This is a genomic window from Paraburkholderia sp. EG286B (assembly GCF_040965655.1).
Lineage (GTDB): Bacteria > Pseudomonadota > Gammaproteobacteria > Burkholderiales > Burkholderiaceae > Paraburkholderia.
The window spans coordinates 1-57,461 of the sequence record NZ_JBFRCF010000031.1; the positions used below are offsets into that span (position 1 = coordinate 1).

The following is a 57,461-nucleotide window of genomic DNA, read 5'->3' on the forward strand; positions in this document are numbered from 1 at the left end:
GAAAACGCGGTTGCCAAACCGGGCAAAAAACCGCATTCTTGAGCCCGTTCGAATCTGCGCTTTATCCCCGTTTCTGCTGGCTCCATTACGCCGCCCATCCCCGGCTCGATTACGCCGCCCCGTGACACCTCCCTCCTGGCCTGTTCGACTTCACCGAAACGGGCGTTCAACTTCCCCGAAATACGCACTTTGCTCACTATAGGCGGCTTTGTTGGAAGTCAGGCAGCCTTCACAAGGGGGCCCTCCCAGGATGATCTAATTCGTGGGGTGGAATCCTTGATAAAATGCACCTTTCGTCGGCGTAAGTCTCGCGAAAAGCATCAGTCAGCGAAGTCTGGACTCGTTGCAATGGCAACGCTCATGTGTTCGCACTCGCGACACAGAAGATTACACCGCAGTGCTCCGCCGGCCCATCATATCGAGATGCGCTTGCTGGTGACGATTAGGATTCCGGTGGGCTCGCGAAAGCTTTGGGGATATCGATCAAACAAATGAAGGTACTATCTCGCGGTCTTTTTCTGTTGGGTCTTGCAGTAGCTCTCGTCACAACAGCAGGCGTCGTCCTCAATTACTCTCCCGTCCCATATTGGGACCAGTGGATCGGTAACGTTGACTGGTACATGAAAGCCAATCAGAGTTGGTGGCCGGCCTTCTGGTCGCTGCACAACGAGCACCGCCTGCTGTTCTCCCGCCTGATCTTTTATCCTGACATGCGCTGGTTCGGCGGCGTGAACGTCCTCTCGTTCATCAGCAATGTCGTGATGTGTGGCCTGATGGCGCTGTCTTTATGGCGCGCCGCGATTTTCCGAAGCGGAATGACTGCGGAGACGAAGCTTGCGACGGCCGGGATCATCCTGGCATTTTGTTTTTCGTGGATGCAGAGGGACAACTTTACCTGGGCGTTCCAGAACCAGTGGTTTGCCGTCGGGATGTTCGCGATTCTCGCTTTCCACGCGCTTGCACTCAGTGCGGCAGGCGGATATTCGAAACGCTGGTTCGCGGCAGGCATTTTCGCAGCACTCACATCTGCGTTTTCGATGGCAAACGGGAGTTTGGCATGGCCAGTATTTATTTTGCTGATGGCCTACTATCGATTCCCGCTTCGATATTTTGCGGCCGCCATAGTCGTAGCACTCGTGGAAGTCTTCTTTTACTTCCACCACGCGGACGGCGCGATGGGAACTCTGCAGCACGGTACCCCGGGATGGGTGCTGCGCCATGATCCCGTGGGCCTCGTCCGGTACGCCGTCGCCTACCTTGGTTCGCCCATCTACCACCCGTTCCATCGGTTCAAACTGGCAACACTGGCAGGCTTGCTGGTTGTAGTCGGCACGGCAACAGGATTTGCTTGCGCGTGCAAGAACCGAGACATGAAGGTCATGCCGTTGCTCGCGACGGCCATATTCATGTGCGTCACGGCGCTAGCGACAGGGATTGGTCGTCTGACGCTTGGGCTTGAAAGCGTGTTTGAGCCGCGCTATGCGACCAACGGCTTGCTCGCCTGGGCATCGATCCTGTTGTTCTGGGCGGTGAATCTGAAGCGGGAGACGATGCGCCCATTGGTTTATGGTGGCATCGGCGTCGGCCTCCTGTCCGTTCTGGTCGTTCAGCCAGCAGCGTTTACCGGCAATCCCGACGTGCTCTACGGAAGGCTGGTAGCTGGTCAGGCAATGCGCGACGATATTTTCGATCGGCAGTACATGCAAGCGTTGTGGTTCGCTGGGCCGAACGGCGATGCAATCAAGCCGATCGTCCTTCAGGCACAGAAGGAGTCGATCAGCATTTTGCGCCCCAATGCAACCGGCTACGACACACCGCCCGATCACATAGATTCAACTAAGACCTGCCCAGGTGCGTATGACAGTACGAAGCCCACGGAGACACCAGGATGGCAGCGCGCAGAAGGATGGACCTATGCGGATCACGGAAGGGCTCGCACTGTGGCGATCACAGATGCGTCTGGAAAGACTGTTGGTTCTGGCGTGGTCGGCGGGTACCGACCCGACGCTGCTGCGGCTGTTGGCACGAGGAATAAGCGGCTCGGATGGGTGGCTTTCTATCGCGATACGCCCAGCATTCATGTGTTTGCGAAGACCGGCACTGGGTATTGCATGATCCGATGACGGTTTGAACTGACTCGTGGCGGCGAACGATGAATTTCACCATAAGACAAGTCGAAACCGAGAAGTCACGGATGCGCGATGCAAAGTTGGTTCGCTCGAGGTCACGTAAAGGATGCTAGCCCCATAGGATGCCTGCGAAGGTTCCTTTAGGCGGCCAAGAACGGAGTTGTTCTATTTTAGGTACTGACAGGCTACTACCGTTGGGCAATTCATTGAGGTAGTTGATTCCTACATGTGCTGGTGTCACGCCAAGGGGATCAAGTTCTCGTTTCACTCACTCAGCCCGCTCGACACCCCGGCCGTGCCGATCGATTGTTGAGCCCAGGTGGAGACCGGTCTCCACCTGGGCACTCTTATGGATAAGTGCGCAGGTTTCGGGGGCATTGGCGTTCGGTGGGCGCGACACCCCAGGAGCTTTACTGAACCTCAAGATGGTCACCCAGCCGCGGATGGTAGGCACCCTCCGTGACGTGCCGTTCTGACCCTGGGTTGCCGCAGCCTGTCGGGTTGGCGCCGCCAAGGCACCAGGGCTGGTGGCATCAAGGCTCGCCCGCCCCGGCTCAATCTGCTCATGCTCACGTAAGCGGCGTCGCATCGCCAGATGTAGTTGACCTACACATCTGCCTGCGATCAACCAATCCCGTAGTCGTCGTCCAGTCTGCATGTCATGCCGCTGCCGGATTGCTGCGGACGATCTTCGGAGAAGTAAAGTTAACGCCGAAGTCAAAGGCCTCAGCTTCGACCATAGCCTGTTGGTTGTTAGCTACTCTTAATCGTAATAGGTTTGTTTGTTCTTCCGCACGACTACCGAGCCGCAGAGATCCGGCAGCGGGACGATGCTTTCCGGCTTATCAGAAAAAAACTGATCAATAGCCATTTCAGCCCCGTCCCAATATAGGCTGTTGTAGTCGTGCATGATGATGAAGCCACCGGGCCGCACGCGAGGATAAAAATATTTAAGTCCTTCAGCCATGGGTTCGCCAAGATCGCAATCAATATGTACGAGCGCATACGTGCCGTCGTCGGGCAACCGCGCAGCGGTATCAGGGAAGCGACCCTCGACAAAAATGGTTTGTTCGGTGCCGACCTTTGCGCGTACGGCATCAAGGCTCGTATCGGCAAACGCACCCTTCAACCGCGAATCGTCGTCGGATAGATCCTTTGCATCAAACCCTTCAAAGGTGTCCAGCAGATAGGTCGTACGACCAAGCCGACGCGCAATCGTCGCCAGGAAGTGCGCCGAGTGGCCTTTGAACACACCCAGTTCCGCAAAGTCCCCACCAATATTGTCCTTAGCGAGTTGATCTATGATCAGACAGAATGCGAAGAACCTCGCCTGGTCGTTGTGTGAGAACTTCAGGATATCCGTCTGCGGATCAAGAATCCCACCGCGCGATCGATACTTATCAATGTTTTCTATATATTTTTGTGGAGCTCTTGAGATAAGCAAATCTGCCCAACTGCCGTCTGCTACAGTGCTTTGCGTCATTGCAACTCCCTTTCGTAGAAAGTCTAATTAACGTTGCGGAACTGCGTAACAACCTGCTCAAAAACTGTATGCACCAAATTCCACGCGGGCAATGCGTAATACACGCCACTAAAAATTCTCAGAATTCCTGCTGGATTCGCGTCCCTAAGGCGGAGATACATTGCCGATCGCCTAAAAGCGATTGAGCTAGACAGCTGCACAAAAGGTGATTGGGCGCGCATTTAGATCTGCATCCAATCCAAGCGCGTAATGGGACTCACCGGTAGCGAGCTTTCTTATTCTTCCGGACGACCACCGTACTGCAGAGATCGGGCAATGGCATGATGCCCTCGGCCTTATCGGCAAAGAACTCGTCGACTGCTCTCTCTGCCCCGTCCCAACAGAGGCTTCCGTAGTCGTGCATCAGGATGAAGCCGCCTGGCGCCATGCGTGGATAAAAATATTCCAAAGCCGCAATCATCGGGGCATATAAATCACAGTCGATATGCACGATGGCATATTGGCCGTCGTCGGGCAATTGTGTTGCCGTTTCAGGAAAGTGCCCCTTGACGAAGACGGCCCGGTCGTCACCGACGCGTCTCTTTACGGCTTCAAGGCTTGTATCATTAAAAATTCCAGAGAGATGCTTTTCGTCCTGGTCGAGATCCGCATCAGGAAAGCCCTCGAAGGTGTCAAGCAGGTAAAGCGTTCGTTGCTGCCGACGTGCGAAGGCGGCCAAAAGTTCGGCGGTATTCCCTTGCCAGACGCCCAATTCAACGAAGTCACCCGGTACGTTATGCTTTACTACTAGGTCGGAGATGAGGCAGAGCGAATAGAATCGTGCCATGTCGCCGTTGTGGGAGTCCAACCCGTTTGCAAACTTCGCTGCATCTTCTTCCGGTTCTATCAGCCCCCCCGTGGCGACGTACTTCGCATAGTTTTTCGTATATCGCTCCGGATGCGAAAACTTACGCTGAACCTTCCAGTCTGGTTTCGAATCTGTTACGGCAGCATCATCTTTCAAAAACTTCCGAGCGGCGTTCAAAAGCGACATGGCCTTCCTCCACGGTAAGGAATGCCCATTATAGGTGAAGGGAGGAGCACAATTGTGCGCCCAATGTGACACGCTAAGGGACAAATCAGACTGCACTTCGTGTTTAGCATTTCCTCGCATGCTGCGCATCACGCATACGTTTCTCCCGCCAGGGCTGCTCCAGGAGCCGACTTGCGCGTCGATCAAGCGGCCAGCGCAAAGCAGAATCGGCACGCGTCAGAGTGTCCCGGACCGGCCAATCAGCGAATGCTCTAGCGTCGGGGACGGTGTACATCGTCAACGAAATCGGCTTTCTGCAGTTGCGCAGTGAGTCATGGCGTTTGCTAACGGGAAGCGTTACAAACAGGAACGCGAATGAGTGCGCAAACAGCCTGGTGGACCGCGGCCCGGTTAGGTCAGATTTTCTTCGGAGAGTGGCCGAAGGTTGCGCACTCGAAACTCAATCGGGCGTCTTTATTTGAGGGCGTATTGAATTCTTTTGTATATCGAAAAATCTGTCTCCTGGCCAACATTGTATGTAACACAGTTGGAGCCGAATGTGTCGGGAACACTGTTGTAAATATGTGCCACTCGTTCATAGGGGGAGAGTACGGCGGGCATATTTTCATCAATATACTTGACCTCTTTCTTTCTCAATACGACAAAATCGGGTTTAATCTCATCGATCATGCCCCATCCGTATTTTTTATAGGCATCGAATGCGATTTTTGAGCCCAAGCCCGGCTTGTCATAAATCACCTTTGTTCGGACAGGACCGCCAATGTAGCCAAGTGGCTCTAAAACAACACTCTGGCCGGGCTTCATCATGATATTAAGTTCTTCGCCCACGCGGTGACGAATCCCGGTCTCGATATCTTGTTGCCATAGTCTGTCAGTATTGAGACAGAAGAAAAATGGAGCGGCAAACGCAATGCCAACTATTCCAGAAAGGATAACCGCGGCGACACGTGCTTTCTGTGCTATTGCAGAAAACCCGAAGCCCACAACAACGAAGAACATTGCGAAAAAAGGCGGAATATACCAAGGATAGTACTTGTCAATATTGTAAATTGCATGGTATAGGTAAAACAAAATGGTCGGGATTGCCAAAAGCAGTATTTTGGAGCGCTTGTAGACGCCGACCACTGTGCCGATAAGAAATACCGAGACTACCAAAAGAACGATTAAAAGCAGGGCGGCATCGGGAACCGGAGTGCTTACGGTTAATGGGAACTCGCGGAAAGGAGCAATCTGTTCCCAGAACAAACGAGTATGGTCGACAAACGCGTGCAGATCTAATCTGATCGGACCAGTCATCCATTTTTTGACGTTCACTGTTTGTGGCACGGGCGATCCGTAGTAAATCCATGTGAAAATCACCCACGGCAGACAAATTGCCGCCGTTGCCGAAACACTCTTAACGACAGACAGGCCGCTGATTTTCCGATTCAGAGCCAGATATGCTAGGTACAGATAGCAAATAGCTGGAACCAACGCCAATTCCAGGCGCGCCAGCACAGCTAGGCCACCAGCAAGTCCGAACAACAGAAACTGCCGGGTCATGCAGTAGTATGCAGTGGCCAGTGCAAGAGTTGCGGCGATCTGCGTTTCCATTCCGCCCATTCCGAACAGGATGAGTAGATGGTCACACGCGAGATAGGCTAAGCAGGCGAACAGGCTCACTCTGTTTGCCGAGCATTCACGCAAAATTCCTGCCGCGTAGTAGATCGATAGCACCGCTGAAGCGATGCTGAGTACTCGCATCAAAAACATGCCATGCGAAAAGGCTTCTCCAACTACGAGGATTATCGCAGCCAACGGTGAGGAAAAGCTGTAGACAGGCGCTTCACCCGTGTGACCAGTCAATCCCAAGCCGTCCCACAGGTTTTGGGCGGAAGAGAGGGTTATGAGTCCGTCTTCCCAAAGCAGGTGCGTGTAGTTCCAAAAGACGAGTCTCAGCGCGACCGCCAGAAGTGAAAAACAAACGACCACCTTGTCGATGTCAGTCCAGGGGGAAAAAGCGCGGTTGCGTTCGCGCATCGTATCTGACGGGGTGACTGGCTGTTGCATCCAACATCTCCTGCTTATCTTCAATACTGGCGTAGTTTGATCGCGGCGAATACCGTGCGAGTCATTGACCGCGTGATGCATTCAGAGCGTTCTGAGCATCGATCTAGGTTCGATTGTGCTGCAAGACCGAGCATGAGTTCAAATTAGATGCCTCGATACCGCAGATTTTCCCTCGGTACAAGACGCAACCCTACGAGTCAATTTTGGGGTTGCTTTGTCAAACCGTCGGTCACTTCCCGGCGCAACGAAGCACTGCATTCGGGCTGCGTCTGAACAACCTCGTTTCGATGCGCAAGAGTTTGCGTTAGCCGAGCCACCATCAAGCAGACTGCGATGATTTGAAGTGACATACCGAAAGGCCACATAATGGTATGGCGAGTCATGTCGCTAGTGCCATCACCGAAAATCGATGAGCCGATTGCGTAGAGGACCATCACACCACCCATTGCAAGTAAGATATTTACGTTGCCGGGGTCCCTGCGGTTCGTAAGCAGCGAAGCGAAGCAACTGAAGGCCATCACGATGCCGCAAACCATCGACGCAATTGAGATTAATTTGAACGCCGGAGTCGGAACTGCATTCATGTAGGTCGTGAATGAAGTCGCTTTCGTAATGACGTAGCGTGGGCTATCGATGGTCCCGCCGTAGGCGAACAGGCCATACGCCCGCTCCGGAACCGGGTGCGCTTTGTCCAACGCATCAGACATTGGTGCGAAGAACGTCTTCGGTTGCTTGAGGAACAGGGGAATCAGCCTAATACGACTCGCGTCGATAAGCGATGGGCAGGGATGATTGGCCGGGAGTCCCGGCGTGTACCAGTTGTCGCCAATGCCTTTTTCGCAGCTCAAGGGAAGACGCAGAGTCTTCAACGCTTCGTTCTTGTCCGTCGCATGGGGCAAGACCTCCCCGAGATAAGTGTCGGTGATATTTGCCAATTTGATTGCGTGCGGCAAGCCGTAATCGGAAGGATTGGTCATCGCGAACACGATTGGGCAGGCAAGACCAATTGCGAGTACCGAGGCAGACAACCGCCGCTCTTTGAAGCGGAGGAATAGCGTCAATGCGCCGACGAAGGCGAACAAGGTCCCCAATCCGGAGTATTGCTGTTTGGACAGGCCGAGAAAGATCACGCCAATCATCATTACGATACTGCTGGCCTTGATTGATTTCGTATCACCTGTCCATATCATCCAGAGCGAGGCGGCGCAGATAAACGCACCGAGGAATTCGGAAAACTCGTTGTACATCGAGTTAAAGTAGAGCAGGTAAACGAAGTCGCCGAACATGGCGAAGAAGATTGCCGATACAACCAGGCGACTGCGTGTACCGCGGCAAAGCGTTAGGAGGGTAGCGAGGGCGGCGAGAACAGAGGCAATCTTGAGGCTCCCAATGATCCGGAAGTCGACGATTGCACCGGTCTTGCGGAATCGCGTAGCTAGATAGGGGTAGATATCATCGATCGACACCACGCAGAGATCCATCTTGACGTCACGGTCCAGAATCAGTCGATTCACTGGTGCGCTGAGGTGCGGGTCCATCTTCGCGGTGCCGTCACCATAGTCCTGCCATAAGCCCATGCAGCTTTCCACGCGTAGGAAGTCGTAGTTATTCGAAATCGCAACGAGTTGAGGGGACTCGACGATAAGGAACATCTTGACCAGTCCAAAGAGGACTAGTGCAACGGTTACCACGGAGCCCAGAACCCGCGTGTGAGTCGACTTGCGTTCGCCAGGGAAGACGAAAAGCCGGTCCATCTGATATTTTATTACGTAACCGATTGACAGACCGATTACAGCCCCGAGGTAGCGCATGCCTTCGCTGTGAAACCTGTGTTCGAACAGATATTCGCAACCCCAGAAGATAGCTGTGGTAAGTACGCCCGTAGAGGCGTAGAGGATGAACGTACCAGCGTCGTGACGAGCATTCTGAGGTTTCCACCGGAAAATCCAACGTTTGTCGAGTAGATATTTGACGACCAGCCCGACCACGGTACCGACAGCAACGGAAGCGGGGATGGCGTGGGCGCCGTGGATTATCCGCACGACGACTGCCTGTGTCGCAACGTTGGATGCGGCCGAGATGCACGCAAATATTGCGTACAGGATTGCCAGCGTCATTGTCTAGCCTTGAGTGAAATCGGTTTTTGGCACTGGTGTGGATTAAGTGACATACATTCCAGAGTTCTGGGGGGCGAGACTCTTTCCCCGGGGCACCAATGCACTATCTTCGGGGTTGTCGCTCTTCTTCAATTTCCAGAGCGTCAACCGTCTCCCCTTTCTGGCGCATGCGATCAAAGATGCACTCGACGGCTCTCGGCTTCAGTTCGTTCGAGACGCACCGTCGAGAAATTCGCCGCTGTCAAGCGCACTTGTTCATCCGTCACGCAGTGGTTCAGCAAGCAGATGAGCGTGGATACGCCGACCAATGAGAATTGAAACCGAGAAACGTGAGAATCGGAGGGGTTAGTGATGCGCGGCGCATAATCTGTTTGTAAGGAAGGGGCCGAACAGCGGTAATGTCGTAAGACGAAAGTATATTACATCGTCATTCGGCCCCTTTAGGCCCCGGGGCTTATTCCAATACTGCATTGGCGTATTGGCTGCGGATGCCACGTAGCATCGAGCGTCTAGGCCAACTGACCACATGGCACCTAGGCATGTCTTGCGAGGAACACAAGTTGGTTGGTTCTCAGGACCTCTTCTGCGTAGATCTCTCGAAGGTCGTCCGGGATTTGGTAATCGTCGTAAGTTCGGTGTTCCCTAATGATCTCAAGGCCCGCTTGCCGTGCGGCTCTGACAATTTGGTTTGCGGTTGCGCGGTTCAGATTTTCGAACATACACCATAGATCGTGAGCCTGTGCTTCGTCGCCGACGCGACGTCTAAGCTCGTTGCAGTACACGTCATGCTGAATCAGGAGGTGGGACCAAGGAGCAGGTATCCAATGCTGGAAGTGAGAGCCGAACGCTGAGAAGTACAAAGGAGTAGTCTGCATAAACAACACGCCGTTTGGCCGCAATACTCGCTTCATCTTTGCGAAACAGTCCGCGATCAGGTCGTACTGCACGTGCTCGAACACAGACCAGCTATAGACGATATCAAACATCCCGAGGTCATCCAAGGGAGCATCTTGCTCAACCTGCTTCAACATCAAATTACTCGGTTCGGCGGCGAGACCGATGTGCTTCCTGGCATTGGGAATCGTGTTCCAGATTTTGGGCAGGATATCCACTCCGACAACCCTGCGAGGGCGGTGATGCAGCGCGACCCCGAGCGTCGTCGCACCTTCTCCGCAACCAAAGTCTAGTACGTCTTTGTTCACCAACCCACCGTATGGCTGCATCCAATCAGCAAGCACGAGGGGAACATCGATAAACTCAGCTCGGAACGTCGGATCTTGGATGCCAGAAAGCTCTGTAGTCATTTCGACTCCGGATTGAACAACAGGATGGGCGAGTTCAAGGCGGCAGTATAGTACGCGCATACGCGGGTCGGATGAAGATTCAAGACGTCGTGCAAAAAGTGGAGCAAGGCTTTTCGACGATCGGGTTCAGAACGACGGCGAAGGTCGCAAAGACATCGGTATCATGCAGCCGCTCATCTTCAGAAAGGCGGCACCCCTTGGTATCTCGCACGTGCGCGGGGCGCGCGTCGCCAGCGATCCCGGGCATGTCCAAATCAGGGAATCTCGGTTGGGCAATCCTTCTAGATGATGGCATGGCTAACAGCACGCCAAGAGGCGTTCTGGAGAAAGACGATGTGCAGCGTACGGGGGGCGGTCTGGTCTCAGACGAGAGAGGCTGTTCGCTGGTAGCCGCGATCGCAAGAATGGTCGACATGCTGCTTGCCTTGCGCGAGGGCAAATGCATTGACAACGGACGCGGGAATGGCGCGCACTTCGTTCAGTTGCGAACTGGCTTCGCACCCGACTTGGACCGGAGAATGCCGTACGGTACGTTCATGTCTCTTTTGCATGTCGGGGCAGAAGTCGACCGCGCTGCCGGCTCAGACATGACAGAATCAGGAACCGCCTGCCGCCGCATCAACGGCTGTGATCTGATCCCGTTGTTACTGGAGGGCATTGCCTTCAGTGGGATGCGAACGGGTGCAAGATGATCAACCAGTCAGATGAACTCAGCCGCTGCATTGTGCCGACCATGATCCGCCAAGTACGAGACTTGACCGTATCTCGTCCGGGGCGTGTAATATACTCGCCGCTTCACGTGATCCTGATGCGGCCAGCCCATGAGTCATAAAGAAATCGAAATGTCCAGTTCCACGAGCTCGAAAACTAAAATCAGTCAAAACGCAAAGGTCGAGGTCGACGGTTTTATCGTTAATGTATTGATTGCGATTGGTGCGGTCATTGCAGCGTGCGTGGTGCTGCAAACGATATTTTGGGAAGCCAGAAATCTGTTTGCGGTTCCCTGGTACGACGACATGTTCGATCACACGCGCATGCATCATGCGATGGTCAGCTTCAGGGAGTTTATGTCCTATATGATCTCGCCGCACAATGAGCATCGCATTTTCACTACGCGCGTTATCTCTTTCCTTGATGAACGATTTCTGTCGGGTAGAGAATACGGGCAGGTTTTGGTCACGCATTTATTGCAAGTCGGTGCGGCGCTGATTACATGGTTAGCCTTTATAAAGAGTGGTATTTTTGAGGGGCGCTATCTGAGAATAGCTCTCTTGCCGACCATTCTGCTTTTCTTTGTTAATCCGAACTTTCTCTATACCCTCATCATACCGTTTCAATTGCAGTTTGGCTTCATGGCGTGCATATGCGTCACAGCGGCGTTCGTTGTAAGCCAGGCGTCGACGATAGAAAAGCCCACCGTTCGTGACAAGGCCAAACTGGTTTGCGCCCTGCTTGCTCTCGCCATCGTGGCAACCTTCACGCTGGGAAATTCGCCGGTCGTGCTGCTTGCATCGGCCGCCACCGCAGTGGTACTTCGATGGAAGCGATCGATAAGCGCAATCTTGATTGTTCTCGCGGTCGCTCACGTTGCGATTATGCTGGCTATCACGCCGGCAACCGGTTCGCGGACCCATGACCCGATCCTGATTTTAAAGTTCTCGTTAATGTATCTCGGCGGAGCCTTCACCAGAGTCGATCCTTGGCCGGGAAATTTTCTTACTTGGAGCGACTCACCCTACGTCGCCGCAATATGTGGAGTGTTTGTTTTTGCGACTGCTGCATGCTTCGCAATCGCGCGTTTCTTGCGTCCGGGACTCGGCGGTCGCCTCGCAACCTTCGGGTTTATGCTTCTTACCATCGTCATCATTACGAGCCTCGCGGGTGGCCTCGCTCGCGCTCAGTTCGGTATATTGGAGGCGCTGAATAAGAAATATGCGTCTTTTTCTGCGCTTAGTTGGATAGGCGCTTGCGCAGTGCTTTCGGGTGTCGCATTCAATACGCAGGGTCCACGCAGGCGCTTTATTCCCGCGTCGATTGCGACTGCTCTCGTTCTTGTGCTTGCGTTCACCTTGCATGGCGCGAACCGTGAGGAGCGACTCTGGGCAAAAGCTAGGAACGCGACTTGGGAGGCGGCATTGGCCGGATTCGTACAGGTAAATGATCGTGATGAACTTCACATGTTGGACGACCGTGAGAGCGAAGTCCCGGAATACATGCACTACGCCAGTGCGCGGAACATCAGCGTCTTTTCTTATTTCCCATTCCGCATAGGCGATGACGCCGGATCATTTCTCGCAGCAAGAAAGGAGATTAGTTGCAAAGGCGAAGTGGAGTCGGTGAGTCCTATCAGCAAAAATTCACCACGATATTTCGATGTGGCGGGATCACCCGCTGCTATAGCGGGTTGGGCTTGGATGACCGACGAGCATAAACCTGCAACGACGGTGATAGCCGTAGACGGGACAAATCACATTGTAGGAGCAGCGCGAAGCACTCGTCGAAGCGCGCGCGCCGAGGAGTGGCTTGCTCAAACCTTTGATCAAAACTTGGGGTGGTACGGCTACGCGAGGCCCGTGTCGTGGCAAGATGTCAAATTCTACGCACTGTCAAGCTCCGGGAAACAGTTCTGTTCACTTGGAACTCTAGGGAGCAGACGGTAGCAAGCGCGTGCCGACGATAGTCGAATTGTTTGGCAGCGGAAATACGTTCGCGCATCGGACGAGTGATACGCGGCATCGAGCGGCAACTCGATTGCGTCACCCAGCAAAGTAGCGCGCCAATGAGAGATTTGATTGGCCGCATGGAACGAACCCTGCTGCAGAAAGAAGGGCAGGGGCAATATTTACACGCCGCACGCGCCGGAAGTCGAGTGCTTGGCGAAAGGCAAGGCACGCAAGCGTTACGAGTTCTGCGTAAAAGCGTCGATCACGACGACACATAAGGAAAGATTGGTTGCAAGAGCACGCTAGAATTGCTGGACTCGGCATTCTCTTCGAGATTCGATTTCGCGAGACCGGCACCGGCAACTGCGGCCATCAATAGCAAACAGTTCCGGCTGCGAACGCAAGTTAAGTCGCCAACACCTAGGTTGGACGCCGCGGTGTTAGCATCGCGGATGCGCATTACCAGCGAAAGAGCAGATCGCCGCGTGACGCGAAGTAGATTACGCTCTTTTTTATTCCTCTGGGTCCGGATCAAAATCCGTGACTTCTTGCGATTGGCTCTGGCATGATTGTGTACTTTTCATTCACTTTCGGCGGCTAGGCATACCGGCCGGAAGCTAATTGGCAATGTCGCTGGAGCGAGAGCGCATATTCTGGCATTGCGTCGGTCGAGTTTCAGATGAATCTTGGCCGGTATGCAGCCGACTACTTACATTGCAGATCACGAAACTACCGCCTGAATATCCTGCGCCACTTCGGAACGACCTCCGCTTGGGAGAGTGCTTGTTGTAACGTCTCTATCTGCTCATATCGCTCAAACGCTAGCGTCTGGGCCGTCGTCAATGCCGCTTGGGTTGTTGCGAGTGCCTGTTGTAGTGTTCCAATTTGTGTATGTCGCTCAAACGCAAGCCTCTGCAGTTCGGCCAATGCTGCTTGGGTAGTCCCAAGTCGCTCCGCAACTGCCTGAACGATTTCCACAAAAGACCGGGAAAACAGGTGATCGAGCGTAACCTGCCAGACCGATTCCTGGTGGGGTGGCTCTGCATTGCCAATTCCAGTCCAGCTACCAAACACGTATTCCTCAGGAATAGCTTCAACAAGCGGGGCAAGCGGAAAGCGCGTGGCAAGCTCGCGATTGCAGGCCTCGAATTGCTGAAGCAGGTGGCGCCGCATTCTGAAGTCCATACGTGGGCGCGCTGGAAGCGGTGGGGCGACTAGTTCAATCGCTCGTTCTTCCGCGTCTGACAAAGCCCGCTGCATCTGTGCACGACAGAAATTCTTCAACGACTCGACAATCGGAAGCGATTCGTTGACCCGGGTTTCCTCAATCGGTTGATCGGCTGGCCAATCGATCGCGGAAAGAAAATCGGGCAGGGCGCCAGACGCACGAATTCCGTCGTACGATCGGACATCGATATCGATGTTGTGAACTCGCTCCAGAACGTCGATTAGCCTCCGGTAATCGAGCGGAAACTCCGCCAGATCTTCGTGAATACGCGCAAATGCATAGGTCGAAAATCCCAGGCGAAATCGGCTCTTCAGCCGTTCGAGGTAGTTGCTTACGATGAAATCGGTCTGGCGTCGCAGATACAGAATCACGGTTACGCGACCAGCCACAGTCAGTAGGCGATCGACGAGCCGCTGGAATCCTTGAGTGTTGCGCCACAGCATGTGCGTGAACTCTTCACTCGACAGGATGATGTGATGCGGTGCGAGTGCGATTTCATCAATCAACGAGTCGACCAGTGCTTCGTGTTCACCCGAGGGCGCCGCAACGGCGAGGCCGTGATGTCCGGAATCGGCCGTCCATTTACCTGAATTGGGGAAGTAAAAACCCGCTTTCGATAGGGACAACGGCACTTGCGTGAGCGAACGTTGAATAGAGGAGGTACCTGTCTTATGGGTACCGATATGTAGAAAACATCGGCGCATATGTGAAAGGCTGTCGACTAGTTGGCGCGAGGGCGAGCTCGTGAAGCCGGTGGGGCGAATGTACTCCCGATACTGGCTCGCGCTGTCAATGCTTGAAGCTGAACTTCTTATGCCCGATATAGCTGCTGAACACTGGCACAACGACTCCAACCAGGTGAGCGATGTCACGGTCGTGCCACGTCACACCTAGCTTGGGAAACACGTAATACGCCAGCCCCACGCTCACCGCCCACGTCTGCACCACCGCCACAAGATTAACAAGCGTGAAAAAGAACACGGAGCGATGCGTCGACTGCTTGCTTTCCGTGAACACAAACATCTTCGCGAGAATGAACGCCGTGATCATCCCCGTGATGTACGCTACGACGATGGCCGCTGAATAGGGCATCCACAAGTTGTAGAGGATGCGGCTACTCCAGTTCACCGCAGCCGCAAAGCCGCCGGTGAGCAGGAACATCAGGAAGTTCTTCGACACGAAGCCGCTCCGGACCACCGCGTGCGCTCTCGTCATACCATCCTCGCCATCTTGCGCGACAGCCCGATACTTTCGGAAATGCCGCGATCTTCTGGGTAGTAGTACGACGTGTCGGCAACCAGCAGACCTTCCACCGGCAACTGGATCGGCGGCAGCCGATCGAGATAGCCCGGCTCGCAAATCGGCTGCGCGAAACGGTAGCGGCTCGCGCGCACGTCGATGAAGTCGTCCGGCGTCAGCGCGGGATTGATCTTCATGAGGTAGCGCTTGACCTTGTCGATGAACGCGGAGTCCGGTTCCTGATACTTCGGATGCTCACCAGGCACATAGAACGGCACGTACACGACATGGTCGTTGAGCGGCCGCAGGTTCGTGTACTCGACGATGCCGGGAATATCCATTTCCGGATCGTTCGTGTTGAGCCAGAAGTTCTCGGTCACGCGCTTCTTGAGCTTGGCGATCACACAGACAACTGCAACGTTCTTCTTGCTGCGGAACGCCTCGAGAATGTCCGTCGGCAGGTCGGGCATCACGCGCGGCACGTAAGGCAGCGGGATCGTGCTGATCACCTTGTCGAATGCATGGAACTCACCCCCTGCCTCGATGCCTTTGACCTTGCCACCTTCGATCACGACTTTCTGAGCAGGCACGCCGAGCCGGAACTCGCCGCCATGCGCCTCGATGTAGCTGCGCATGCCGTTCAGGAGCGTGTCCGAGCCACCTTCGAGATAGCCAAGCTTTTCCCGGAAGAGGTTGTAGCGCGAACGACCGATACGGCGAATGCGGCTCCAGATCCACGCAGCCGAAAGGTTGTACGCGTAATCGTAGAACTTGTAGTCGAACAGGCGCCGCCACAGCACTTCCCACGCCTCTTCGCCGATCCAGCGGCGAATCCAGCTCGTGGCCTCGACATGATCGAGGGGCTTCCAGTCGTCGCGCTTTGTCGAGAGGAAGGCATGGAGGCCATAGCGAAACTTCGCGCTCAGGCTCAGGCCTTTGAACTTGAGCAGCGCCATGGGATTTCCCCAAGGCTGCACGCGGCCCTGGTAGAAGTAACCCATTTTCGTTTCGCACCACTTCATCTTGTCTTCGATGCCAAGTTCGCGCAGCACCTCGAAGAACGCGTGGTCCGAGATCGCGTGGAAATGGTAGTAACGCTCGATCGAAAGCCCGCCGAAGTCGAAGCAGGCCGCCATACCGCCCACGCGGTCATCGGCCTCGAAGATGATCGGTTTGCGTCCGTCCTTGACCAGTTGGTAGGCGGCGCCAAGACCCATCGGTCCCGCGCCGAGCACGGCGATGCGTTCTGTACTCATGTGTCTTCAGAATTCCAGGGCGATGTGGCTATAGGTGGGATCGTTGAACGTCTCGTCCATGGCTTTGGCGAACGGCGTGGCGCGAATGCCAAAGATGCCCTCCCAATCGATCACCTCGAACTCGTCGCCAGCGGTTAGGGCCTTGAGCTGATCGGCCGTAAACGGCGGGTTCTTGTCGAACACGGCGTAGATCTTCAGCAGCACATAAAAGAGGCCGTAGGGAATGCGAACGATCGCGCAGCGTGCGCGCGTCGCGCGCTTGATCTGCCGGATGATGTCGATGTAGTCGACGCGTTCCAGTCCGCTAATGTTGAAGGCCTGCCCCTTGATACGCGAATCGATGCTGCTGATGATGACGTTACAGAAGTCGCCAACGTAGAGCGGCTGACGCATGTACTTGCCACTGCCCGGAATCGGAAACACGGGTACGCGGTGCATGAAACGCGAGAGCCAGCCGAGATGCTTGCGGTCAAACCAGCCGAACATGAGCGTCGGGCGCAGCACGACGCAGTTGATGCCGGACGCCACCACGATCTCTTCCTGTTCGCGCTTGGTTTGCGTGTACCAGTCGTCGGCGACGGAGTTCACCACCGACGAACTGATGTGCACGGTGTGGGGAATGCCGTACTGCTTGATGACGTCGAGCACATGGCGCGTTGCCACGATGTTATTGCGCACAAACGGCTCTTCGGTCGGCGCGCCAATCTGCGCCTGCAGCATGACTACGACGTCGGCACCCTCGAAGTGCCTGGCCCATTCGCCGGGCTCGGCAAGATCCGCATAGATCGCCGTGATGTCCGGATGAACCTGGCGCAGGACTTCGAGGTTGGCCTTGTGCTTGTCGAGCACGACGAGATTGGTGTATCCACGCGCTTTGAGCCGGGCGACCAAATTTTGTCCGACCAAACCGGCGCCGCCAGGAAGAATGATGCGAGTCTGATTCATGCGTTAGCGAATTATTTAATGGTGCTCTACGTGATTTGCCATCTGCGCGTCCTTAAAGCGACGCTCGTTTGAACGCGAATTTCGGTACAGACCGGATGATCAACATGATCAGCGACCAGAACCAGGGCGTGTAGATAACGTCCCTGTTCTTTTCGATTGCGCGCGTGATGTCGGCGGCCACCTTGTCCGGGGTCGCAACGAGCGGGCCGGGCAGCGGCAGGCCCGCAGTCATGGGCGTAGCGACGAAGCCAGGCTTGATCGTGACGACATGTGCACCCGCCTTGAAAAGACGGGCGTTCAGACCCTCGCAGAATGCCGAGAGTGCGGCCTTCGCGCTACCGTAGAGATAGTTCGACGGCCGGCCGCGATCGCCCGCAACGGACGAAATGACGGCGATCGTACCATGGCGCTGGGCCTCAACCAGATTCGCGATCGGCGTAAGCAATCCGATGAGCGACGTGACGTTGGTGTTGAATTCGCGCATCGCCACGGCTGGGTCAGCTTGGCACTGTGCCTGATCGGGCAGAGTCCCGGGCGCGACGAGGACGATATCAATAGTGCCGAATTCGGCCTCGCAGCGCGTCAGCATGGCCGCGTGCTGATCGACGTCGTTAATGTCGAGCTCATGGCACACCGCCCCTTTGGCGCCGCGCGCGCGGAGGTCGTCGGCGACCTGCTGCAGCCGCTCTGCGCTGCGTGCGACGAGAAAAAAGCTCGCGCCTTGCGCAGCCCAGCGACGGGCGCATGCCGTCGCGATGGCCGAGGTCGCACCTACGATCAGGATATTTTTCATGTTTGTGTCGTTCGTTCCCAAAACCGTGAAAGCATCGCTGGATCTCGAAGGGCTTCCAGTTGCTGCCATTGCGGATAGGCGGCCCGGAAATCCGCGCCGGTCATGTGAGCGTCTTTCGCCGGATAGAGCCGGCCACGCGCCTCGCGCACGATCGCGTCGAGACGCGCGAAAAGCCGCGCATTCTGTGCATCGCGCTGTGGAAAGTCGAGTGCGAGCGACGTGCCCTCGCGCGGAAACGACAGAAGCCCCGGCGAGGCGATATCGCCACAGCGCTTGAGCACGGCGAGAAAAGAACCCGTGCCGCTTATCGCGATGGCCTCGAGGATTTCGCGGATGGCGTCCCGCGCTGCCTCGGGCGGCACGACGCACTGGTACTGCTGAAAGCCTTTTCGACCGTAAATCCGGTTCCACTCGAGCAGGCTGTCCAGAGGGTAAAAGTAAGCGTCGTAGCTCACTTTCGAGCGCCTCTCGCCGCTGCGCTGGCGGTGGTAGTACGCGCCGTTGAAGGCGCGCAAGGTCAGCGAGTTGAAAATCGGGACGGGCAGTGTCATCGGCACCGTTCGCTTCTTGCGGCGGTCGACTTCGAGCGGTCCGCCTCTCGCGTGGTCGCCGACCATGAAAATGCCGCGCCCAAGCGTCGAACCGCGGCTCTGGCAGTCCACCCATGCCACGCTGTACTCATGCAGCGGGTCGAGGCGTTCGGAAAGCGCGAAGAACTCGTCGAGGTTCGAAAAGCGGATGTTCGTCACGTCGATCAGGCTGGATCGGATCGGCATGAGCTGGATTTCCGCCCAAAGGATCAGCCCAGTGAGACCGAGGCCCCCGATCGTGGCCGCGTAAAGATCCGTATGCGCGTCCGGTGCGCATTCGAGCAGCGCGCCGTCGCTGCGCGCCAGTCCAAAGCGGCGCACATGGCGGCCAAACGTCCCTCGCACGTGGTGATTCTTGCCGTGGACGTCATTGGCGATCGCGCCGCCCAGCGTCGCATATTTGGTGCCGGGCGTGACAGGTAGCATCCAGCCACGCGGTATGGCGACCTCGAGGATCTGTTCGAGCGTGACGCCCGGCTCTGCACGCAATACGCCAGTCGCCCAGTCGGCAGCGATCAGTCGGTCGAGTGGCAGGGTCTGCAGCACGTGGTCCGAGGCGGCGAGGCAACTGTCGCCGTAGCTGCGTCCGTTGCCGAATGCGAGCGCGTTGCCGTTTGCTTCGATCACCTCGCGCCAGGTCGCGGCCGCGCGGTCACGCCACGCGATTGCATGTGCCTGTTGCGGGAGGGCGGGATAGCGGCCCCAGGACTGCACCGTATCCATCGATCAGGTCGCCGCCCAGAAGACGAGGCAGCAGAGCGCCACCACTGCAAGGCTCACACGGTCGCGCGCGGCGAATACTATCGGGTCGTCGTGCATCAGACCACGGTGCGCGATGATCCACGTACGGCTCACCCAGTAAAGGAGCAGCGGGCACGCGAGCCAGATGATCTGTGGATGCCGGTAGAGATGCGCCGTGTTGCCATCCTGGATATACATCGCAAGCACGAGCACAGAGAGATAACCGGACGCCGTGCCGAGCGACGAGATGAGCGAAAGGTCGCTCGCAACGTAGCCGCGCCCGCGTGTTTTGGCGAGCCCGCGCGCCTGCATCGAATAGAGCTCTGCGTAGCGCTTCACGAGCGCGAGGCTCAGGAAGATGAACATCGAGAACGCGAGCAGCCAGAATGTGAGGTGACCGCCGATGGCGGCGGTTCCGGCGATGATTCGAGTGGTATAGAGCATTGCCAGCACGACGACATCCACCATCACCTGGCGCTTGAGGTACATCGAGTAGGCGAGCGTGAGAGCGTAGTAGCCCAACAACACCGCGGCGAAGCGCCATGGAAGAAATAGTGCGGTCAGTGCGAAGGCGCCCGCGAGCAGGACAGGAAAGAGCGCTAGCCCCCAGGTGAGCGGAAGCGCGCCGGATGCAAGAGGGCGCTTGCGCTTGGTCGGATGGTGCCGGTCGTCCTCGAGATCGAGCATGTCGTTGAGCAGATACACGCTCGATGCACAGAGACCGAAGGCGAAGAAAGCGATTAGTGCTGCGACGATGAGGTCCGGATAGGCGAGTTTGTGCGCGGCAAGAAGCGGTATGAAGATCAGCAGATTCTTCAGCCACTGATGCAGGCGCAATGACTTCGACCAGGTCTTCAGCGCCGGTGGTCGCGATTCGATCACACGCTCGACATTGCCGATCTTGCGGGCGGCGCGCTCGACGCCGCTCGCCGGATTCACGACATACGCGCGTGCAGCGGATTGCCAGACCGCGATGTCGTCGTGCGAATTGCCTGCGTAGTCAAAGTTCTTTTCGCCAAATTCGGCCACTAACCTGTCGCGTTTGCGTTGAGACGAGAGGTTGACACCGTCTGCGGTCGCGAATGTCTGGTCAAAGAGACCCAGATGGTCGGCAATGGCATTGGCATAGCGCTCGTGGCTGGCAGTCGCGAGCACGAGCGGGCGTCCGGCTTCGCGCTCCGCCTTGAGCCAGTCGAGCACCTGCGCGTCATAAGGCAGGACGGTAACGTCGACATTGGTGTTCTCGGCAAGGCCGGCCTTAAGGGCCGGTTTGCCACCCCGCGCGAGCCACATGAGCGGGCGGTAAAACCGCAGCGGCGCGGATTTGAGATAAGCGAATCCCGATTCGATTAGCACATCCGATCGAATCAACGTGCCATCCAGGTCAACAACGAGTGGTCTGCTGCGCATACAGTCGGCCAGTTGGCAATGGGTTTATAGAATGTGGTTTATTGGGCACGTGTCTCGATGCATCCGAATCCTGCGCCATTTTCAAGCCAGGAATTTTACCCGGAACTTGCGCCACCGTTACAGGTGTCCCGGCGATCTGTTGCGTGGCTGCGCACTGTTGACAGCTTGGGCGGTGGATCACCGCTCCTGGGAGCCAGGGTCAGTCAAGCCGCGCAGGCGCATTCATGCGGGCGGTTGGGTCTTGCTGGTGTCCAAGGCTTGCGCATCGGGAATCGCGCAGTAACGACCGGTTTCGAGCCTGCCAAAAAGCCGAATGTCGGGTTCGCTCGGCCGTTTGAAGAAGCCTGTCCAGCCCCCGTAACGATCACTGGATCCAGTGATCGGCGCGAGATCCGGGCGTTGTGCGCCGGTGATGCCCGTGCCCAGTACCTTACCAGTGCGATCGGCGATCACGATCGACGAGACGTATCGCTTGCCGGCAGGGTCGTAAAGCCATCCAGTCGCCGCGAACCGACCAGGGGTCGCAGTCGCGCTAATGCTGTCAATCTTACCGATGCAGCCGGCGCTCGCGGAGACCATCTGTGGCGGCACAGCAAAGTCGCGCTGGTCAGGGGCGAAAATGGAGAGCCCCGCTGCCTGGGCGCGCGTGGCAACTCCCTGTAGCGCCGCTGGGTTGGGGTAGATCATGGACGTATAAGGGGCGTCATAGACCTTTGCGCGCACCGCGAGGCCCGCCACGCGTTTCGCGTAGAGTTCGCGTTGCGTCGAGTGAAAGACCATGCGCTGCGCAACCGCAATCATGACGAGTACAAAAACGAAACCGCCGACGATCCAACGTCGCCTTTCGGGGCGAATTTCATTGAGCCAAAGAAAAGCGAGGAGCGATCCGGTCATCAGCAGCGGCCCGGTGGTATAGCGCGACAACGTAGCAGTATCGACGCCAAAGCCAATTCGCCCGACGGCAGTGACGAATGCACTCGCACTGATGAACGCTGCCATCGCTAGCAGCGCGGTGCCGATGACTGCGCGACGTTGCTGCGCAATCCATAGGGCATAAATGAGGCCCAGGAGTACGGTTGCACCCCACAGGGCGCTCACCGGCATGCCGAGGCAGCCCCAGGTCGCCGGCGAACCGAGATAGAGCAGTACGTAAAGCACGACGCCGAGAGGGTGGTGCACGAACGCGTCGCGCAGTCCTCCGCTCGGTGAATTCGAATGCCAACCCGTGAAGTAGGCCAGCCAGATTGCCGCCGTCGCTAGTGTGATCACAAGAAGGCGCACCCGCGTTGTACGGAGGTACGCAGCCTGAACGGCGAGCACTGGGGCAACGAGGACACCGCTCACCATCGATAGCGCCGCCATGATCGCGCCCCCGATGGCAAGTGTGAACCATCCGGCCGATGACGCAGACGCGCCGCGTTTGCGGGCCCCCTCGCTGAGATCGAGGGCCTCGAATGCGCAGAGTCCGAACAGGTAGACGGCAAACCACTGGCTCTGAAAGCCCCACGTAAAATTCTCCGCCTGCATCCACGCGAACGTAAAGGCGAGTGCGCCGCCACCCACGATCATTCGTGATGCGCGCGAATGTGTCAGATTTCGGCTGGTGATCCGATAGAGCACGATGGCGATCAATGCAGCCAGGACTACGTTGGCGGCGAGGTCGAGCACGTTGCGCCCGCCGAGGTAGCGCATGTCCACGAAGAAGATGAGTCGTGAAAAGAACAGGCGATGCTCGTTGTGCAGGTCAAAAAACGCCGCCCAGGGATGTTCGAGCGCATTCAAATAGAAACCCAGCGTGCCGTCCCACTGATCTCCGTAAGGAACCGGGGAGAAATGCGAAATCACCCCGAAGCAGGTCGTCGCGAAAATCACGGCGCCGAGTAAAAGGACGATCGTCGGCCAGGATTGGCGATTTTTGATCAGAGTTTTCAAATTGCTTGGGAAATAATTCGCTTCGATTTGCAAAAGCTGGTAGGTGAGCGTGCCGACAATCGGTCCACGGTATATTCGCCGGTCGAGCTCGACTAATCTTGTTTACACGTGGCCGGGCGGCATACGGGCGCTACTGTACTATTCGTATCCTCAATGCGACAACGGTTTGGTTCACCCGCGATCGCACCCTGTATTATCTTATACTGCGTAACAATTGGAAAAGTCAGTTGCCTGAAACGGGTATTTTCAGCACACTAGACGGTTTCAATCGACCCCGTTTATACGAGTGGCGCATACGGTGCCGAATCGTCGCATATCCAGATGACAGTGAGTTCGGTATCTAGTGTGGATCATGCCGTGGTGGTGTCCGTATCGGTGGTTGTCTTTCATCCAGACCGGGATCTCCTCGCGCGAACCTTTGCCAGTCTTGCGCGCGCCGGCGCCGCGCTGACTCGCGCAAAGCCGGGAACGTCGATCCACATGTATCTGGTCGATAACGGCGGCATGCCTGAGATGCGCAGCAGCCTCGCACCATTGTCGCAAGCAGGCATCTCCTGTACGGAAATCGCCGGGCAAGGTAACGTCGGCTACGGGCGCGGTCACAATCTGGCGATTGAGCGGGCATCGAGCCGTTATCACCTCGTACTCAATCCCGACGTGGACATCGACCCCAGCGCGTTAGTCGAGGCGGTGACTTTTCTGGATGCACATCCCGAAGCAGGCCTGCTTACGCCGGCTATCGTTGACGATGCCGGCCAGCTTCAATATCTTTGCCGGCAATACCCGACCCTCGTCGATTTGTTCGTGCGCGGCTTCCTGCCACGCGCCGCTCGGCGGCCATTCGAAGCCCGCCTCGCCCGCTACGAGATGCGCGCGCAGATCAACGCGCGTGACACGATCTGGGATCCGCCGATCGTGAGCGGTTGTTTCATGCTGTTTCGCACGATCGTGCTCAAAAAGCTTGCGGGCTTCGACGCGCGTTATTTCCTCTACTTCGAGGACTACGATCTCAGCCTGCGTGCGCATGATGTGGCGCGTGTCGTCTATGCGCCGTCGGTGCGGGTGCTGCACCACGGCGGCGGTGCATCGCGCAAGGGGCTGGCGCACATACGGATGTTCCTCACGTCGGCGTTCAAGTTCTATAACCGGTTTGGGTGGAAATGGCTTTGAGCCACGTATTGGTAACCGGTGCGAATGGTCTCGTAGGGAAAGCGCTGTGCGCGGCGCTCTCACGGCGTGGCCACGACGTGACTGCGCTGCTGCGAAGCGGCAGCGTCGGCACGGATGCTGTGCGCGAATGGCGTCACGAGACGGCGGATTTCGTCGGACTTCAAGAGGCGTGGCCGAGCGACTTGTCCCCGGATTGCGTTGTGCATCTGGCTGCGCGCGTTCACGTGATGCGTGATGACGTTCCCGATCCATTGGCGGCGTTCCGTGCGACGAACGTCGAGGGCACTCTGCGCGTTGCCCGTGCGGCACAGGCCTCTGGGGCCCGCCGCATGATCTTTGTGAGCAGCATCAAGGCTGTGGCAGAGGTGGATGGCGGCGTTCCGCTGGCGGAATCCGTGCCGCCCATGCCACTCGACCCGTATGGACTTTCGAAGCGAGCGGCGGAGGAGGCGCTCTGGCGTTTGAGTGAAGAAACGGGCTTGGAAGTCGTGGTCGTTCGGCCGCCGCTCGTTTATGGTCCGGGAGTTGGAGCCAATTTTTTGCAGATGATGGACGCGCTTTGGCGTGGCGTGCCACTGCCGCTCGGTTCGGTGAGTGCGCGACGCAGTCTCGTATACACCGAAAATCTGGCCGATGCGCTCATGCATTGCATCACCGACCCGCGAGCCGCCAACGCCTGCTTTCATGTGGCCGATGCCGACGACCTTTCCGTTGCCCAGTTGCTGCGCGGCCTCGGCCGCCATCTCTCGAAGCCCGCACGCTTGATTCCCGTTCCGACGGGGCTGCTACGCGCCGCCGGCGCAGTGACCGGCCGCGCGGCCCAACTGGAGCGTCTGACGTCCAGCTTGCAAGTCGACACGTCGCTGATTCGTGAGCGACTCGGCTGGCAGCCGCCGTTTGCGGTGGAGGAGGGGTTGGAAGCCACTGCTCGTTGGTATCGTGCGACGCACTGAATTTGGGGAGACCGTACACGTTGATCATGCATTTACCGATTTCGTCACCGTTGAGCGCCGTGTGGATCGCCTTGGCTAGCGGTGCGCTGTGCGCGGCCATACTCGCGTTTCTGCTGAAGAGCGGGCTCGCGTGGCGCCTTGCCACGGACATCCCAAACGAGCGCTCACTGCATGTGCGGCCGACGCCGCGCGTCGGAGGCTGGGGCCTGGTGCCGGTCGCGGTATTGGCTATTCTGATTCTGGCGCCCTCGCTGTGGCTGATCGCGTTTGGCACGGCATTTCTCGCTGCCGTTTCCCAGATTGACGACCGCCGCGGACTTCCGGCGCGCGTGCGCTTTGCTGCGCATTTCCTTGCGGTGCTGACGCTGATCGTTGTTTATCCGGCTCCCGTTCCTTGGTGGTGCCTCGTCGGACTGGCGTTTTTGATGCTGTGGCTAGTCAACTTATACAATTTCATGGACGGGGCCGACGGTCTTGCCGGCGGTATGGCACTGTTCGGTTTTAGCGCCTATGCAGTCGCGGCACTCTTTGGGCCCGGGCAGATGCCGGAACTCGGTTGGGTATGCGCGGCGATTGCTGGCGCAGCGGCCGGGTTTCTGCTCTTCAATTTCCATCCGGCAAAGCTATTTTTGGGCGATTCCGGCTCGATTCCGATCGGCTTTCTCGCCGGAGCGCTAGGCTATTGGGGCTGGCGTAGTGGTGGCTGGCCAGTCTGGTTTCCGGTGTTGGTGTTTTCGCCGTTCATCGGCGATGCCTCTGTCACGCTGATCCGTCGGCTTTTGCGTGGCGAAAAATTCTGGCAGGCCCATCGCGAGCATTATTATCAGCGCATGGTCCGTTTCGGGACGGGGCACGCAGTTACGGCTTTGGCGTGGTATCTGGTAATGTTAGCCGGCACGGTACTTGCTGTCTGGGCCCTTGATCGCTCCACGACGCTCCAGTGGGGGCTCGTTGCTGGTTGGACTGTTGTGCTTGCTTTGATGGGCGCGGCGATTGACGCTCGCTGGCGTGCTTTCCAGTCCCTTGGTAGAAAAACAGAGGTTGACGCTGATGCTCCGCAATAAAGCCTCCTGGCTCTCGTTCAGCGCCTTTCTCTTTGATATTGGCGCGGTGGCAGCCGCATGGCTGACCGCTTATTTTCTACGCTTTAACGCGTCTGTTCCGCCCGAGTTCTGGCACGGTGCAGTGAGCACGCTGATCTGGGTGCTGCCTGTCTATGCGGTGATGTTCCGCATCTTTGGCTTGTATCGCGGTATGTGGGTGTTCGCGAGCCTGCCGGATCTGATGCGTATCTCGAAGGCGATCATAGCGGCCGCACTGGTCGTCATGATCGGCTCTGTGATGGTGCAGCCCGTGCCGATCATCCCTCGTTCGGTGCTGATCGTTTCGCCGCTCCTCGTGTTCTTCGTCATGGGCGGTTCGAGGGCACTCTATCGCGCGAGCAAGGAGTTCTATCTTTATGGCGGTCTTGTCGCGCAGGGCAAGCCCGTAATCGTGATTGGCGCGGGAGGGGCCGGCGCGAGTCTCGCGCGCGAGCTCTCGCGCTCCGCGGAATGGCGCCTCGTCGGCCTGCTCGACGACGATCCCGCGAAGCAACGGCGCGAGATCTACGGCTACAAGGTGCTGGGCTCGATCGATGACATCGCAAAATGGGCGCAAACGCTGCGTTGCGAATTTGCCATCATCGCCATACCGTCGGCGTCCGCCGATGTGCAACGACGTGTCGCCACACAATGTGTTCGAGCCGGCGTGAAGGCGCTTATGCTGCCTTCATTGAACGATTTGCTGCCTGGCCAGGGCTTCCTTTCTCAGGTGCGCAACATCGACCTCGAGGATCTGCTGGGACGCGATCCGGTCAACATTGATACGCCGCACGTCGAGGCGCTGCTGAGTGGCAGGGTCGTCATGGTCACGGGTGCAGGCGGCTCAATTGGTTCCGAACTGTGCCGCCAGATTCTGCGTTTCGCACCCGCGCAACTCGTCGCGCTCGATGTGTCCGAGTACGCAATGTACCGACTCACAGAAGAAATCCACGAGCGCTTTCCCGAGCTTTCAGTGATGCCGATCGTCGGCGACGCAAAAGATGCCCTTCTGCTTGACCAGGTCATGGGGCGCTATACGCCTCACATCGTTTTCCATGCCGCTGCATACAAGCACGTTCCGTTGATGGAGGAACTCAACGCATGGCAGGCGATTCGCAACAACGTGTTGGGCACATATCGAGTGGCGCGCGCGGCGATCAAGCATCAGGTGAGGCACTTCGTGCTGATCTCAACCGATAAGGCGGTCAACCCGACTAACGTGATGGGTGCAAGCAAGCGCCTTGCGGAGATGGCCTGCCAGGCGTTGCAGCAGACCAGCGAACGCACGCAGTTCGAGACCGTGCGGTTCGGCAATGTGTTGGGCAGTGCCGGCAGCGTAATTCCGAAGTTCCAGCAGCAGATCGCGAAGGGCGGTCCCGTGACCGTCACGCACCCGGAAGTCACGCGTTTCTTCATGACGATCCCCGAGGCGTCGCAACTGGTGCTGCAGGCGTCGAGCATGGGGCGCGGCGGCGAGATTTTCATTCTCGACATGGGTGAGCCGGTTAAGATCGTCAATCTCGCGAGAGACTTGATCCGCCTTTATGGCTACTCGGAAGAACAGATTCGCGTGGTTTTCACGGGGCTGCGACCCGGTGAAAAGCTCTACGAAGAACTGCTCGCCGACGACGAAACCACGACGCGCACTCCGCACGCGAAGCTGCGCACGGCAAAGGCACGCGAAGTGCCCGACAATTTGCTCGACGAATTGCTGCCATGGCTCATGCAGCATCGCGTACCGGGCGACGACGAAGTGCGCCGCGATCTGCGGCGCTGGGTGCCGGAGTATCAGCCGTCGGGTACACCTAAACTGCAGAGCGTAGGGGGCACGTCGGTGCGCGCTGCTGGCTAGGGGGCGCAACGGGCGACCTTGGTGTCAGCTGTGTATCGGCTAGGGCTCAGCGTTGAGACGCATGCAGCGGGATGCGCGACGTGGTGTGTTCGCGCATGTTCTTGAGGGCGAAACGTCGCTCGTCAATCAGATAGCCAATTATCCGGTCGACGCAGTGTTCGACACTGTTGCCATGCGTGTGCAAGCTGAGATCAGGGTGGAGAGGCGGATGATACGGCGAACCGATCCCCGTGAATTGCGGGATTTCGCCGCTGCGCGCTCGCCTGTATAGCCCTTTGGGATCGCGCCGCTCACAGACATCGAGTGGCGTGTCGACAAACACTTCGACAAAATGGTCATCCCCTACGATGCGCCGTGCATTTTCACGATGCTCGGGTGCAGGGGAAATCGTTGCCGTGACGGCAATAAATCCCTCTTTGCAAAAAAGCGCCGCCACATGGGCGACGCGTCGAAGGTTTTCTGTGCGCTCAGCGTCGGTGAAACCAAGGTCCGCATTGAGACCCGTGCGCAGCACGTCACCATCGAGCATCGTCGCTCGAAGGTCAAACGTTTGCAGCCGATTGACCAAAGCACGTGCAATCGTTGACTTGCCAGCTCCTGACATGCCGGTCAGCCAGATTACGACTCCCGCAGAAGTTGTTGTTTCCACTTCGCGCTACTCCAAGTTCAATGCGAATCACGCGTAATTGTAACGTCGGAGTGGCTGTTGTAACGTCTATGTAATAAAACGCAACAAATTTGCAGGGAAGTAATTTAGTGTGCTATGGCTGTCGTTTAATCAAATCCCCGCGGATTCTTCTCCTGCCAGCGCCAGTGGTCCACGCACATGCGCTCGATCCCGAACTCCGCTTTCCAGCCGATGACGTTTTTCGCCGCGACCGGGTTCGCATAACACTCGGCGATGTCGCCGGGCCGGCGCGCCACGATCTCATAGGGCACGGGGCGTCCTGAGGCCTGTTCGAACGCCTTCACGACTTCGAGCACGCTGTAGCCGCGCCCGGTGCCGAGATTCACGACGAGGCCTTCGCCACGCGAAGCGAGTGCATCGAGCGCCTTGAGGTGGCCCTTCGCGAGATCGACCACGTGAATATAGTCGCGCACGCCTGTGCCGTCCGGGGTCGGATAGTCGCCGCCGAACACGCGCAGCTTTTCGAGCTTGCCCACGGCCACTTGCGCGACATAAGGCATGAGGTTGTTCGGAATGCCCGCAGGATCCTCGCCGATCAGCCCGCTTTCATGTGCACCCACCGGATTGAAATAGCGCAGCACGGCAATGCGCCACTCCGGGTCCGAGATCTCGACGTCGCGCAGGATCTGCTCGGCGATGAGCTTCGACTGGCCGTAGGGATTCGTTGCCGAGAGCGGAAACGTTTCGTCGATCGGCGAGCGTTCGGGCATGCCGTACACCGTGGCCGAAGAGCTGAACACGAACTGCTTCACGCCATGCTGGCGCATCACGTCGAGCACCACCAGCAGGCCATCGACATTGTTGCGGTAGTACTCGATGGGCTTCGCCACCGATTCGCCCACGGCCTTGAGCGCCGCGAAATGGATCACACCGGTGATGCGGTGCGCTTCGAAAATGCGCGAGAGGGCGGCGTCGTCGCGCACGTCGCCTTCGTAGAACGTCACGGGCTTGCCGGTAATTTGCTCAACGCGCTTGAGCGACTCGCTGCTGCTGTTCACGAGATTGTCGATGGCGACTACCTCATAGCCGCCATTGAGCAGCTCGACGCAGGTATGCGAGCCGATATAGCCCGCGCCGCCGGTGACGAGGATGGTGCCCTTTGAGTTCGTCGCAGTCATGCCGTGTTCGTTCCCGTGAAATCCAGACTCGATCAAAAAGTCGACCCGGTGATTTCCCGGATCAGTTCCCGGTAGCGTTGTACCACAACGCGCTCATCGAATTCTTTCTCGATTTTTTTCCGGCCGCGCCCGGCCATGGCGGCGCGCGCCGGCCCGTCGAGGTCCAGCATCCGCGCGAGGCTGGCGGATAGCGAGGCGGCATCGCGCGCTTCGCACAGCAGGCCGTTCACGCCGTCGGCAACCACTTCGCGGCAGCCGGGCACGTTGGTGGCCACGATCGGGCGGCCCATCGCGCTCGCTTCCATCAGCGTGCGCGGCACGCCCTCACGGTACGACGGCAGCACGACGCAGTCCGCATCGGCGATAAAAGGGCGCACATCGGCCGTTTCGCCCAGATATTCGATTACGCCTTCACGCTCCCAGGCCGCGACTTCTTCACGCGAGATGGCGCTCGGGTTGTCCACGCCGACCGGACCGAGCAACTGAAAGCGCGCGTGCGGATAGCGCGCGCGCAGCGTGCGCGCGGCCTCGACGTACTCGGCCACGCCCTTGTCCCAGAGCAGCCGGCCAATCAGAACGAAAGCAAACTCTGCGCGCTCGGGCAGCGGCGTGAAGGGGAAATCGTCGAGATCGACGCCTTCGCCGTGCAGCAGCCTCGCGCGTTCGGGATGTGCGAGGAGATTGCCATCCTTGAAGGCGGCTTCGTCGTCGCGATTGAGGAACCAGACCTCGCGAGGGAAGCGGAACGCGAAACGATACAAACGCTTGGCGACCTGCGCGGCGCGGCTCTTCTGGATGAATACGTAACCGAGGCCCGTTGTGACCGCCACCGAAGGCGTGCGCGCGAGCCAGGCGGCAATCGATCCGTAGATGTTCGGCTTGATCGTGTAGTGGAACACGACGCCCGGCTTGAGCGCGCGATAGTGGCGATAGAGCTCCACGAGCGTGCGCAGGTCGTCGAGCGGATTCGTGCCCTTCGAGGCCACTGGCAGTTCGACACAGCGGCAGCCCATGGCAGCGAGCGGTTCGAAGGTGCGGTCGCGCGGCGCAATCACGGTGACTTGCGCGCCCGCTTCTGTGAGTGCACGCAACAGGCCGCGCCGATAGGTATAGATTGCCCAAGCCGTGTTGCAGACGAGGGCGACGTGCAGCGGATGCCGATGTGCGGCGGACAGGGGCGCGCTGGCGGCGGCGGTTCGGGCAGGCGAGGAGTTCACGAAAGCGGGGGCGTCGTTGGCAGGCGATGGCGGCAGCGGCCGGGGCGCACATTTTAGCCGACGGGCGTAGGGATCAAGTCGACCGAAACGGCGCATCGCTGGGGACCTTGCGCGCCGTTGGGCTACACTGCGCGAGCCGCGCTCAAAACTATTGACACACCGTATCGCACGTAGTTGGACGGCGAGCGGTTCGTGTACTTCCTGGTCGGCCGGGCGACTGTCGCACTTTTAGGTGCGCGAGGACCTGCGCGCTTTTTCAGGCATCGGCATGGGCCCTAATCGACGGTTCGCTGTGTTCGCCGCGCGTGTTTAGCTGCCCGTGCTTTCGCGTTAGTTGTAGAGCGTCTAGGTACACGCGGCAGAGTTCTTCATCTATCAGCGCCGAGGGATGTCGGCGCATACGCCCAGATTCGCCGCATTGCCACAGGACGCCTGCGTTGCCTTCACGCTCTCGTCCTCAAACGCATCGCGCTTCAGCGCCTCGATTGTTTCCGGCCGCGTCGACGGAAACCACGTGATGCGCCCTGCCACTTCAATTCCAACTTGTTTTCCCTTCCAGTAGATGGCGTTTTCCATTTCGACTGTCTCCTTGACCTTGCCGGCGGGAACGCCAATTATGCGCCCGGTCCGAGAAAGCGGCGCGTGCGGCATTGCATACGGTATCGAGCCGCAGGGAATTCGTCGGCGAGACCAAACTCAAGCGCGGTGCGCTCGCGCGTCCGGCGGTTGGCGTCGCCGATAGTGGGGGCCGCATTCCATCCCTCACCGCCGTGCTTGACGGTCAGCCTTGGAAAGAGTCGGATTTGACATCCGTGCGTTGTGCGATTGCCGCGAGAACGGCCAGCATGGTCGCGTAGAAGGACACAGTGCTCTTCAGGTCGAAAGTCTCGACCGTCAGCCCGAAAACGAAGAACATCAGGATGAAGGACAGGCCGATGAGCGCCGTACGCCGCGTCGTCTTCGATGTGGACTTGAGCTTCGCCGCGAAGAAGACCGCGGGTACGACGTAGATCGCGAGCAGCGCGAGGCCGCCCACAATGCCGTAGTTGGCCATGTAGGCGAGCAACTGGTTGTGCACTTCACCTTCGCCGAACTGTGCCGCGGTGGGGGTCAGCGCACCTTGCTTCGCCATCAATGTCATCTTGTCGCGAAACCCGTCGCCACCGAGGCCAAGCACCGGATTTTCGGCAATCAGCGTCGCCGCTGCTTCATAGAGTTGCAGACGGATGCCGACCGACGTGTCGCGGTGACCTTGCGTGTACTGGGTCAGGTCGGACGACACGCCGTTCACGCGATCGCGCACCGTCCCCGAGAGCCCGTACACGAGCCCGAGCAGCACCGCAACCGCCACCGGCATTAGCACCTTCCAGTGAAATGGCTTGTTGCGGCCGAGCTCCCAGACGATCAGCAACGCAACAAGCGGGATCGTCGCCCAACCTCCGCGCGCGCCAGACAACAGCGAAGCAGCGAGGCCTGCAACCAGGCCCGCGATCTTGAGCGCGCGCCAGAGCGCCGAATCCTTGCGCCACCAGTTCAGCGCGATCGCTGACAGCACGCCGAGCGCAAGCGCGAGATCGCCAAAGTGGATCGGGTTCAGGAACGCACTGCCGATGCGCCCGTCGCCCCAATCGCGCGGCATAAAAAGGGCAAGCGCGAGCGCGGACAGCGCTCCCAGCGTAAAGGAAAGGTCCGCCCAGACGAAGATTCGCGGCGGCGCGCGCCGCAAGGCCAGAAAGATCGGGATTGCGAGCAGGAAACGCGATGGCGAGTCCCAGGTTTTGAACATAGGATGCCCATGCGAGAGCGTGCTGAGCGCGACTGCAGCAACGGGGCCGCACAGCGCGATGCATAACGCGAGTTCGTAACGCTCAAGCGGCGCATAGCCATAGGGTGCGCCTGCCGGCCGCGAGCAGAGTGCCACCAGCGAAATGACGCCCGCACCGATCGATACGGCGCTCGAAGCGCCTTGCACGAGCATGGCGATAGAGGGAAAGGCGAGCAGGAAAGCCGCGGTCAGCCAGTCGCCGGGCGCGGTGCGTCGGGAATCAATCGTAACTGCTGTCGGCATCACTACACTGCTGTTATCTGTAAGGGAGGGCGGTTGTGTGGACTACGTCCCCGTGTTACGTCCTCACTACGCAGCTTTTTGGGTGCGAAGCATGACGAGAATCGCACTATTGTACGCGGACATTTTCCTCGTTCGAGACTGCACCCAAAAAACTGCGCACTACTTTGGTGAACGCGACCGGCCCGATAAAAATCGGGAGCAAACGGAATGCGCATACTTTACAGCCGCGAACGAGGAGGGCGCACATCGCCCTCTGGTATGACGATTCGCTGCGCATCGCGCATCATTGAGCTACACTGCGCGCGCCGCGCATGTTTCCAGCCCCGCCTTGCCCTTAGCCATGCTTCGTTCCCTTGCCGCCCTCCTGATCTTCCAATGTCTCGGCGAGAGCGTGTCCTACGTGTTCTCGCTGCCCGTGCCCGGGCCCGTGATCGGCATGCTGCTCCTGTTCGCCTTCGCGTTGATGCGGCCTGCTGCCGCCGAGGCCATCGAGCCGACCGCGCTCGAATTGCTGCGACATCTCTCGCTGCTCTTCATTCCGGCGGGCGTGGGCATCATGGTGTCCGCGCAGGCCGTGCGCGGCGAGGCGCTCGCCGTGATCGCGAGCCTCGTCGTGAGCACGACGCTCGGCATCGCGGTGACGGCGCTCGTCACGCGCGCACTGTTGCGTCGCCGGCGTCGCAACACGACGGCCGGGGAGGGCACAGCGTGAACAGCCATCTGCCCATCACGAAGCTCGACGCGATCTGGGTCTACCTCGCCGCCACGCCGCTGCTCGGCTTGACGGTGACGCTCGTCGCCTATCTCATCGCCATCAATATCTACGCGCGGGCCAAGCACAATCCGCTCGCGAACCCGGTGTTGATTGCCGTGGCGCTCGTCGTCGCGGCGCTCAAGATCACGGATACGCCGTATCGCACGTATTTCGAGGGCGCCCAGTTCGTGCACTTCCTGCTCGGCCCCGCCACGGTCGCGCTCGCACTGCCGCTCTATCGTCAGTGGGACAAGCTCAAGCGCGGCGCGCTGCCATTGCTCGGCGGGCTCGTTGCGGGCTCGCTTACGGCGATCGTTTCTGCGGTCGGCGTCGCGAAGCTCTTCGGCGCCTCGCATCAGACTATTGCCTCGCTCGCGCCGAAGTCTGTCACCACACCGATTGCCATGGCCGTTGCCGACAAGGTCGGCGGTATTCCGTCGCTCACCGCCGTGCTCGTGATATCGACGGGCGTGTTCGGCGCGGTGACCGCGCGCTGGATTCTCAACGTGATTCGCGTGCGTGAGACCGAGGTGCGCGGCTTCGCGATCGGCGTGGCCTCGCACGGCATCGGCACCGCGCGTGCGTTTCAGGTGAGCGAAGAGATGGGCGCGTTTTCAGGGCTTGGCATGGGTCTGAACGGTGTCTTTACCGCGTTCGTCGTGCCGGTGCTCTTGCCCGTGCTGCTGCGCTGGATCTAACCGCCGCGCGCGAACAGCGCACGCTTCATCTTGTGCAGGGTGCGATACGGCGTCACGAAGTGAAGCAAGCTCTTCGCCACGCCAGCCCAGTCGCGCCAGTTCAACACGTTCAGATAGCGCAATTGCAGGCGCAACGTCGATACGATCTGCCGCCGCCGCTTCGTCGCGCTGATCCCGCCTTCATTCAACTCATAGTACAGCCCGAGTTCGGGTAGATTCGCGCATTCGTACCGCTCCATCAATCGCAGAAACAGATCGAGGTCCTCAGCGGCTGGGTACTGCACGCGATAGTTGCCCACCGCGAGCACCGCATCGACGCGCAGCATCACCGAAGGATGCACGAGCGGCGAGCGCAACAGACGCGTACGGCGCATCGCGCGCGCATCGCTGCTCGGACGCAGCATGAAAAGCGGCTCGCCCGCGCGATTGACCACCTGGGTCCACGTGCCGAGCGCTGCGAGCGCGGGCTCCGCTTCCATGCGCGCGCGCTGCTTCGCCAGGCGCTGGGGCGCTGCGAGATCGCCCGCGTCGATACGCGCCGCGTAGCGAAACCCTCGCGCCGCGAGCGCTTCGATACCCGCCTGCAACGCGCGCTCGATGCCGCCGTTCTGCGACATGCGCAAGACTTCCACGCACATGCCCGGCACCTCAGGCGCGACGATGGGCGGTGTGCTGCCATCATCGACGACGAGCGCGTAGATGGTGGCGTTCTCATCGAACGAAGCGAGCGTGCGCGCAACGTCGTCCTGGCCGTTATACGCGGGCATGAGCACGGCGACGTCGGCAAGCACGCCTTCGCGTGCATCGCGCATGGGAAGCGCGGCGGAATTCATCATGAAACGAGCTTGAAGCGGATGTAGTAGAGGTTCACGCAGGTCGCCGCGAGATAGCCTGCCGCGAGGCCGCACAGCGCACCATACGAGCCGAGTCGCGGTATCGCTATGAGATTCACGGCGAACGCCACGGCGAGCGCGAGCAGCCATTTGGCGAGCAACACGAATTTCGCCTGATATTTGAGCACGACGAGGTTGCCGATGGCTTCGAGTCCCGCCGGCACCGAAAGCCACACGGCCCAGCGGAAGATGCCGATCGCGCCTTCGTAGTCCGGCCCGAACACGCGGCCGATGATGAAGCCGGCGAGCGCATCGAGCACGAGCGCGCCCACCACCATCAGCACGGCTGTCATCGCGAAGAGGCGCACGAGGTTGCGGCGCAGCTGCGCGGTCTGCTGCACGCGGTAGACGAAGGCGGGCGCGATCGTCTGCGAGAGCATGAGTGCAAGCGTGATCCAGTTCTCGTTGAGCTGTTGCGCAGCCGAGTAGCGGCCCAGATCGGCGAACGAGATCGTGCGCTCGAGCATCAGGCGGTCGAGCTTCAGGAACAGGTACATGCAGATGAGCCCGAGCCAGAACACCGTGCCCGCGCTCGCGAAGTGCTTGAAAAGCGAGCGGTCCACGTGCCAGCCGAGCTTGCCGCCGTGGCGGCGCTGGAAGTAGAGCACGAGCGCCGCGCCGATCGCCGCCGATTCTAGCGCCCAGAGCCAGCCGAAGGTCGCGGGCGCGAACGCCGCGCGCGCAAGCAGGTACACGAGCAGCGCCTTGATCACGGCCGTCGTCATGCTCGCGAGCAATTGCGGCTTGCTGTACGTCATGCTCTGCAGCCAGGCGTTGATCACACCCACGAACGGCTCGCGAAACACCATCGTCACCGCGAGCCCAGCGAGCATCGCACCGACCATCGGATCGGTCACGCCGAGCGCAATGCCGGCCCACGTGACGAGCAGCGCCGCCGCCGACACACCAATGCGCAGCGCAAACGCGCTCCCGAGCACGGTGCCGAGCTGCTCCGGCGGCCGGTTGACGATGGTGGGCACGAGAATCTCGGCGCCGCAGACCCAGGTCACGGGCGCGAGCACGAGCAGTAGTGTGTTGGCGTACTGCCACTTGCCGAAGACGTCAGGGCCGAAATAGCGCGCGAGCACGCCGCTGATGACGATAGCCACCGCGATCTGCGTGACGCGCTCGAGGCCGAGCCACGCGATGTTTGCAAACGCGCGGGCGACGTCGGGATTGCCAAAGCGCTTGAGGCTCAGCATCGCGCCTCGCCGTGGCAGGAGGCGCCAAGAAAGGGGCAGGCACGCGGCATGCGCAATCTTTCCGCCATTTTTGACGAATATTTTGGCAATAAAAGGAAACGGCGAAGCATTAAAATGGGCGCATACCACTGCCGAAAAACGGCAATTATAGTTTGTAACGGAATCCACTTTTCGTAACGCCAGAGGCTTACAGTCGCCTGTCTGTGTTACGAATAGACCCGAATCCCCATCTGGACGTGAGCCTCAACATGATTTCGAAATCGATTTTCAAGGCATATGACATTCGCGGCGTGATCGGCAAGACGCTCGACACCGACACCGCGCGCGCCATTGGCCGCGCGTTCGGCAGCGAAGTGCGTGCGCAGGGCGGCGACGCCGTGGTGATCGCGCGCGACGGCCGGCTCTCGGGTCCCGACCTCTCGCGTGCGCTGGCCGACGGCCTGTGCGAGGCCGGCGTGGACGTGGTCGACGTCGGCATGGTGCCCACGCCCGTGGGCTACTTCGCCGCGAGCGTGCCGCTCAGGCTGGTGGGCGGCGAGCGCAACGTGGACTCGTGCATCGTCGTGACGGGCAGCCACAATCCGCCCGACTACAACGGCTTCAAGATGGTCCTGCGCGGCAAGGCCATCTACGGCGACCAGATTCTCGCGCTGTACGACCGCATCGTGGCAGACCGTTTCGACGCGGGCGAGGGCAGCTACACGAAGTACGACATCGCCGACGCCTATGTCGATCGCATCTTGAGCGACGTGAAGCTCGCGCGTCCGCTGAAGATCGTCGTCGACACCGGCAACGGCGTGGCGGGCGACCTGGCGCCGCGTCTTTTCAAGGCGATGGGCTGCGAACTGGTCGAGCTCTTCACGGAAGTGGACGGCAATTTCCCGAACCACCATCCGGACCCGGCGCACCCCGAGAATCTGCAGGACGTGATCCGGGCGCTGAAGGAAACGGATGCGGAGATCGGCTTCGCGTTCGACGGCGACGGCGACCGTCTGGGCGTTGTGACCAAGGATGGCCAGATCATCTACCCCGATCGCCAGCTCATGCTGTTCGCCGAGGAAGTGCTCTCGCGCAACCCGGGCAAGCAGATCATCTACGACGTGAAGTGCACGCGCAATCTCGCGAAGTGGGTGAAGGAAAAGGGCGGCGAGCCGCTCATGTGGAAGACGGGCCACTCGCTCGTGAAGGCGAAGCTGCGCGAAACCGGCGCGCCGCTCGCGGGTGAAATGAGCGGCCACGTGTTCTTCAAGGACCGCTGGTACGGCTTCGACGACGGCCTGTACACGGGCGCGCGTCTGCTCGAAATCATCTCGCGCGTGGCCGATCCGAGCAAGCTGCTCAACGACCTGCCGAACTCGCACGCCACGCCCGAGCTGCAGCTGAAGCTCGAGGAAGGCGAGAACTTCGAACTGATTGGCAAGCTGCAGAAGAACGCGAAGTTCACGGGCGCCGACGAGGTCATCACCATCGACGGCCTGCGCGTGGAATACCCGGACGGCTTTGGTCTTGCCCGCTCGTCGAACACCACGCCTGTCGTCGTGATGCGCTTCGAGGCTGATAACGACGCGGCGCTTGCGCGCATCCAGGCCGACTTCAAGCGCGTGATTCTCGCCGAGAAGCCGGACGCGAAGCTGCCGTTCTGACGAAGACGTCCTGGCGGCCGCCCGCCGCTACGTAGACAGCGAGCCCGCACACAACCGGTTTAACGGCTGTGTGCGGGCTCGCGAACGTTTACGCACGCATTGTGACTGTCGCGCGGCAAACTGTTCGCCCATACTTCGGGATACAAGCTGTCGCGAGGCACGACCGGCACGAGATGCTCCGCCAGAATGAATGGCGGGCGTCGCGGTCTCCCGGCCCGAGCGTCGCGCATGTCAAGGAGGGCCGGGGGATGCTGCGTGTCATCGGGTTCAGAACCAGGTTCGGAGTCGCTGAAGTCATTGCGACCGGCGATCGTGCCTCGATTGCCTGGGCCAATCAGGCGGCATGATCGTGCGCGACGATTCCATCCATCGCGATTCCCGGCCATTGCACGCGGCGCCCGCCTGGCTCGACGGGCAGCGTATCCGTATTTACGCGGCTTTCGTGCTGCTGGTGAATATTGGCTATTTTTCGCTGCGGATCTGGTTTGGATGCATCGACCGGATACCCAACGTCAGCCCGCCAGGTTGGGATTTCGCCGTCTTCTGGAGCGCCTCCTGGCTCGCGCTGCATGGGCCGGCAGCCAGCGTGTTCGACACTGCCCTCATCGAGCGGATCGCGTTGCCGCTGCAGAACATGCTGCCGACGCCCTTCGTCACGCCGTGGACCTATCCGCCCACGTTTTTGCTGGTCATGCTCCCGGCCGCGTTGTTGCCTTTCTCCGCCTCGTGTCTCGCCTATGTATCGGCAGGCATGGCCTTCGCATACCACGTGTGCGCGCGCATCCTGACTACAGTGCGGAACGCCTCATGGTGGCTGCCGGTTGTCGCTTTTCCTGCCGTCTGGGTCGCGGCCGGCGCCGGGCAGAACTCATTTCTGACTTTGGGGCTCATGGGGCTGGGACTCATCTCGCTCACCAGGCGCCCATGGCTCGCGGGCATTTGCTTCGGATTGCTGGCCATTAAACCGCAACTGGGCCTCGTGATTCCCATTGCGCTGCTGTTCGGCAGGCATTGGCGCGCTTTCGTGTCGGCGGCGCTGACTGTCGGCGCGTTTTCCGCGCTCGCCGGGCTGGTGCTCGGATTCGATACGTTCTCCCGCTTTGCGCAGGCGTTGCCCGCCTTTAGCCAGTTCGTCGTCGAGTATTCAGACCGGTGGCCGCGCGGCATATCGACGGCGTTTGGCGCCGCGCGCCATTTCGGCGTGGCCGTGCCGACCGCGTATGGCTTGCACGCGGTCGTGGCGGCGCTGGCCGCGAGCGCCGTCGCCTGGCTTTGGGCCGCGCGCGCGCGATTCGAGTTGCGGGCGTCGGTGCTCATGCTCGCCACGCTGCTGGTGCCGACCTACGTGATGCCCTACGACCTGCTTCTGCTCGGCTTGCCGATTCTATGGCTCGTGCGGGACGGTGCCCGCAACGGCTGGCTTCGTGGCGATGGGGTCGCGGTAGTGAGCGCATGGCTTTCACCACTCGTCTTTTATACGCCAGGCGATTGGGCGGCAGGCGTTTATGTACCTGTCATCGTATTCGCACTGTTGATGGTCGTCGTGCGGCGCTACCTCGCGCAATGGGCTGTGCGCGCTGGCAAGCGGCAGTTGGCAGATATCAATGCAGGGACCGGGTTAGCTGCAAAATAATGCCATTCAGAGCTGGTACACAGCCAGGTGGCGTCAGAGGCGCATCGCGTGAGTTCACGGTGGCGTTGAATTACGGGGGACAACATGAGTAACGATCAATCGAGCACCGGTGCCGGGCACACGCCCAGTGATTCGGGCGGCCTTCTCGCCATGTTGGTGTTGCTGTATTTCCTTCCTTCGATCATCGCCTTCCATGGTATGCACCGTAAGCGACGCGCCATCACGAGGCTTAACATGCTGCTCGGATGGACCGTGCTCGGCTGGTTTGCCGCTTTCCTGTGGGCGCTGACTGCCGTTCAGAAGGCGGGATCTGCAATGAGCGATCGCGCGCCTGCAAATGCGAGAATCGACAAGGAAGTGCGGACGGTCTTTCGCTGAGTTCACTCCACATCCACACATCGGCGGTCGCACGCCGCAGCCTGCGGCCGGCGAACGCCGCGGCCCCGCACGTCTATTTCGCGCGGTCGCGTGAGGCGCGTATCAGTATCAGAATGAGCCACGCAGGGAGGAGGAATGCCGCCCATGAGTGCGTGGCTGTCGTATTGCAGATCAGGAGAAACGACAGCAGGGGCGTGAACCACGCCAGCGTCACGAAGGCATGGTCCATAGCGGAAAGAGACGTTGATGAGTGGCGTGTGTTAGCGTGGGCGCAAATGCACACGATAGGTAGAAGCAGCCAGGCGAGATCGTAGTACACGAGATAGGGCTGAATCATGAGCGTGGTGACGATGGCGGCCGCCGCGAGCAGTTCCCGGTTCATCCGGCGCGCCCAGGTCATCGAAGTGGCCAGCACCGCCGCAAGGGCGATTGCGACGTGTATCGAGTACGCCGCGCCCGCGCCTACGCCGGCCGCACGCAAGAACGCGAAGACAGTGGGCATGGCACGCCAGAGCCCACCTTCGTTGTGCGACAGCGCGACATCCTGAAACCACGCCGCGGACTGAAAGAACCTGATCCACAGCGACCAGCCAAACGGCACCGTGCTTACTGTGCAAAGCAAGCCGGCTGTCAATATCGTTGCGGCACACGCGCGATAGTGGCGGCCGCACAGAAAGAACAGTGGGAACAGGATGCCCAATTGAGGCTTGATCACGAGCATGCCTGCACACACGCCGGCCCACACAGGCGCAGTCTCCAGCATTAAGAGGGCACCTGCCGCCAATGCCAGCGTGAGCAAAGAATTCTGCCCGTGAACCATCGTCACCCATATCCCCGGAAATGCCGCGACAGTTATCCAGGGCAAAGCATTTTGCTTCATCGCTGGCATGCAGGCAAAGAGGCAGAGCGCAATGCCGATACCCATAAAGAGTGCATACGAAGCCGCATAGGGCAGCAACGCAAGCGGGTACACGAGCAAGTGAAACGTGGGTGGGTAAATCCACGGAGCGAACATGTTTGCCAAAGGCGTGCCCGCCTGCAGCGACGCCTCGCAGGCCAGTAGCCGCTGGTTGTCGAACGCCGCCGCGGCCCCGTGGCGCAGTGAAACCTCAGAGGTGCACCAGAAGACCCGAAAATCCGAACCGGGGAGCGGGACCCCTTCTTTATGGAGGCCCCAATAGCACACCGCCCAGATTCCGATTAGCGCCGCCTGCAAGATGAACAATGCCGCGCTGTACAACCTGATTCGATCACGGCACAGCCACGGCTGCTGCTTTGCCGTAGCTGTCTTGTGGCTGGCCTGGGTCGCAACGCGCATCGCGAGGCCCTGCGCCTTTACCGCAACCCTTGATCGATGCATCTTCATCGGCCGGCTGCGCGCACCTGCGACGCGTCACGCCAGCGAACCAGTTCTAGCGGTGCGCTATGGGGACGGGCCTCTGCGCGTTCGACTGGCAGGACGCTGATGCTGGCACGCGACTCGTAGCGCCGGCGCACGAGGTAGACAGGCCGCTCTTTTGACTCGTCGTAAATACGCCCGACGTATTCGCCAATGACACCGATGCCGACCAGTTGTATGCCGCTCATGAACAACACCACGGAAACGAGGGAAGCGTAGCCCGGGACGGGATTGCCGAACAGCAACGTGCGGCCGACCATGAAGGTACCGTAGCAAAACGCGAGCGCGGCTATCGCGCCACCGATATACATCCAGATACGCAACGGCACGGTGCTGAAACTCGTAATGCCTTCGAGAGCAAAATTCCACAGGCGCCAGCCGGAGAACTTGGTTTTGCCTGCGCTGCGTGGTGTGCGTTCATAGTCGATCGTGACCGTATTGAATCCGACCCACGCGAACAGCCCCTTCATGAACCGATGCCGCTCTGGAAGACTGCGCAGCGCGTTGACCACTAGACGATCCATGAGTCGGAAGTCGCCCACATTTTCGGGGATCTTCAATTCCGATAGTGCGTTGTGGATGCGATAGAACAACGCTGCGGTTGTGCGCTTGAGAAAGGAATCGCAGGCGCGGCTCGCGCGCCGGGCGAGTACGACTTCCGCGCCCTGGCGCCAACGCTGGATCATTTCCGGGATCAACGTGGGCGGATCCTGCAGGTCTGCATCGATGACGACGACAGCGTCGCCGGACGCTTCGTGGAGACCCGCCGTGAGTGCAGCCTCCTTGCCGAAGTTGCGCGTGAGATCGATGACCTTGACGCGCCGGTCGCGTTGGCTCACGAGGACCAGCTTTTCAAGCGTGGCGTCGCGGCTGCCGTCGTTGATGCAGACGATCTCGAAGTGCACGGATTCAATGGACTCCATCGTCGCGATGATCTGTTCGAAGAACACTTCGACGCCGTCCTGCTCGTTGTAGAACGGAGCGACGATAGAGATGAGCGGGCTCTCGAGCGCGAGTCCGGCGCGACGCACTTGCTCGTCGATAGGCATGTTCATGATGTTTTCTCCCTCTTACGACGAGGCTGCGGTGTTGGAGGTTGCCTGCGCGCTTCGCTCGCGCGCGATCTGCGCGATCAGCATCCAGAGCGTGGCGATCGAGATGAGCGGGGTGAACGGGACGTGCAGATGAGAAACGAGCGTGAGGCCGGCAATAGGCGCGAGCCAGAGGACGGCCAGCCATTCGCGCTGTCCGCGCTGAAAGCCGTGTTCTCGCGCGTGATGGACTACCCAGGCGATGACGATTCCATACCAGGTCAGGTCATAGTCATAGAGGTATGGGCTCACGAGCATGCTGGCGCCTACGAGCGCGGCGGCGCGCAGACCGAAAGCGCTGGGCCGGCCCCACGCGTAGCAGACGGCGGCGGCGGCGCACAGGGCGGATACGGCCTGTGCGCCGCTGGCGAGCGCGGTTGGCGCATGGAGCAGCTTGAGCGCCGCGAACGGCGTGGGCACCCGAAACAGGAGGGCCCGTCCCGTTTCGACGAAGCTGTTGGCGAGCCCCATGTTATGAACGAACGCGATAAGCGTTTCGCTGCCGAAAGCCAGTACCGAGAGCCCAAGTGAAAGCGCCACGCCCACGCTCATTGCGACCAGTGCGCGCCACGAGCGTGAAGCCAGCAGCGCAAGCGGAATGAGCACGCACAGCTGCGGCTTCATCGCGACGAGTGCAAAGCAGAGCCCCGCGAGAATCGGGCGGCGGCGCAACAAGATCAGTCCGAGCCCAACCAGTGACGCCGTGAGCAGCCCATTCTGGCCGGACGTCAGCACGAGCGCGGAACCCGGGAAGGCGATTGCGAGAAGCGCGGTGCGCGGGTGAGGCGCGATCGTCTTGACCACTTTGACGAACAGGGCGAGCGCGCCGAACAGGAAGATGGGTGCAGAGAGCGTGAACGGGAGCAGTGCCAGCGGATAAACGAAGAGCAGGAACGTCGGCGGATAGAGCCACGGAAGGACGCCGACGGGCCGCCCCGCGGCATATTCCTCGACGGGCTTCAGGACGTCGAAGTTATACGCATCCACCGCGTGTCCTTGCAGGGCGAGATGCGAGGCGCTCCAGAACGGCAGGCAGTCGACGGCAAGCACGCTCAGTTGCGGGTCTTTCAGCCACACGAGGTGATACACGTAGGCCAGCGCCACGCCAAGATAGTAAGCGAGCGCTGCGAGCGGGTAGACCCACAGGCGCGAGCCGCTCAACCAGTGCGAGCTGGACTGTTGGGTTCCCAGGGGCAGAGCGGGCGTGGCCCTGGAAGTGCTCATGGAATCGCGGAAGGTGGTCTGGTTCATGGCGTGGTCTCTCGCCTACAGGGTGGAATCGATGCGTGTGCGACGGAGTACGGCGAGCAGCATGAGCAACAGGATTGCGGGTCCGGTTTGTGGCAGCCTGAGGATCTGGTTGACGAACTCGAACACTGGCAGGAGCCAGACGAGGAGCAGCACGGGCTGCTCGCCGCGCAGCCACCCACGGCGCAATCCGGTCGCGAGGAGACCTGCGCATGACAAGCCGACCCACGTTAGTTCGTAGTGCCAGACATAAGGCGTGACGATGAGCGTGGCTGCTCCGAGCGCGGCTGCGCGCAGGGCGGGGTCACGCGTCGTGCGCCAGATTTTCCAGGCGCCGCAGGCGGCGATGACGGCAATCGCTGCCTGCATCAGTCCCGCTGCGACGAGCGACGCGCCAATGAGCCGCAGCGAAGCGAACACGGACGGTGAGGCGAGCCAGAAGCGGACGTCGTGCTCGAGGATGAGTTCGCGCGCCATGCCAACATTCCCTGCGAACAACCGAAGCGAAGGGGAGCCGCAGAGCGCGATGCTTGCGATGAAAAAAAGTACGGCCGTCAAAGCGGCCCATCCAAACACTCTCCATGCGCGGGCCGCGATCAGAACGAGCGGGAACAGGATGCCGAGTTGCGGCTTGATCATCAGCAATCCGACGCAGATCCCGGCGATCACGGGGCGCCGGTCGATCGACGCGATCGCAAACGCGGCGAGCGCCGCGGTAATCAGCGCGTTCTGCCCGAAGATGGCACACACCATCACACACGGCATCGCGAGTACGACGTAGCGAGCGGCGGCGATGCCGAGCGGGCCTTGTGCGAGTCCGGAAACGCGAACGGTTGCACAGACGAACACGAAGGCGCTCGCGCCCAGGAAGGCGAAATAGGCAAACGGAAGCGGCAACAGCGCGAGCGGCGTGACGAACAAGAGGAACGTGGGCGGATACAGCCAGGGGATGAATGCGCTCTTGGGTAAGCCACCCGTCACCGCGGCCACGATGCGGGAGAACGCCGAGTATTCGAAGACCGCGGAGGCCTGGCCGTGCAGGACTGCGTGGCTGGCGGACCAGAATACGAGCAGGTCGGAGCCCGGGCGCCAGCCGCCTGCATCGGCAAAGCCGTGAGTCACCCACGCCCAGAGCGCCACGAAGCCGACACCGATGACGAGCATGACGGTGCTGTAGGCAATGAGTCTCTCGCGCGAAAGCCAGGAGCACGCCGTCAACTGCAAGCGTGAGCCATCCGGCTCAAGTGGTCGCATTTTTTGTAGTCCCCGTTGAATATTTTCAGTGGGCGGTACACCCGCCTCGTTTTCCCCCGAACACGCAAGCAGTGCGCTGCATGGCAGGCAGTGCCTGCGTGTTGTCTGGATTATTGGAAGACGAGTGAATCGGGAGCAATGCGGACTGCATTGTCAATGTTCGCGCGCGAACACTCGCCCGCAAAGTTGCCTTGAATGAATAAAGCGCTGAAGAAAAAGGCGCGTTGCGTAGTGCGTCGACGGCGTGGATGTTGTCGGGTAACTACTGATTCTGGCGTGAAGGGTACCGCAGGAGTTTTGTATAAGCGCGTGCTTAATGCTCGTTTTCCTAACTAAAAAAGTAGTTGACTTAGCAACGTAATGTCACGTCTGGATAACTTATAGACGAACGATCGTATTGAAACTAAAAGAGAATTGTTCCATAAATACAGGGGTAAACGCGAGATTCGAAGGTGAACCGAATGTGGGTGCAAGAGATTTTAACAATCGCGAAGTGGTGGATAAAACATGCTTATGGCTGGCGACGTGTCGTCGATTTAAGCGAGGTGGGCCACATGCAGCGTGTCAATTTTTCCGATTTGGTGTGTTGAGGAACAGGAAATTGTTGCGCGTGTGGCGAAGCGCACAAAGTCATCGGTTTGACACGCGTAGAACTGCGCCTGTGGCTGCAGCGCCGAACCCGGCACGTAGCCCGACCCACCCTCAAAACCACATGGAAACGGAATCGGGGGTTAACCATGTACACATCGATTGGAGATCAAAAAATGCAAAAGATCATCGCTCAGGCAAAGACCTTCGCTCGTGACGAAAACGGCATCACGGCTCTCGAGTACGGGATGCTTGCCGGTCTGATCACGGTGCTGATCATCGCCAGCATCGCATCGATCGGCACGACGCTGAAGAACGTGTTCTCCGACGTTGCCAACACGATTTGACCGGTGCGCGGGCGAGCGGGTTTGCAGCGCAAGCTTCACTCGCCCCATATCGCTGGAAGGACCGGGATTAAACAGTTTCATAACTCGCTGGAGACCAAAATGCAAAAGCTCATCGCTCAGGCAAAGACCTTCGCTCGTGACGAAAACGGCATCACGGCACTCGAATACGGGATGCTCGCCGGTCTGATCACGGTGCTGATCATCGCCAGCATCGCATCGATCGGCACGACGCTGAAAAACGTGTTCTCCGACGTCGCCAACACGATCTGACTGATGCGCGGGCGAGTGGAGTGGGTACGCAACGCAAACTGCACTCGCCCTGCATCTCACACCTAACAGGGGATCAAAAATGCAAAAGATCATCGCTCAGGCAAAGCAGTTCGCACGCGACGAAAACGGCATTACGGCACTCGAGTACGGGATGCTCGCGGCCCTGATCACGGTGCTGATCATGGCGAGCATCGCATCGATCGGCAGCACGCTTCAAAACGTCTTCTCCGACATCGTCAATACGCTATAACCCGCGCGCTGGCGAGCGAGGTTGGTCATGACAAAGCCGGCGTAACCCGGGAGCGCACAAATGGAATTCACGATGCTGTCTGTTTCCTTGCCGCCGCAGCCGGTTCCGCTGTGTGTGATCGCGTTGGCGATCCTTGCGGCCAGCACCGACATCGTAAGTCGCCGGATTCCGAACCTGCTGATCGTGGTCGGTGTTGTCTCGGCGCTCGCGGTGCAGATCGCGCTGCGCGGCGCCGTTCCTGGCTGCACGCTCTGGCTGGGTGGCGCGGCGACCGGGTTCGCGCTGCTGCTGCCGTTTTATTTGCTACGCGGCATGGCGGCTGGCGACGTCAAGTTGCTGATGATGCTGGGTGCCTGGCTCGGAGCGGCGGCGACCGTCGATATCGCAGTCAACACGTTCATCATCGGCGGGGTGTGGTCGTTAGGGGTTGCCCTGGTGCGCGGACGACTGGTCCGCCTGATGGGAAACGTCGCAGCGTTGCTTGCGGGAGCGAGCCGCGCCGCGCGCGTGGCAGGTGTATCGCCAGGTACGGTGCGGGAATCGGTTGGATCGATTCCGTATGGTGTCGCGATCGCCGGGGGAACGGTTGCCGTGCTGTTCACGATGGTGAGCTGAAGCACTGACCGGTGCCCACGGGACAAGGGTCGAATTTTCGGCTCGCCGATTACTAATGTTATGGAATGCTTACGGGGGATGTCATGAAAAACAGCCGCGCGTTCGTCATGCTCGCGATTGCTCTGCTGGCGGGTCTCGCCGCAGTGGTGTTCGCTTCCAAATGGTTGCTGCAAACGTCGTCGGGCGCCACGGTACCCGTCGCCGTCGCATCGGACGACATCAATCTCGGCCAGCCGATCAATGAAACGATGATCAGAACGGTCAGCTGGCCAAAGGACAGCCTCCCGCCAGGGACATTCGCAATACCGAAGGATCTCGACGGCCGGGTGGTGCGCGCAAGCCTCACGCGTGGCGAACCGGTGCTCGAGTCGAAGCTGGCGCCCGTGGGCACCAAAGGCGGGCTATCGGCTGTGATCGGCGACGGACATCGCGCGATCACGGTCCGCGTGAACGACGTCGTAGGCGTCGCGGGCTTCGCGTTGCCGGGCAACTACGTCGACGTGATCGTCAACACGCAGGAGCCCGAGAAGAAAGCCGATACCCAGCAGCAGAGCATCTCGAAGATCGTGCTCGAAAAGATTCTGGTGCTGGCCGTCGCGCAGCAGGTCAATCGCGACGACACCGCGCCCAAGGTCGTGAACGCGGTGACCCTGGAGGTGACGCCCGAGCAGGCGGAAAAGCTCGATCTGGCGCGCAGCGTGGGCACGCTCTCGCTCGTCCTGCGCAATCAGGTGGACGACAACAAGCTCATGACCGACGGCGCGACCAAGCAGACTTTGCTCGGTGGTCCGCTGCCGCCGCCCGTGCAGCTGCCGGAACCGGCGCACCCGGTGCGTGTGAAGTACGCCGAGCGTGCGCCGGCCAAGCGCAACTGTATCGGTGTGCTGTCGGGCGTGACCGGCAGTCAGGAGTGTTTCTGAAAGCAGGCAGAACGGCTACCTGAACCCGGCGATGACCTTCCGGGCAGAGGGCGAGTGAGCGGTAAAGCCGCCATTAAAACGCAGGTAAGTACGGGGTATAACGATATGGATACCAAAGTAAATGTGGGGTCCACGGGGGCCCGCAACGGCGTTCGTCCGTGGCGCGTCGCAACGCTTGCCTGGGTTTGTGCCGGGTTGATGACTTCGACACCGGGCTGGGCACAGCAGTCAAACGGGAGCGCAGGGCAGGAGAAGCCGGCTGCAGGCGCTGCGGTGCCCATGGGCAAAGGTCCCATGCAGATGACCATCAGCATGGGGCCGGCGCAAGGCAGCAGCGCGCCGCCCAAAGCGGTGGCGGGACCGCTGCGCGGACCGAACTGCGTGGGCGCCATCCGCAACGAGAGCAACGTCGTTGTGCCGCTTGGCAAGTCGACGCTCGTGCCGATCGGCGAACCGGTGCGCAACCGCACGCTCGGCAATCCGGAGGTCGCGCAGGCGACCATGGTTTCGCCGCAAACGCTCTACATCGTCGGCCAGGCGGTCGGCACGACCAACATGATCGTCCAGGGCAAGAGCGGCGCCTGCCAGGTGATCGACGTGATCGTCAGCGCCGACTCCGGCGGCCTCCAGGCCGCGCTCGCGCAACTCATGCCTCAGGAGCGCGACATTCGCGTTTCGACGGCGGCCGACAACATCGTGCTCGCCGGCCACGTGTCGAGCGCGCAGGCCGCCCAGCAGGCCGTGGAAATTGCCCAGGTGTTCGGCGTGAGCGGTCAGAGCAATAACGGCGCGCACACGGGCGGCGTGATCAACATGCTCAGCGTCGACTCGCCTCAGCAGGTCATGCTCGAAGTGAAGGTCGCCGAAGTCGACAAGACGCTGATCGACCAGCTCGGCTCGGCCGTCAATATCCAGGGCGGCTTCGGGTCCTGGACGGGCGCGCTCGTGAGCAATCTGCTTGCGGGCGTCTCGAGCGCATTCGGTTTCTCGAAGGCGAACAACAACCCGCTCAAGTTCGCCATCGACGCGCAGAAGACCGACAACCTCGTGAAGATCCTGGCCGAGCCTAACCTCGTCACGATCAGCGGTCAGGAAGCCACCTTCCTCGCCGGCGGCAAGATCTTCATCCCCGTGCCGCAAAGCGGCGGCGGCACCTCCGCCACGGCGATCACGCTGCAGGAAGAAGAATTCGGCGTGGGGCTCAAGTTCACACCGACGGTGCTCAACGGCGGGCGCATCAACCTGAAGGTGGCGCCGGAAGTCTCGGAGCTGTCGCCCACGGGCGTCACACTGAGCGCATCGAACGTGAGCGGCGTCAGCATCCTGCCGCTCATCACGACGCGGCGTGCTTCGACGACGGTGCAAATGCACGACGGCGAGTCGTTCGCGATCGGCGGGCTCATCAGCAACAACATTACCGGCTCGCTCAAGGCAGTGCCAGGCCTTGGTGAGGTCCCGGTGCTGGGCGCGTTGCTCAGGAGCACCTCGTTCCAGCAGGACCGCTCGGAGCTGATCTTCATCGTCACGCCGCACCTCGTGAAGCCGGTGGCGGACGTCGCGCAACTGCAGATGCCTACGGACAGCTTCTCGCAGGTCCACGAAGCCGACGTGTACGCAACGGGCAACATGGAAGGCCGCGCCCATCGCAATCAGGGACGTTTTGCACCGCCCGCGCCCGCTGGCACCCAGGCCGTACCGGCGGAACCCGCACCTGGCGCTACGCCGGCCGCGCCCGCCGCACCGCAGACGCCCGCTGCGCTGCCTGCACCGCAGGTCTCTTCCCGACGCGAAGAGTCGCCGGCGCCGACCGTACCGGCGCCCGCTGAAGCGCTCGCGCAGTCCGTGCCCACGCAGCAGGTGAGCGCGCAGGCCCTCATGCCTCCACCGGGCGAGGACAGCGCAGCGCGCGCGCTGCGAATCGAGCGCGAGGCGGCACGCATCGCCTCGAACGAAACCACCGCTCATTGACCAGGCGATCAGGAGGCCAAAATGAAACTCGAAAACTTTGCATTCGTTCGCCGGCTCCTGCTGATCGCGCCGCTCGGCGCAGCGCTCGGTGGTTGCATGACCAGCTCGCCGATCTGGGAGGCGCACTTCGGGGAAGCCGTGCGCCACTCGATGCAGGCACAAATCATCGACCCGGATGCGGGCCAACACGCATCGCAGCCGGGTGTGGACGGCAAGTCGGCGGCTTCGGCGATGGATAACTACGACAAGTCGTTCCAGCATCCGGTGACATCCGCGAACCCGTACACGATTGGCGTAAGCGGTGGTGGCGGTAGCCAGTGAGCGTCGTTACGCACACACACGCAACTGGACGAGAAGGAACAACAGCGGGGGCCATACGATCATGATCGACATACTCATTACCTCGACGGACGCAGAGCGGCTTGCGCAGATCATGCGCACGATCGCGGGATGCGGCCCGTACCGCACGACGCGTAGCGTCGGCACACCGTTCGATCTCGTGGAGCGCGGCGACACGCTCGACGCGTTCGATGTCCTGATCGTCGACGCGCGGGGTTTGCAGGAGGCGCAGTTGCCTTCCGTGAGCGAGCTGTGTCGTCGTTGCGAACGGCTCACGTGCATTCTGCTGATTCCGGAGGCGTCGCCTGAGGAACTCATCGCGGCAATGCGCGCGGGCTTTCGCGACGTGGTCACGGGGCCGCCGGACGGCCGCATGATTGGCGAAGCATTGCAGCGTGCAATCGGCCAGCGTGCGCATGGCAGCACGCGCACGTCGCGCATCGTCTCGTTCATGTCGTGCAAGGGCGGCGTGGGCACGAGCTTCATTGCGGCGAACGTGGCGCATATCGTCTCGCAGACGCAGAACCGTCGTGTGCTGCTGATCGACCTGAACCAGCTCTACGCGGACGCGGCGTTCCTCGTGACAGCGGAGACGCCGCCCTCGACGCTGCCGCAACTGTGCGCCGAAGTGGACCGCATGGACGTGGCGCTCTTCGAAGCGAGTGTGATGCATGCCGCCGGGAACTTCGACATCCTGGCGGGCGCGGGCGACCCGATCAAGGCGAGCGAGATGCGTCAGGACAGGCTCGAATGGGTGCTCGGCGTCGCCGCGCCCCGTTACGACTGCGTGATCCTCGATCTCGGCCAGACGATCAATCCGCTTTCCATGCTCGCGCTCGATCGCAGTGACGAGATCCACATCGTCCTGCAGGCGAGCATGCCGCATCTTCAGGCGGGACGGCGCTTGCAGGAGATCCTGCAGTCGCTCGGCTACGGGCGGGAGCGCATGCGCCTGCTTCTGAACCGGCAGACGCGTCACGGCGAGCGTGTGCGCGAGGCCGCCGACACCGTGCTCGGCATGAAGCCGTTCCTCGTCATTCCCGATGACGCGCGCGCTGTGGCCGAAGCGGTCAACCAGGGGGTGCCGATTGCGACTGCGGCGCCCGGCAGCGTGGTGACGCGCAGCCTGCGTACGCTCGCGGCGAGCGTCGCACTCCCGAATGCGACCGGCGCGAGCGCGCGGGGCAAGGGCGAATCGCTGTTCGCGCGCATGCTCGGCCGCCAGGCGCCGGCCAAACTCGGATTGATGTAAAGGAGAAAAGTCATGTCTCTTCGCGAGCAGATCTTTGCGCAGCGCCTCGAGCCGACGATCGTCGAGCGCGCCGATACGGGCGGCGCCGCCCCCGTAGCCCCGGCGACGCCGTCCCGGGTGAAGACCGAGGCGTACCAGAAGCTGAAGTACGACACGCATCATGCCGTGCTCGAACGGGTGGAACTCGAGCGTCTCTCACGCATGCCCCAGGAGCAGATCCGCAGCGAGATCAACGCGCTCGTGGGCCGCATACTCGAAGAGCAGAAGGCGCTTGCGAATGACCTCGAGCGCAAGCAGCTGGCCATCGACGTGTACGACGAGATGTTCGGCTTTGGTCCACTCGAGCCGTTGCTGCGCGACCCCACTGTCTCGGACATTCTCGTGAACACGTGGTGCCAGACCTATGTGGAGCGCCGCGGAAAGCTCGAACTCACTGATGTCAACTTCTACGACGACGCCCATCTCATGAAGGTGATCGAGAAGATCGTCTCGCGGGTGGGGCGGCGCATCGACGAGTCGAGCCCGATGGTCGACGCGCGCCTGCCCGATGGCTCGCGCGTGAACGCCATCATTCCGCCTTCGGCCGTGGACGGGCCGCTTGTATCGATCCGGCGTTTTGCGGTCAAGCCGCTGCTGGTCGCGGATCTGATCGAGCTGCAAACGCTCACGCCGCCCATGGCCCAGGTGCTCGAGGGCCTCGCGCGTGCCAAGGTCAACATTCTTGTGTCGGGCGGCACCGGCAGCGGCAAGACGACCCTGCTCAACGTCCTGTCGGGCTTCATTCCGAACGACGAGCGCATCGTGACGATCGAGGACGCAGCCGAACTTCAACTGCGCCAGGATCACGTGCTGCGCCTGGAGACGCGTCCGCCGAACATCGAAGGCAAAGGCGAGATTACCCAGCGCGCGCTCGTGCGCAACGCGCTGCGTATGCGCCCCGACCGCATCATCCTCGGCGAAGTGCGCGGCGCGGAAGCCCTCGACATGCTCAATGCGATGAACACGGGCCACGAAGGGTCGCTTGCGACGATCCACGCCAACACGCCGCGCGACGCGCTCACGCGCCTCGAGAACATGATCAGCCTGGGCGGCCTGGCCTTGCCGCCGCGCACGATGCGCCATCAGATCTCCTCCGCGATCTCGGTCGTCGTGCAGGCCGCACGCCTGACCGACGGCCGGCGCAAGATCGTGAGCATTTCGGAGCTCACCGGCATGGAGGGCGACATCATCAACATGCAGGAGATCTTTACGTTCAAGCGCACCGGCATGGATTCGAATGGCAACGTGCGTGGCCACTTCTGTGCGACGGGTGTGCGGCCGAAATTCTGCGAGCGCTTCGCGGCGTTTGGCGTGAACCTGCCCGAGCAGATTTTCGATCCGGGCCGGCGTTACGACACGGTCTGATATTCACGACGTTCATCCGGGGGAGCGTGGCATGAGTACAACCTTCATTCTGGCAATCCTGCTGCTCTTCGTAGCGGTAGTCCTTGCCAGCCAGGGCGCTTGGGAATGGTGGAACAGCCGGCATGGCGCGGTCGCGCGCCGCCTCGAATCGCGCATCGAGGCCGTGGCGACGGGCGGGGTGGGGCGCAAGGAGGCGATGTCCATCCTCAAGTCGCGCAAGCTAGATGGCTCTACGTTTGGCCAGCGCATGCTGCTGCTCATGCCGGGCATTCGCTCTTTCGAAGCCTGGGTGCAACAGTCGGGCATCAGCTGGACGGCATCACGCGTCATCGCAATGTGCGCGCTCATGCCGGTTCTCGTGATCGCAGCGGGGATGTTCATCCGCGTGCCGCTCGTGATGCTGGCGTCTGGTGCGGCGATGTCTACGCTGCTGCCATTGATGTACGTGCGCTTTCGGCGCACCAAGCGCATGCGCCGCTTCCAGAAGCAGTTGCCGGATGCCTGCGACATGCTGGCGCGCGCGCTGCGCTCGGGCCATTCGTTCTCGGGTGCGATCGACCTGGTCGGCACCGAGTTCGCCGACCCGATGGGCGCCGAGTTCCGCACCACGTTCGACGAGATCAACTATGGCGTGTCGCTCAACGAGGCGTTGACGGCGCTCGCGCAGCGCGTGCCGGTGGGGGACCTGCGTTACCTCGTCATCGCTGTGCTGATCCAGCGTGAGACGGGCGGCAACCTGGCCGAACTGCTGGACGGCATTGCGAGCCTCGTGCGCGAGCGCTTCAAGCTGTTCGACAAGGTCCGCGTGCTTTCCGCGGAAGGGGTCCTCTCGGCGCGGGTGCTGGGGCTGCTGCCGGTGGTCACGGGCGGGGCCATCTCCTTCGTGAATCCAGACTTTCTCGAAGTGCTGTGGCAGGACCCGGCGGGCGTGCTGATGCTTCAGGCCGGCACTGTGATGCTGCTGGCCGGCATGGTTTGGGGGCGGCGCATCGTGCGGATTCGCGTATGACGGTGCCACGTCCCGGGCCACTATCAAAACTCAAGGGGGGAGCCATGTTAGCGCTCGATTCGACGCGGTTGCTGTTGCTGGTTTGTCTCTTTGCCTGCGTGTTCGGCCTGTCTTTGGCCGCCATGTATGTCCTTGCACCCAAGGCCATGCGCCGGCGCATTGAACAGGTGGGCGGCGGCCGCGGCGCGCCTGTTCCTGGTATGCAGCCGGACTCCTCCAGCGAGGCCTGGTACGAAAAGCTCGTGCAGATTTCCGAGCCGCTTTCCCGGCTCTCGACGCCGAAGGAAGGCTGGGAGGTCTCGGCGCTGCGCGTGCGCCTGATGAATGCGGGCTGGCGCTCGCCGGGTGCCGTCGCGATCTTCTTCGGCACTCGCACCGTGCTGGCACTGCTGCTGCCCACGCTTGCGGCCATGTGGATGATTAGCGGCGGCGGGGCGGCAAGTTCGGTCACGCGGTTTGCAGTGGTTCTGGTGACGCTGGTGGCGCTCGGGTACTACCTGCCGGCACTGGTGATCGCGCGCGTGGTTGCGCGCCGCAAACGCGCGATCTTCGAGGACTTCCCCGACGCCATCGATCTGCTGACGGTCTGCGTCGAGGCGGGCCTGGGTCTCGATGCCGCGTTGATGCGTGTGGCGCAAGAGATCAGATTGCGCAGCGCGGTGGTCGCCGACGAGCTGGATCTCACGCTCCTCGAAATGCGCTCGGGTTACACGAAGGAAAAGGCATTGCGCAACCTTGCCATGCGCACGGGTGTGGAAGACGTCGACTCCTTCAGCACGATGCTCATCCAGGCAGAGCGATTCGGCACCAGCATCGGCGACTCGTTGCGCGTGCTTTCGGACACGCTGCGTACGCGCCGGCGCATGCTTGCAGAGGAAAAGGCCGCGAAGATCGCGCTCAAGCTGCTCTTTCCGCTGATGTTCTGCATCTTTCCGGCGCTGATGGTGGTGCTGATGGGGCCGGCGATGCTGCACATCTACCGGACGATGCTGCCGACCATGAACGGCGGTTAGCGCGCGGCCGCAGCGGGTGACCAAAACAGAGCAAGCCCTGTACGGGCGATTCGATCGGGGGAAGTCATGAAAACTGCAAAGACCGGCGCGCTGTCACTACCGTTACGCGCGGGAAGAGGAAAGGGGCGCGCACGGAGCCCGCGGCGTGGACGCAATCGGCGCGCGCAGCGCGGCGTGGCTGCGGTGGAGTTTGCACTCGTCCTGCCGGTGCTGCTGATCCTGCTGTTCGGCATCATCGAAATGGGCTTGTTCCTTTACGACAAGGCCGTGATCACCAACGCCAGCCGGGAAGGCGCCCGCGCCGGAGTCGTGCTGAAGAGCCCGAAGCCCACCGCAAGCGACGTCCAGACGGTCGTGACGAACTACACGTCGAGCTACCTGCTGACGTTCGGTACGCAGAATACGCCGGTGGTCACGACGACCGGCGCTGGCGGCAATTTCGGCCAACCGATTTCGGTGACCGTCACGTACCAGTACAACGGCCTGGCTTTGGGACGCATGGTGGCGCCCATCACAGGGGCACTTACGCTGTCCTCCACGACCGTCATGAACAATGAATAAAGGGGGCAATCATGCGCACGGGGAGAAGACGCAAGCAGAGAGGGGCGGTGGCCATCACGGTCGCGGTGTTCATGATCTTTCTGCTGGGGACCGCGGCGATGGCCATCGACATCGGCAATCTGATGGTCGCTCGCAACGAGCTCCAGAATGCGGCTGACGCGGCCGCGCTGGCGGGTGCGGGGTGTCTGAAGCCGCGTAGCGAGTGCAGCAACAGCACCGCGACCCAGCCGGATTTCACGACGGCCTCGGCAACAGCGTCGACGTTCTCGACATCGACCTCGACCAACCGGGTTCAGGGCGCCTATGTGCAGACGAGTACGGTCGCGACCGGATACTGGAACGCGACGGGCACGCCATACGGCCTCGAGGCGTTGCCGTTCACACCGGGAGCGAACGACCTGGCCGCCGTGCAGGTGACCATCCGCAAAGACGGCTCGAACGCGAACGGATCGGTGAGGGGCTTTCTGAGCAATGTGCTCGGCGTCAATATCCTCAAAGCCAGTGCGGTGGCCACCGCCGTCCTGTCGTCGCCTGGTAATGTGGGGCCTGGTGGACTCTTTCCATTGGCGATGTCGCAGTGTCTGTACAACAACTACTGGAATGCGTCGACCAATTCGCCCAAGCTCTCGCCCACCAGTGGCACCGTGTCCGGCTTCTCTACGCCGCAGGTCGCGGGACAGCCGTATATCTTCCAGATCGGATCCAGCTATCAATACGGAACCTGTCAATCCGGCCAGTGGACGACGTTTAACGTCAATGACAACAGTGCCAGCTATGCCAGCGGCCTGTTGACTAGCGGCAACAGCACCACGTTCTCCGTCGGGGCTTCGCCGGGGACGTGGATCCAGACGGGCGAGAAAAACTCGATCTTCAAGGACACGGCCGCCTGTAGCGCTGCGGGCAACGGGCAATGCGCATGGGCGACGGTGGTCGTGGTGAACGATCCGTCGACGAGTGGGTTTCAGCCGGTCCAGGCATTTGCCTGCCTGCACATTCTCGATGCCAGCAACGGCTCGACGCCCTATGTGCTCGTGCAGATGTCCAACGACATGAGCCACTGCGAGACAGCCAATTCGGGCGGGGTTGGGCCGAGTTACGGGGCGTACACGCCGCCGAGGCTGGTCCAGTAAGGACGCATTGCCGCAGCGCCGGCGCCGCGCCATTGCACGTGCCGGCGCTTTTGGCCTGCTTCGATGCCCTTTGGGTGGCGATTCCCGCACCTCTATCCGCACTTTCCCCCCACTTTTTCGCTTGACTTCGCCCGGCGCGCTAAAATTGCAGACCTTTTAAATTCGTCCGCACAAAGAACCCTGAGCGTGCAAAAGATCCTCATCGTGCGCGTGTCGTCGCTTGGCGACGTCGTCCACAACATGCCCGCCATTGCCGATATCCGGCGGCGGTACCCTGACGCACAGATCGACTGGCTCGTCGAAGAGAGCTTCCAGTCGCTCGTCGAGCTCGTGGAGGGCGTGCGCCGCGCGATTCCGTTTTCGCTGCGCCGCTGGCGCAAGGGCCTCTTCTCTGGCGCGAACTGGCGCGAGATCGGGGCGTTCCGCCGCGCGCTCGCTGCCGAGAAGTACGACCTCGTGATCGACTGCCAGGGGCTCATCAAGACGGCGTGGGTGGCGAGCTGGGCGCGCGGGCCGCTCGTCGGCCTTGGCAACCGCACCGA

Annotated in this window: 50 protein-coding genes and 1 pseudogene (1 of these 51 running past the window's edge); 27 read left to right on the forward strand and 24 right to left on the reverse strand. The window is 60.3% G+C overall.

Features of this window, described 5'->3' with window-relative positions; translation table 11 throughout:
• The first annotated feature begins 491 nt into the window (after positions 1–491).
• Together AB4Y42_RS38075 and AB4Y42_RS38080 are read left to right on the forward strand one after the other, a co-directional pair.
• On the forward strand, positions 492–2,123 hold the full coding sequence (locus AB4Y42_RS38075; RefSeq protein ID WP_368697126.1) for a hypothetical protein: 1,632 nt from the start codon (positions 492–494) through the stop codon (positions 2,121–2,123).
• Positions 2,124–2,188: 65 nt separating this feature from the next.
• Positions 2,189–2,442, forward strand: a pseudogene (locus AB4Y42_RS38080) (IS3 family transposase); the annotation flags it as partial.
• Positions 2,443–2,892: 450 nt separating this feature from the next.
• Here the strand turns inward: AB4Y42_RS38080 and AB4Y42_RS38085 are convergent.
• The 5 genes from AB4Y42_RS38085 to AB4Y42_RS38105 form a co-directional block, all read right to left on the reverse strand.
• On the reverse strand, positions 2,893–3,612 hold the full coding sequence (locus AB4Y42_RS38085; protein ID WP_368697127.1) for a TylF/MycF/NovP-related O-methyltransferase: 720 nt from the start codon (positions 3,610–3,612) through the stop codon (positions 2,893–2,895).
• Positions 3,613–3,868: 256 nt separating this feature from the next.
• The gene (locus tag AB4Y42_RS38090; RefSeq protein WP_368697128.1) at positions 3,869–4,645 is read right to left on the reverse strand and encodes a TylF/MycF/NovP-related O-methyltransferase; all 777 of its coding nucleotides are present in this window, start codon (positions 4,643–4,645) and stop codon (positions 3,869–3,871) included.
• A 453-nt stretch (positions 4,646–5,098) separates the two neighbouring features.
• Entirely contained in the window at positions 5,099–6,694 is a 1,596-nt protein-coding gene (locus tag AB4Y42_RS38095) for a hypothetical protein (RefSeq protein ID WP_368697129.1), read from the reverse strand.
• 197 nt (positions 6,695–6,891) lie between these two features.
• Positions 6,892–8,811, reverse strand: coding sequence for a GtrA family protein (locus tag AB4Y42_RS38100; RefSeq protein ID WP_368697130.1), 1,920 nt, complete (start codon positions 8,809–8,811; stop codon positions 6,892–6,894).
• 533 nt (positions 8,812–9,344) lie between these two features.
• The gene (locus AB4Y42_RS38105; protein ID WP_368697131.1) at positions 9,345–10,115 is read right to left on the reverse strand and encodes a methyltransferase domain-containing protein; all 771 of its coding nucleotides are present in this window, start codon (positions 10,113–10,115) and stop codon (positions 9,345–9,347) included.
• A 71-nt stretch (positions 10,116–10,186) separates the two neighbouring features.
• Between AB4Y42_RS38105 and AB4Y42_RS38110 the strand changes: the two genes are divergently transcribed.
• Positions 10,187–10,807: a hypothetical protein gene (locus tag AB4Y42_RS38110; RefSeq protein WP_368697132.1), complete on the forward strand. Its 621-nt coding sequence runs from the start codon at positions 10,187–10,189 to the stop codon at positions 10,805–10,807.
• Between the two features lie 150 nt (positions 10,808–10,957).
• The gene (locus AB4Y42_RS38115; protein WP_368697133.1) at positions 10,958–12,775 is read left to right on the forward strand and encodes a hypothetical protein; all 1,818 of its coding nucleotides are present in this window, start codon (positions 10,958–10,960) and stop codon (positions 12,773–12,775) included.
• A gap of 732 nt (positions 12,776–13,507) precedes the next feature.
• On the opposite strand, the gene AB4Y42_RS38120 is transcribed toward AB4Y42_RS38115, so the two are convergent.
• From AB4Y42_RS38120 to AB4Y42_RS38155, 8 genes are all read right to left on the reverse strand, one after another.
• The gene (locus tag AB4Y42_RS38120) at positions 13,508–14,632 is read right to left on the reverse strand and encodes a hypothetical protein (RefSeq protein ID WP_368697134.1); all 1,125 of its coding nucleotides are present in this window, start codon (positions 14,630–14,632) and stop codon (positions 13,508–13,510) included.
• Positions 14,633–14,795: 163 nt separating this feature from the next.
• Positions 14,796–15,221, reverse strand: a complete 426-nt coding sequence (locus tag AB4Y42_RS38125; protein WP_368697135.1) for a GtrA family protein — start codon at positions 15,219–15,221, stop codon at positions 14,796–14,798.
• Positions 15,218–16,501, reverse strand: a complete 1,284-nt coding sequence (locus AB4Y42_RS38130) for an NAD(P)/FAD-dependent oxidoreductase (protein ID WP_368697136.1) — start codon at positions 16,499–16,501, stop codon at positions 15,218–15,220. Before AB4Y42_RS38130 ends, AB4Y42_RS38125 begins: the two co-directional genes overlap by 4 nt.
• 6 nt (positions 16,502–16,507) lie before the next feature.
• Positions 16,508–17,446, reverse strand: coding sequence for an NAD-dependent epimerase/dehydratase family protein (locus tag AB4Y42_RS38135; RefSeq protein WP_368697137.1), 939 nt, complete (start codon positions 17,444–17,446; stop codon positions 16,508–16,510).
• Between the two features lie 52 nt (positions 17,447–17,498).
• Positions 17,499–18,239 (reverse strand): SDR family oxidoreductase, encoded by a 741-nt coding sequence (locus AB4Y42_RS38140; RefSeq protein ID WP_368697138.1) that lies wholly within the window; start codon positions 18,237–18,239, stop codon positions 17,499–17,501.
• Positions 18,236–19,552: an FAD-dependent oxidoreductase gene (locus tag AB4Y42_RS38145; RefSeq protein WP_368697139.1), complete on the reverse strand. Its 1,317-nt coding sequence runs from the start codon at positions 19,550–19,552 to the stop codon at positions 18,236–18,238. Before AB4Y42_RS38145 ends, AB4Y42_RS38140 begins: the two co-directional genes overlap by 4 nt.
• Positions 19,553–19,555: 3 nt before the next feature.
• Positions 19,556–20,980: a UbiA family prenyltransferase gene (locus AB4Y42_RS38150; RefSeq protein WP_368697140.1), complete on the reverse strand. Its 1,425-nt coding sequence runs from the start codon at positions 20,978–20,980 to the stop codon at positions 19,556–19,558.
• 222 nt (positions 20,981–21,202) lie between these two features.
• Complete coding sequence (locus tag AB4Y42_RS38155) at positions 21,203–22,945, reverse strand: hypothetical protein (RefSeq protein WP_368697141.1); 1,743 nt, start codon at positions 22,943–22,945, stop codon at positions 21,203–21,205.
• 288 nt (positions 22,946–23,233) lie between these two features.
• Here AB4Y42_RS38155 and AB4Y42_RS38160 point away from each other — a divergent pair, with 288 nt between their 5' ends.
• The 4 genes from AB4Y42_RS38160 to AB4Y42_RS38175 are packed head-to-tail and all read left to right on the forward strand — an operon-like array spanning position 23,234 to position 27,969.
• A complete protein-coding gene (locus AB4Y42_RS38160) occupies positions 23,234–24,082 on the forward strand; it encodes a glycosyltransferase (RefSeq protein WP_368697142.1) in 849 nt (282 codons plus the stop codon).
• Positions 24,079–25,035: a UDP-glucose 4-epimerase family protein gene (locus AB4Y42_RS38165; protein ID WP_368697173.1), complete on the forward strand. Its 957-nt coding sequence runs from the start codon at positions 24,079–24,081 to the stop codon at positions 25,033–25,035. Before AB4Y42_RS38160 ends, AB4Y42_RS38165 begins: the two co-directional genes overlap by 4 nt.
• Positions 25,036–25,061: 26 nt before the next feature.
• Positions 25,062–26,099, forward strand: coding sequence for a glycosyltransferase family 4 protein (locus tag AB4Y42_RS38170; protein WP_368697174.1), 1,038 nt, complete (start codon positions 25,062–25,064; stop codon positions 26,097–26,099).
• Positions 26,086–27,969 (forward strand): polysaccharide biosynthesis protein, encoded by a 1,884-nt coding sequence (locus AB4Y42_RS38175; protein WP_368697143.1) that lies wholly within the window; start codon positions 26,086–26,088, stop codon positions 27,967–27,969. Before AB4Y42_RS38170 ends, AB4Y42_RS38175 begins: the two co-directional genes overlap by 14 nt.
• A 46-nt stretch (positions 27,970–28,015) precedes the next feature.
• Here AB4Y42_RS38175 and cysC read toward each other — a convergent pair whose 3' ends face one another.
• The 5 genes from cysC to AB4Y42_RS38200 all read right to left on the reverse strand — a co-directional run bounded on the left by cysC (position 28,016) and on the right by AB4Y42_RS38200 (position 33,060).
• Positions 28,016–28,618, reverse strand: a complete 603-nt coding sequence (gene cysC / locus AB4Y42_RS38180; RefSeq protein WP_368697144.1) for an adenylyl-sulfate kinase — start codon at positions 28,616–28,618, stop codon at positions 28,016–28,018.
• Positions 28,619–28,743: 125 nt separating this feature from the next.
• A complete protein-coding gene (gene galE / locus AB4Y42_RS38185; protein ID WP_368697145.1) occupies positions 28,744–29,775 on the reverse strand; it encodes a UDP-glucose 4-epimerase GalE in 1,032 nt (343 codons plus the stop codon).
• A gap of 32 nt (positions 29,776–29,807) precedes the next feature.
• On the reverse strand, positions 29,808–30,950 hold the full coding sequence (locus AB4Y42_RS38190; RefSeq protein ID WP_368697175.1) for a glycosyltransferase family 4 protein: 1,143 nt from the start codon (positions 30,948–30,950) through the stop codon (positions 29,808–29,810).
• A gap of 417 nt (positions 30,951–31,367) precedes the next feature.
• Entirely contained in the window at positions 31,368–31,568 is a 201-nt protein-coding gene (locus tag AB4Y42_RS38195; RefSeq protein ID WP_368697146.1) for a hypothetical protein, read from the reverse strand.
• 205 nt (positions 31,569–31,773) lie between these two features.
• Positions 31,774–33,060 carry an O-antigen ligase family protein gene (locus tag AB4Y42_RS38200; protein WP_368697147.1) on the reverse strand — a complete coding sequence of 429 codons (1,287 nt, stop codon included), beginning with the start codon at positions 33,058–33,060 and terminating at the stop codon, positions 31,774–31,776.
• A gap of 340 nt (positions 33,061–33,400) precedes the next feature.
• On the opposite strand from AB4Y42_RS38200, the gene AB4Y42_RS38205 reads away from it, so the two are divergent.
• Both AB4Y42_RS38205 and AB4Y42_RS38210 read left to right on the forward strand, forming a co-directional pair.
• A complete protein-coding gene (locus AB4Y42_RS38205) occupies positions 33,401–33,772 on the forward strand; it encodes a CidA/LrgA family protein (protein WP_368697148.1) in 372 nt (123 codons plus the stop codon).
• Positions 33,769–34,512, forward strand: a complete 744-nt coding sequence (locus AB4Y42_RS38210; protein ID WP_368692726.1) for an LrgB family protein — start codon at positions 33,769–33,771, stop codon at positions 34,510–34,512. The genes AB4Y42_RS38205 and AB4Y42_RS38210 overlap by 4 nt, the downstream gene beginning before the upstream one ends.
• On the opposite strand, the gene AB4Y42_RS38215 is transcribed toward AB4Y42_RS38210, so the two are convergent.
• Positions 34,509–35,324 (reverse strand): glycosyltransferase, encoded by an 816-nt coding sequence (locus tag AB4Y42_RS38215; RefSeq protein WP_368697176.1) that lies wholly within the window; start codon positions 35,322–35,324, stop codon positions 34,509–34,511. The genes AB4Y42_RS38210 and AB4Y42_RS38215 overlap by 4 nt on opposite strands.
• A 20-nt stretch (positions 35,325–35,344) precedes the next feature.
• Positions 35,345–36,607: an oligosaccharide flippase family protein gene (locus AB4Y42_RS38220; protein ID WP_368697149.1), complete on the reverse strand. Its 1,263-nt coding sequence runs from the start codon at positions 36,605–36,607 to the stop codon at positions 35,345–35,347.
• A gap of 248 nt (positions 36,608–36,855) precedes the next feature.
• Here AB4Y42_RS38220 and AB4Y42_RS38225 point away from each other — a divergent pair, with 248 nt between their 5' ends.
• The 3 genes from AB4Y42_RS38225 (at position 36,856) to AB4Y42_RS38235 (ending at position 40,261) form a co-directional block, all read left to right on the forward strand.
• Positions 36,856–38,250 (forward strand): phosphomannomutase/phosphoglucomutase, encoded by a 1,395-nt coding sequence (locus AB4Y42_RS38225; RefSeq protein WP_368697150.1) that lies wholly within the window; start codon positions 36,856–36,858, stop codon positions 38,248–38,250.
• A gap of 343 nt (positions 38,251–38,593) precedes the next feature.
• On the forward strand, positions 38,594–39,883 hold the full coding sequence (locus AB4Y42_RS38230) for a glycosyltransferase family 87 protein (protein WP_368697151.1): 1,290 nt from the start codon (positions 38,594–38,596) through the stop codon (positions 39,881–39,883).
• A gap of 84 nt (positions 39,884–39,967) precedes the next feature.
• On the forward strand, positions 39,968–40,261 hold the full coding sequence (locus AB4Y42_RS38235) for a superinfection immunity protein (protein WP_368697152.1): 294 nt from the start codon (positions 39,968–39,970) through the stop codon (positions 40,259–40,261).
• Between the two features lie 73 nt (positions 40,262–40,334).
• Here the strand turns inward: AB4Y42_RS38235 and AB4Y42_RS38240 are convergent, their stop codons facing one another.
• The 4 genes from AB4Y42_RS38240 to AB4Y42_RS38255 are packed head-to-tail and all read right to left on the reverse strand — an operon-like array spanning position 40,335 to position 45,253.
• The gene (locus tag AB4Y42_RS38240; RefSeq protein WP_368697153.1) at positions 40,335–41,627 is read right to left on the reverse strand and encodes a glycosyltransferase family 87 protein; all 1,293 of its coding nucleotides are present in this window, start codon (positions 41,625–41,627) and stop codon (positions 40,335–40,337) included.
• Positions 41,624–42,709, reverse strand: coding sequence for a glycosyltransferase family 2 protein (locus AB4Y42_RS38245; protein WP_368697177.1), 1,086 nt, complete (start codon positions 42,707–42,709; stop codon positions 41,624–41,626). The genes AB4Y42_RS38240 and AB4Y42_RS38245 overlap by 4 nt, the downstream gene beginning before the upstream one ends.
• A gap of 21 nt (positions 42,710–42,730) precedes the next feature.
• Positions 42,731–44,002, reverse strand: coding sequence for a glycosyltransferase family 87 protein (locus AB4Y42_RS38250; protein WP_368697154.1), 1,272 nt, complete (start codon positions 44,000–44,002; stop codon positions 42,731–42,733).
• A gap of 15 nt (positions 44,003–44,017) precedes the next feature.
• Positions 44,018–45,253 carry a glycosyltransferase family 87 protein gene (locus tag AB4Y42_RS38255; protein ID WP_368697155.1) on the reverse strand — a complete coding sequence of 412 codons (1,236 nt, stop codon included), beginning with the start codon at positions 45,251–45,253 and terminating at the stop codon, positions 44,018–44,020.
• 764 nt (positions 45,254–46,017) lie between these two features.
• Here AB4Y42_RS38255 and AB4Y42_RS38260 point away from each other — a divergent pair.
• From AB4Y42_RS38260 to waaC, 14 genes are all read left to right on the forward strand, one after another.
• Entirely contained in the window at positions 46,018–46,188 is a 171-nt protein-coding gene (locus AB4Y42_RS38260; RefSeq protein WP_368692718.1) for a Flp family type IVb pilin, read from the forward strand.
• Between the two features lie 99 nt (positions 46,189–46,287).
• Complete coding sequence (locus AB4Y42_RS38265; RefSeq protein WP_368692717.1) at positions 46,288–46,458, forward strand: Flp family type IVb pilin; 171 nt, start codon at positions 46,288–46,290, stop codon at positions 46,456–46,458.
• 79 nt (positions 46,459–46,537) lie between these two features.
• Complete coding sequence (locus AB4Y42_RS38270) at positions 46,538–46,708, forward strand: Flp family type IVb pilin (RefSeq protein ID WP_324140974.1); 171 nt, start codon at positions 46,538–46,540, stop codon at positions 46,706–46,708.
• 72 nt (positions 46,709–46,780) lie between these two features.
• Complete coding sequence (locus tag AB4Y42_RS38275) at positions 46,781–47,323, forward strand: prepilin peptidase (protein ID WP_368697178.1); 543 nt, start codon at positions 46,781–46,783, stop codon at positions 47,321–47,323.
• An 83-nt stretch (positions 47,324–47,406) separates the two neighbouring features.
• Entirely contained in the window at positions 47,407–48,243 is an 837-nt protein-coding gene (gene cpaB, locus AB4Y42_RS38280) for a Flp pilus assembly protein CpaB (protein WP_368697156.1), read from the forward strand.
• Positions 48,244–48,522: 279 nt separating this feature from the next.
• Positions 48,523–50,211, forward strand: a complete 1,689-nt coding sequence (locus AB4Y42_RS38285) for a type II and III secretion system protein family protein (RefSeq protein ID WP_368697157.1) — start codon at positions 48,523–48,525, stop codon at positions 50,209–50,211.
• Positions 50,212–50,232: 21 nt separating this feature from the next.
• On the forward strand, positions 50,233–50,532 hold the full coding sequence (locus tag AB4Y42_RS38290) for a hypothetical protein (RefSeq protein ID WP_368697158.1): 300 nt from the start codon (positions 50,233–50,235) through the stop codon (positions 50,530–50,532).
• Between the two features lie 61 nt (positions 50,533–50,593).
• Positions 50,594–51,802, forward strand: coding sequence for a CpaE family protein (locus tag AB4Y42_RS38295; RefSeq protein WP_368697159.1), 1,209 nt, complete (start codon positions 50,594–50,596; stop codon positions 51,800–51,802).
• Positions 51,803–51,814: 12 nt separating this feature from the next.
• On the forward strand, positions 51,815–53,206 hold the full coding sequence (locus tag AB4Y42_RS38300; protein ID WP_342921478.1) for a CpaF family protein: 1,392 nt from the start codon (positions 51,815–51,817) through the stop codon (positions 53,204–53,206).
• 31 nt (positions 53,207–53,237) lie between these two features.
• Complete coding sequence (locus AB4Y42_RS38305; RefSeq protein ID WP_368697160.1) at positions 53,238–54,215, forward strand: type II secretion system F family protein; 978 nt, start codon at positions 53,238–53,240, stop codon at positions 54,213–54,215.
• Between the two features lie 44 nt (positions 54,216–54,259).
• Positions 54,260–55,228 carry a type II secretion system F family protein gene (locus AB4Y42_RS38310; protein WP_368697161.1) on the forward strand — a complete coding sequence of 323 codons (969 nt, stop codon included), beginning with the start codon at positions 54,260–54,262 and terminating at the stop codon, positions 55,226–55,228.
• A gap of 183 nt (positions 55,229–55,411) precedes the next feature.
• Complete coding sequence (locus AB4Y42_RS38315; RefSeq protein WP_368697162.1) at positions 55,412–55,789, forward strand: TadE family protein; 378 nt, start codon at positions 55,412–55,414, stop codon at positions 55,787–55,789.
• A 47-nt stretch (positions 55,790–55,836) separates the two neighbouring features.
• Positions 55,837–56,919 carry a TadG family pilus assembly protein gene (locus AB4Y42_RS38320; RefSeq protein WP_368697163.1) on the forward strand — a complete coding sequence of 361 codons (1,083 nt, stop codon included), beginning with the start codon at positions 55,837–55,839 and terminating at the stop codon, positions 56,917–56,919.
• Between the two features lie 186 nt (positions 56,920–57,105).
• Positions 57,106–57,461, forward strand: the 5' end (the start) of a protein-coding gene (waaC, locus tag AB4Y42_RS38325) for a lipopolysaccharide heptosyltransferase I (protein WP_368697164.1). The gene runs 640 nt beyond the window's last position; the window shows 356 of its 996 coding nt (coding positions 1–356); it begins with the start codon at positions 57,106–57,108; its stop codon lies beyond the right edge, outside the window.

What these genes read in the sequence shown, in the direction of transcription:
- AB4Y42_RS38075 (WP_368697126.1), top strand. Translation starts at nt 492, where the DNA reads ATGAAGGTACTATCTCGCGGTCTTTTTCTGTTGGGTCTTGCAGTAGCT.
- AB4Y42_RS38085 (WP_368697127.1), bottom strand. Translation starts at nt 3,612, where the DNA reads ATGACGCAAAGCACTGTAGCAGACGGCAGTTGGGCAGATTTGCTTATC.
- AB4Y42_RS38090 (WP_368697128.1), bottom strand. Translation starts at nt 4,645, where the DNA reads ATGTCGCTTTTGAACGCCGCTCGGAAGTTTTTGAAAGATGATGCTGCC.
- AB4Y42_RS38095 (WP_368697129.1), bottom strand. Translation starts at nt 6,694, where the DNA reads ATGCAACAGCCAGTCACCCCGTCAGATACGATGCGCGAACGCAACCGC.
- AB4Y42_RS38100 (WP_368697130.1), bottom strand. Translation starts at nt 8,811, where the DNA reads ATGACGCTGGCAATCCTGTACGCAATATTTGCGTGCATCTCGGCCGCA.
- AB4Y42_RS38105 (WP_368697131.1), bottom strand. Translation starts at nt 10,115, where the DNA reads ATGACTACAGAGCTTTCTGGCATCCAAGATCCGACGTTCCGAGCTGAG.
- AB4Y42_RS38110 (WP_368697132.1), top strand. Translation starts at nt 10,187, where the DNA reads ATGAAGATTCAAGACGTCGTGCAAAAAGTGGAGCAAGGCTTTTCGACG.
- AB4Y42_RS38115 (WP_368697133.1), top strand. Translation starts at nt 10,958, where the DNA reads ATGTCCAGTTCCACGAGCTCGAAAACTAAAATCAGTCAAAACGCAAAG.
- AB4Y42_RS38125 (WP_368697135.1), bottom strand. Translation starts at nt 15,221, where the DNA reads ATGACGAGAGCGCACGCGGTGGTCCGGAGCGGCTTCGTGTCGAAGAAC.
- AB4Y42_RS38130 (WP_368697136.1), bottom strand. Translation starts at nt 16,501, where the DNA reads ATGAGTACAGAACGCATCGCCGTGCTCGGCGCGGGACCGATGGGTCTT.
- AB4Y42_RS38135 (WP_368697137.1), bottom strand. Translation starts at nt 17,446, where the DNA reads ATGAATCAGACTCGCATCATTCTTCCTGGCGGCGCCGGTTTGGTCGGA.
- AB4Y42_RS38140 (WP_368697138.1), bottom strand. Translation starts at nt 18,239, where the DNA reads ATGAAAAATATCCTGATCGTAGGTGCGACCTCGGCCATCGCGACGGCA.
- AB4Y42_RS38145 (WP_368697139.1), bottom strand. Translation starts at nt 19,552, where the DNA reads ATGGATACGGTGCAGTCCTGGGGCCGCTATCCCGCCCTCCCGCAACAG.
- AB4Y42_RS38150 (WP_368697140.1), bottom strand. Translation starts at nt 20,980, where the DNA reads ATGCGCAGCAGACCACTCGTTGTTGACCTGGATGGCACGTTGATTCGA.
- AB4Y42_RS38160 (WP_368697142.1), top strand. Translation starts at nt 23,234, where the DNA reads ATGACAGTGAGTTCGGTATCTAGTGTGGATCATGCCGTGGTGGTGTCC.
- AB4Y42_RS38170 (WP_368697174.1), top strand. Translation starts at nt 25,062, where the DNA reads ATGCATTTACCGATTTCGTCACCGTTGAGCGCCGTGTGGATCGCCTTG.
- AB4Y42_RS38175 (WP_368697143.1), top strand. Translation starts at nt 26,086, where the DNA reads ATGCTCCGCAATAAAGCCTCCTGGCTCTCGTTCAGCGCCTTTCTCTTT.
- galE (WP_368697145.1), bottom strand. Translation starts at nt 29,775, where the DNA reads ATGACTGCGACGAACTCAAAGGGCACCATCCTCGTCACCGGCGGCGCG.
- AB4Y42_RS38195 (WP_368697146.1), bottom strand. Translation starts at nt 31,568, where the DNA reads ATGGAAAACGCCATCTACTGGAAGGGAAAACAAGTTGGAATTGAAGTG.
- AB4Y42_RS38200 (WP_368697147.1), bottom strand. Translation starts at nt 33,060, where the DNA reads ATGCCGACAGCAGTTACGATTGATTCCCGACGCACCGCGCCCGGCGAC.
- AB4Y42_RS38205 (WP_368697148.1), top strand. Translation starts at nt 33,401, where the DNA reads ATGCTTCGTTCCCTTGCCGCCCTCCTGATCTTCCAATGTCTCGGCGAG.
- AB4Y42_RS38215 (WP_368697176.1), bottom strand. Translation starts at nt 35,324, where the DNA reads ATGCGCGATGCACGCGAAGGCGTGCTTGCCGACGTCGCCGTGCTCATG.
- AB4Y42_RS38220 (WP_368697149.1), bottom strand. Translation starts at nt 36,607, where the DNA reads ATGCTGAGCCTCAAGCGCTTTGGCAATCCCGACGTCGCCCGCGCGTTT.
- AB4Y42_RS38225 (WP_368697150.1), top strand. Translation starts at nt 36,856, where the DNA reads ATGATTTCGAAATCGATTTTCAAGGCATATGACATTCGCGGCGTGATC.
- AB4Y42_RS38230 (WP_368697151.1), top strand. Translation starts at nt 38,594, where the DNA reads ATGATCGTGCGCGACGATTCCATCCATCGCGATTCCCGGCCATTGCAC.
- AB4Y42_RS38235 (WP_368697152.1), top strand. Translation starts at nt 39,968, where the DNA reads ATGAGTAACGATCAATCGAGCACCGGTGCCGGGCACACGCCCAGTGAT.
- AB4Y42_RS38240 (WP_368697153.1), bottom strand. Translation starts at nt 41,627, where the DNA reads ATGAAGATGCATCGATCAAGGGTTGCGGTAAAGGCGCAGGGCCTCGCG.
- AB4Y42_RS38245 (WP_368697177.1), bottom strand. Translation starts at nt 42,709, where the DNA reads ATGCCTATCGACGAGCAAGTGCGTCGCGCCGGACTCGCGCTCGAGAGC.
- AB4Y42_RS38250 (WP_368697154.1), bottom strand. Translation starts at nt 44,002, where the DNA reads ATGAACCAGACCACCTTCCGCGATTCCATGAGCACTTCCAGGGCCACG.
- AB4Y42_RS38255 (WP_368697155.1), bottom strand. Translation starts at nt 45,253, where the DNA reads ATGCGACCACTTGAGCCGGATGGCTCACGCTTGCAGTTGACGGCGTGC.
- AB4Y42_RS38260 (WP_368692718.1), top strand. Translation starts at nt 46,018, where the DNA reads ATGCAAAAGATCATCGCTCAGGCAAAGACCTTCGCTCGTGACGAAAAC.
- AB4Y42_RS38265 (WP_368692717.1), top strand. Translation starts at nt 46,288, where the DNA reads ATGCAAAAGCTCATCGCTCAGGCAAAGACCTTCGCTCGTGACGAAAAC.
- AB4Y42_RS38270 (WP_324140974.1), top strand. Translation starts at nt 46,538, where the DNA reads ATGCAAAAGATCATCGCTCAGGCAAAGCAGTTCGCACGCGACGAAAAC.
- AB4Y42_RS38275 (WP_368697178.1), top strand. Translation starts at nt 46,781, where the DNA reads ATGCTGTCTGTTTCCTTGCCGCCGCAGCCGGTTCCGCTGTGTGTGATC.
- cpaB (WP_368697156.1), top strand. Translation starts at nt 47,407, where the DNA reads ATGAAAAACAGCCGCGCGTTCGTCATGCTCGCGATTGCTCTGCTGGCG.
- AB4Y42_RS38285 (WP_368697157.1), top strand. Translation starts at nt 48,523, where the DNA reads ATGGGCAAAGGTCCCATGCAGATGACCATCAGCATGGGGCCGGCGCAA.
- AB4Y42_RS38290 (WP_368697158.1), top strand. Translation starts at nt 50,233, where the DNA reads ATGAAACTCGAAAACTTTGCATTCGTTCGCCGGCTCCTGCTGATCGCG.
- AB4Y42_RS38295 (WP_368697159.1), top strand. Translation starts at nt 50,594, where the DNA reads ATGATCGACATACTCATTACCTCGACGGACGCAGAGCGGCTTGCGCAG.
- AB4Y42_RS38300 (WP_342921478.1), top strand. Translation starts at nt 51,815, where the DNA reads ATGTCTCTTCGCGAGCAGATCTTTGCGCAGCGCCTCGAGCCGACGATC.
- AB4Y42_RS38305 (WP_368697160.1), top strand. Translation starts at nt 53,238, where the DNA reads ATGAGTACAACCTTCATTCTGGCAATCCTGCTGCTCTTCGTAGCGGTA.
- AB4Y42_RS38310 (WP_368697161.1), top strand. Translation starts at nt 54,260, where the DNA reads ATGTTAGCGCTCGATTCGACGCGGTTGCTGTTGCTGGTTTGTCTCTTT.